The organism is Bradyrhizobium sp. U531 (assembly GCF_051710265.1).
Lineage (GTDB): Bacteria > Pseudomonadota > Alphaproteobacteria > Rhizobiales > Xanthobacteraceae > Bradyrhizobium.
Genome location: NZ_JASVEN010000001.1, coordinates 556,564 through 612,206 on the forward strand (window position 1 = coordinate 556,564; position 55,643 = coordinate 612,206).

The following is a 55,643-nucleotide window of genomic DNA, read 5'->3' on the forward strand; positions in this document are numbered from 1 at the left end:
ATTGTCAGCGCCCCGAAGGCGATTGCGATGACCACAAGCGGGGTCAGGACGTGGACATGAATGGACAATCTTATCAGGCTGGGGATTTTCAACGTTGCGTCGAGAAATCGAACCGTGGCGAGGTACGCGATGAGGATGAACGGTGCTGCTGCGTTGAGCGGCGGCCATGATCTCGATCGGCAAGAACGATCGGGAAACAATTTCGAGTCTACGAAAGCGATAGCGCACGATGTCATGGCGAGAAGAGCGGCGCTTCGAATGATCGCCTTGATCTGCCTCATCGCGACCAACAGTCCTCCGTCGATGGAAAAGTCATCCACGCCGATCGATTGAGACAGCACGAAATAATCAAGGATATCGAGGCTGCCGAACCGCGAGAAATGCTCCGTTGACGCGATGTGCCGGAAGATCGAATAGGGGTTGGTCGCAGGAATTCCCAGGTAGAGATAGTTCACTCCGAAAGCGAGTATGCATCCTCCGAGCGCGCCCGACCCAAGCGCCATACTCTTGGCTAATCCTTGCGAGTCTCGTTGAATCGCCTTGGTGAACATTCCCACGGCCGAAGTTAGAAAGGCAAAGGCCGCGTACAAGGGATAGGAAGCGGCGAGAGCGAAGCCGCTGAGGCCGGCGGAGAGCTTGTCCTGGCCTTTCGAAGGTCGAGCGATGATCAGGAGAAAGTAAAGAAGGAGCGCTGCGGTTTGGAGGTGGTACTTTCCGAATTCCATGATCTGGGGACCGGGGTCCGACGCCAGAGCGAGGATCGCAAGACCGAGCGCAATTGAAGGCGCAGTGTATTCCCACCGGCGGCCAAGTGTTTGCAAGGGTACCAGCGTACGCGCGAGTTCGAAAATGACCGCGCCGATCCCGACGAAGTAGAGAAACGAAACGATCTGGGCGACATGGGGCGGCAGGAACGTCGCCAGCAACAGATGCAGCCCGTTGCCGTGACCGATTTCGAAGTCGGAAAAGATGGGATTGTCAGCCGCAAGCCAGATGCTGCGATTTCTCGCAACTTCTGCAAGATACGGGGCGTAGAGCTGTTGGACGTCGGTCGAAACGACGTCGGGGATGACGGCGTGATCGAGGAACACGATTGCCAGAAAGCCAATTCCCAGCAGCGACATTGCAATCAAAGGGAAAGTCACCGCGAACGTTCGCGGCTTGAAGCTCCTGGTATCCCATACAAGAGCTGCGACCGCGAGCCCGAGCACGATTTGCGGATACAGCATGGATAGAGCGCCGAGACCAAGTCCCACCAATAAGAGTGTGGCCGCTCCGACGAAGAATTCGTCCACTCGTTGGGCGTCTTCGTTCCTGATCAGAGAGAACGTCAGGCGCCCGGTCGCCATGATGAACCAGCCGAGATACGGCGTCAGGACGATCCAGGCGAGGACGTAGAATCGCGTTGTCCAGCCACCATCAAAGAGCAGTGCTCGGTACGTGCCGTCACGGTTCAGGCACCAAATGGAAAGAGCGGCTGGCGCAAGCACGAGCACGCGCCACGACCATGTCGCGGCGAGGCTGCGTAAGCCCACCGCGGCAGCCGTCACCGTCTGATCTTGTCCAGTGTTAGCCATGTCAAACCGGCGCGGCGTCCGCTCGCTCGGCCGTGGCCCGCGCCTCGTCCGGGCTGAAGCTGGCGCGCTCGGGCGCGATCAGCCATACCAACCCTCCAAACAGTCCGACGATCACGCCGCCAAGGCCGAGCAAAACTGATATGGCAAGCGCCTTGTCGGATGCGATCCCGGCGAGGCCAAGCGCGGCGACCATTGCGCCTTCTCGCACACCCCATCCTCCGATCGAGATGGGAACCGCGGACGACAGAATGACGAGTGGAACAAGAACGAAGGCATCACGCGCGGCGAGAGGTGCATCGAGCCCGATCGCAATGAAATAACAGGCCGCGACCGTGATCAGATGGATCATAATGGCGGCGGTCATTAGTGTTCCGCGCCCTTTGGCCGCCAACGGGGCCCTGACCAGCATCGCGAATTGCACGATGCGAGCCGGCAGAGCGGCGATGATGCGAGCGGGCCAGCGATCCAGCATGAGTAGGGCGATCAGGCCGAAACTCGCAATGACGAGAACGACGACGATCGCGTACAGGAGTGATTTGTCGCTGATCCTTTGCAGCAGGAACGGCATTCCAGCCAATATGACCGCACCGAGCGCGAGCAGCGCAAGAAAGCGATCGGCCACGATGCTGCTGATGGTTGGGGACCATTGCACGCCGTGCCGTCGCAGCATCCAAATCCGGACTGCGTCGCCGCCTGCGGGCAGCACCTGGTTGAAAAAGGTGCTGACCATGAGAATACGCCAGCCGTGCAGCCAATCCAGGGGTACATTCATGGCGCGGAGGATCAAAATCCAGCGGTGGCAAAGCACGAAGGTCTGGACAAACAGCAGCAGCACCGCGAGTGCCAGCAGGTGCAGTTTGACTGCAAGCAGATCGGCTTGCAGGGACGACAAATCTTGTGTCCGAAACAACAATACGAGGATGCCGATCGAGACGGCGAACTTGGCCAGAGTAACCAGGGCTTTTGCAGGCTGCTTCATCGGCTGGTGTCGTCCTCGATCATTCGCGGCGGGATCCTTAGGCACCGATAGGGGAGGAGTCTATTTTCGCGCCAGACTCTCCGCGGCGAGCGCGCCGGTCCTCGTGACGTAGTCCTCGACCTCGGCGGCATCGTTGCCATCGGGGGCCCAGTCCGGAAAAGCCGTGCGCGAGGGATCGAACGGCCCGGCGGTGGTTTCGTGGAACACCAGCCACTCCGAGGTGATCAGGATCGAGTGGAAGACCTTCTCCGGCATGCGGTAGTAGCAGCGCTTGCCCTGGCCGTAGGGCGCCATCTCGAGCACCTCGCGAATGCGGCCGTCGTCCTCGAAGATGATGACCTGCGCGGTGCCCTCGATCACGTGAAACGATTCAGGCTTGCCGAGATGCTTGTGGGGCCGGACATAGGCCTCGCGGTGATGCACGATCAGCATCTCGTGCAGGCCGGATGCGGGATCGGGGTGCGTGCACAGCCGGCTACGCAGGCGCGGATTGCCGGCGGCGATGTGCTTCAGCTCCGCGATCGTGGCGTCATCGGCGGTGACGATGGCGTCGTCGGAATAATAGACCTCGGGATTCTGCGCGCGCAGCGAGGTCGGCCGGTGCAGGCCCGTTGCCTCATTCGAAGAAGATGAACCCATGATCGCCCCGATAGCCGCATTGGTCGTAGATCCACGCCCAGGTTTCCGGGCCGTGGAAGCTCAGGCAGGTCAGCTGCCAATAGAGGAGGTTCGCCTTCTCGCGCTCGTTGCGGAACGATTCCACCATCAGATATTTCGAGGTGCCGCGTCCGACGCGTTCGATCTCACGCACCGCGCGGAAGACGTCTTCGAGCGGCAGATTGTGCAGCACGCCGAGCGACACCACGAGGTCGAAGCTGTGGTCGGGGTAGGGCAGCGCGACGGCGCTGCCGACCTTTAGCTGCGGCCGCACCTCCTCCTTGGCGTTGGCGATGCCGTAGTCGGAGATGTCGATGCCGGCGATCGTCAGGTCAGGGACGAGCTGGCTGAATTCGTAGAGCAGATAGCCCTTGCCGCAGCCGACGTCGAGCACGCTCATGCCCGGCTTGATGCCGTAGCGATCGATCAGGGTCTGTGCGAGGGGGCGCCAGCGTCCGTCATAGCGATAGCCGCCATAGCCGTAGCGCCGGTCGCCGTCCCAATAGTCGCGTCCCCATTGCCGCGCGACGGTCGCCGATTCCGCCTTGTCGTGCTCGACCACGCGCTGAACGTAGTTGCGCCTGGTCGAGGCGTGCATCGGTTGGAGCAGGTTGATCTCGCTCATGGGGCCCAACCGGTCCGCGACGTCGTCACAGGATGGTGGCGTATTGATTGACCAGCAGGATGTCCTCGACGGCCTGGATGTCCTTCTGCGAGGACAGCGTGATGTCCTCGACGGCCGCGTGCATGTCGCAGCCCTCGCGCAGGACGCGGTCGTAGATCTCCCGTCGCCGTGCCTCGTCGGGCGGCAGCATGAAGATGCTGTAGAGGATCAGGCCATTCAGGCGCGGCAGCTCGTCCATGATGTCCTCGAGCACCATGTAGCTGCCGGGCATGATGTGCTCGACGGCGCTGAGCAGGAATTGCAGGTTCTTGCGCCGTGCGTAGTCGCGGATCACGATGTTCTGGACGTGCTGCGGGGTGCGGCTGCCGTTCAGGGGGCGGGCGCCGATATAGCCGCGATGGCCGGCTCGCTCAGCCATGGAAGCCTCCCGGCAGCTTGTATTGCATGCCGACGCGCGTTGCCGGGCGCAGCAGGATCGGCTCGAAGAACTCGCCGAAGCGCTTGTCCGCGTAGGGTGACATGATGCTCTTGAACCGGCAGTTCATGCTCCAGCGCGTGCCGGGCTCCTCGTTGACGCGATTGCCGTGCATCAAGGTCTGGTTGAACAGCATCACGTGACCGTAGGGGATCTCGATGAAGGTCGCGTGCGGCTTGATGGTCTTGTACAGCTCCTCGGCGCTGCGCAAGTCGGCCATCTTGTCCTGCATGTCGCCGTTCAGCGACGGCGGCAGCAGATACATCGCCTTGGTGTGATGGACATCCACCAGCGGCACCCACACCACGACCTCGAACGGCGAGTCGCCCGACCAGACGTCGGAATGGGTGGCGAGCAGCGAGGAATCGTCGCCGGGCATCTGGATGCTGAGATTGACGCGGCGCTGCATGCAAAGCTCGTTGCCGACGATGATCTCGATCGTCGAGCGCGCCAGGCGGAAATAGGTTGGCCGGAACCAGGGCTCGGCGTTGAGGCCGTTGAAGACGTGCAGACGAAGACCGTTGAGATCGTCCACGCTCACCCGCGTATGGATGCTGTCGAGCATCGCATAGGGATCGTTGCTGTGCGGAAGCTTCAGATAGTCCGCCGCAAGCTCGGCGGCGCGCCGCTGGATGCGGTCGAGGCCCGCGCGGTCGTCGGCCGGCGTGGTGACGAAGCCGTTGTCGATGAAGCGCTGCGCCAGCGCCTGCTCATCGGCCTGAAGGAAGTCGGTATCCGTCATGCAAAATACTCCCGGGCGGTCGCGCAGATATAGCTGATATCGGCGGCCGACAGGAACTGGTTGATGGGGAGCGTGAGGATCTGGTCCGCTTGCCGTTCCGTCACCGGGAACGCGCCGCGGCCCTGTCCGAGATGCGCCGCCGCCGGCTGCAGGTGGATCGGCACCGGATAGTGGATGGCGGTCTCGATGCCCTTGTCGGCCAGATATTTCTGGAAGTCGTTGCGGCGGTCAGTCTGCACCACGAAGGTGTGGAAGGTGTTGAACTCGATGTTGCGGCAGGGCGGAATGAACAGCGGCAGCCCTTCGAGCTCGGCGCGGTATTGCGCGGCGTTGCGGCGCCGGCGCTCGATCACCGAGGGCAGGTGGCGCAGGCGAATGCGAAGCACCTCGGCCTGCAGCGTGTCGAGCCGCGACACGATGCCCCATTCCTGGACGTCGCTGCGATTGATCAGGCCGTGATTACGCAGCCGGCGAATGCGCGCGGCCATCCCGGCGTCGCCGGTGACGAGGAAGCCGGCATCGCCGGCGGCATTGAGATTCTTCAAGGGGTGGGCGGAGAAGCAGCCGAACGTGCCGATGGTGCCGCTCATGCGGCCGTCATAGGTCGAGCCGATGGCCTGAGCGCTGTCCTCGATCACCGCGAGCGCGTGCTTTTCGGCGATCGCCATCAGCGGGCCCATGTCGGCCATGCGGCCAGTCAGGTGCACCGGCATGATCGCCTTGGTGCGCGGCGTGACCGCGGCTTCGACCGCGGCGGGATCGATGTTCTGGTCCGGCAGCACGTCGGCAAAGACCGGCGTGGCGCCAACCGCGACGACCGCGGCGGTGGATGCCACGAACGAGTTCGGCGGGGTGATGACCTCGTCGCCGGGACCGATGTCGAGCGCCCGCAGGGCGAGGATCAGCGCGTCGGTGCCGGAATTCAGCGTCACCACATGGGGTGAGCCGAGATAGGCGGACAGCTCTTCCTCGAGCTTTCCGACCGCCGCGCCGCCGATGAAGTCGGCGCGCTGGAACACGCCCTCGACCGCCTGCATGATCTCGGCGCGCTCTTCCTCGAACTGCGCGGGAAGATTGACGTAACCGATGCGCCGGCGGCCGGTGTCAGCGTCCATGGCAGAACTTCCCGACGGTCTCGATGACGCGATCCTGCTGCGCGCGCGTCAGATGCTGGTCGACGGGGAAGCTGATGACTTCCTTGGCGTGGCGATCGGTGACCGGGAAGGTGCCGGGCGCGTAGCCGAGATGCCTGAGGCCTTCCTGCTGATACAGCGGGATCGGATAGTGGATCTTGGCCTCGATGCCGTTGTCCAGGCAGTACTGGTAGAGCTCGTCGCGGCGCTCGGCGAACACCATGTAGAGATGGTAGACGTGCTTCACGTTGGGACGGCGCGTCGGAACGCGCAGGCCGGGCAGGCCGGCCAGGCCCTTGTCGTAATAGGCCGCGTTCTCGATCCGGCGACGCGTGATCTCGCCGGTCTGGCCGATCAGCCAATTGCCGACGACGGCCTGCAAGGAATCGAGTCGCGAATTGCAGCCGAGGATCGAGATCTCGTCGCGGTTCTTCATGCCGTGATTGCGGATGAGGCGAAGCTTCTCGTTCATGCCGTCGTCGTTGGTGACAACGACGCCGGCATCGCCCCAGACGTTGAGGTTCTTGAGCGGATGCAGCGAGAAGCCGGCGGCGATGCCGTGGGTGCCGGAGCGCTTGCCGGCAAACTCCGACAGGATGCCCTGGCAGGAATCCTCGACGACGGGCAAATTGTGGCGCTTTGCGATCGGCATCAGCTTGCCCATGTCGGTGACCTCGCCGGTCAACTGGACCGGCATGATGGCCTTGGTCTTTTTCGTGATCGCGGCCTCGACCTGGTCGACGTTCATGCAGAAGGAATCGTCGCAGTCGACCAGCACGGGCGTTGCGCCGGTCTCGGCGATCGCGCCGACGGTGGCGATGAAGGTGTTGGCGGCGGTGATGACCTCGTCGCCATGGCCGATGCCGAGCGCCTTGAGCGGCAGCTTGAGCGCATCGGTGCCTGATCCGACGCCGATGGCGTGACGCACGCCGATCAGTTCGGCGAAGCGCTTCTCGAATTCGGCGACGGGCTTGCCAAGGGTGAAGTCACCGGTCGCAACCAGCCGGCCGATCTCGGCCAGGATCGGCGCGGGGTCGGAGAATTGCTCGAGCAGGTAGGAATATCGAACGTCGTACATGTGAACCGTCAGGTGGAATGGAGTTGAGGAGCGGATGAGCGCGACGCCGCGAGCGCATGCTCGATCGAGGTCGCAATGGCGTTGGCGGAGAGACCGTGCTTCTTCAGCAGCGAGTCCTGCGAGCCGTAATTGTGCATGAAGCGGTCGGGCAGCGACAGCCGCAGCATCGCGGGCAGGCCGGAGCCGAGCTTGTCGATCAGCGTCTCGGCGACGGCGCTGCCGAGGCCGCCGGAGGGCACGTGCTCCTCCAGCGTCGCCAGCAGCTTGACGCCGCGGATCGCCTGCAGCAGCGCCGCGGTGTCGAGCGGCTTCACCGTGTGCATGTGCAGGATGCCGGCGCGAACGCCTTGGGCGGCGAGCAGGTCGGCCGCGGCCAGCGCGCGCTGGAGCATGATGCCGGTGGTGACCATGAGGACGTCGCCCGGCGGGCGCATCAGGATGGCCTTGCCGATCTCGAAGCCGTGCTCGGCCTTGGAGACGATCGCATCGCCGCCCTTGCCGAGCCGGATGTAGATCGGGCCCTTCCAGTCCAGCGTGTGCTCCATCATGCGCGCCGCTTCGTCGGCGTCGCACGGGCAGATCACCGTCATGTTCGGCAGCGCCCGCATGATGGCGATGTCCTCGATCGCCTGGTGGGTGGGACCGAGCGGGGCGTAGACGAGCCCGCCGCCATTGGCGATCAGCCGCACCGGCAGATTGTGCAGGCAGAGATCGACGGCGACCTGCTCGTAGCAACGGCGGGTGAGGAAGGTCGCGATGGTGTTCACGTAGGGGACGAAGCCCTCCATCGCGAGGCCGGCCGACATGCCGATGATGTGCGCTTCCGAAATGCCCTCGATCAGATGGCGCTTGGGAAACTCCTTGCTCATCGCACGCAGGGTGCCGGCGCCGGGATCGGAGCCGATGTAAAGCACACGCTCGTCGCGCGCGGCGAGCTTGTGGACCATGTTCATCGCTGTGTTGCGCATGGGATGCCGATCAAAAATCGCCGACGGCGACGCGAATGGCGTCGAGCTCGCTGTCGGTCAGCTTGTTCTTGTGATGCCAATCCGCGTTGGATTCCGCGGCCGGCAGACCCTTGCCCTTGACGGTATGGCAGATCACCGCTGTGGGCTTGCCCGAGACGGCCGGAATCTGCTTCAGGACGGTGCGCAGCGCGCCGACGTCGTGGCCGTTGACCTCCTGCACGGCGAAACCGAAGCTGCGCCACTTGTCCGCGAGCGGCTCCAGCGGCAGCACGTAGTCGGTGGGGCCGTAGCTCTGCAGCTTGTTGTAGTCGATCATCGCGACGAGGTTGTCGAGCCCGTGCTTGGCCGCGCCCATCGCGGCTTCCCACACCGATCCCTCGTTGATCTCGCCGTCGCCGAGCAGCACGAAGGTCCGGTAGCTGCGCTCGCGCATGCGGGCGGCGAGCGCAAGGCCGACGCCGATCGACAGGCCGTGTCCGAGCGCGCCGGTCGAGGCCTCGACACCCGGCACCATGCCGTATTCGGGATGTCCGCCCAGGATGCTGTCGGGGCCGCAGAAGCCGTCGAGCTCCGACAGCGGGAAGAAGCCGCGATCGGCGAGCAGCGCGTACAGCGCAAGACAACCGTGTCCCTTGCTGAGGATGGCGCGGTCGCGCTCGGGATCGAGCGGGTTCTTCGGGTCGATCCGCAGTACGTCGTCGTAGAGAACGCGGACCATCTCGATCAGCGACAGGGCAGGACCGACATGGCCGCGTCCGGCCGAACGGACAGAACCGAGGACCAGGCGGCGCAAATAGAGACTGCGCTCGTCCAGCGTGCAGGTGAGGGCGGCTTCAGCGTGGGGTGAGATCTGGATCACGTTGGCAAATCGTTTGATGAAGCCGGCGGGCTTTGTCGAGCTGGCCGGCAAGGCGAACCGTCAGATCGCCACCTTGCGCAACCAAGGCGCGCCGGGAGCGGCTTTCGGGCAAATAAGCATTCAGGACAATCAGGCACCAGATCGCCCCGAACACAGGATACAGTACGTCACGGCGGATCGCAAACGCGTCATCCCCAGCCTCGAACGCGCGCGAGAGCCGTTCGATCAAGCGATTCGCGCTGGTTTCGGGCAGATCGCTGCCGGGGTGAATCGCGGTGTCCGACACGAGCTTGACCGGATCGTCCCAGCCGAAATATTCGAAGTCGATGAAGCGCAGCCGGCCGTCGTCGGCGCGCAGCGCGTTGTGCAGTCCGAAATCCGACGGGCTCAGTGCACGGTGCGCGGGCAACAGGTCCGCCGCGGGATCCCGCCCCAGTTCCGCATAGCGCTGGCGGAGCCGCCGGATGGCGATGGCCGTGCTGGGAACCAGGCTACCGTCGATGAACGCGCACAGCTCGGGGTGATCCTGCTGCTCGCGCCTCAAGCCCTCCAGGCGCTGCTCGTATTGGGCGATGGCCTCCTCGGGCGAAAAGATGGCGGCCGATGCGTTCCGCAACGTCTGCGCACCCTCGGCGTTGCGCAGCTTCTGCAGCGCGATCAGGAAATCGGCCAGTTGATCGGCATCGTCCGCGTGGGGATGCAGGACCGCCGCGTCGCCGTCGAACCATTGATAGACCGCGCAGAACGCCCCGGTGTCCCTGGCGATCGGCCTCGGCGTCGACGTGATGCCGTGGCGCGACAGAAATGCGAGCGCGTCGTATTCTTGTCCCAGGCGATCGCGCCCGTCGGACGGATAATGCTTGAGGGCGAGGGCGGGGCCTTCCGCCATCTCCAGCCGAAACACCCTGTTGTTGCCGCCGGACCGCGCCGGATGCGCGGCCGTGACCGGTGCGCCAGCGAGGCGGCTGCCGATCGCGATCGCGTCCTGCGCGCTGAGGTCCGGCTCGCTCATTGCGCGAACACTCCGCGGCTGATCTCCGCCCAGGTCGCAAGCGGCTCGCAATGACCGGGGTGAGGGGGGCGCGCCTGCGTGAACAGGATCGATCGCGTCGTCTTCGGAAAGTGCGGCTGCTCGAACACGTCGACGAGATCGTCGATGAAGATATCGAGCTTCAGGCTCGCGAGCCGCTCGACCTTGGCCGGCAGTGTATCCTCGAAATAGATGTTGCCCGCCGCCAGCGCCGCATCCTCCGTGCCGACCAGGCCGGCGCCCTTCAACCAGCCGCGCGCCGCCTCGCGCAGATCGACGCGATCGGGGTCCTGATGGCCAAACTGGGTCTTGTGGCTGACGACGTAGACGCTCGCGCCGGCCTTGCGGCAGCTTGCGAGAAATTCGCGGACGCCGGGATAGATCTCGGCGCCGCCGATGCCCTTGCCGTAGACGTAGCCCTGCAGCCCTTGCCAGGCCAGCTCGCCGCCGGCGCGGGATCGCAGGAAATCCCGCAACTCGGTCTTCAGCCCCGCCCAGCCCTCGGGCACCAGCCCACGCTGGTGCGCGACGGCGGGAAAGACCTTGTCGTAGCAGATGATCGTGTTGTCGAAATCGATGCCGATCCGCACGCCGCTCACTTCAGGCTGATGTTCTGCATCATCTTGATGTTGAAGTACCGGGGATCGTTCAGCGAGTTCGGCAGGCGGCCGCCCTTGAAGGCGTCCACCAGACCGGACACGGCCTGCTCGATCGTGTGCGTCGGCGCAAATCCAAGCTCGCGGCGGATCTTGTCCGAGGAGACGTGGTAGGAGCGCAGATCGTCGGTCGGCTCGACGGCCACCTCGACCTTGTCGCCGACCACCGACTTGACGATGTCGGCGATCTTCATCAGCGAGTGGTTCTCGTAGCCGATGTTGTAGGTCTTGCCGTCGATCTTCGCATCGTCCTGCTGCAGCAGGAACAGATAGGCCGCCGACATGTCCTGGATGTGCAAATTGGGGCGCTTCTGCGTACCGCCGAACACGCGGATGCGGCCGGTGTTGACCGCGAGGTTGGTCAGGATGTTGACGACGACGTCGAGCCGCTGCCGCGGAGCGTAGCCGCAGACCGTGGCGGGACGAACCGTGCAGGTGACGAAGCCGGGCGCTGCCTCCTCGGCGAGATCGGTCTCGCACATCGCCTTGAACTTGGAGTAGTCCGTCAGCGGCTCGCAGGACAGCTCCTCGGTCACCTCGGCCTCGTCCTTGATGCCGTAGACGCTCGAGGAGGAGGCGTAGATGAAGCGCTTGACGCCGGCCTTCTTGGCGGCGCGCACCATCGGACGGAAGCAGTCGTAGTTGATGGACTTGCCGAGCCCCGGGTCCAGCTCGAACGAGGGGTCGTTGGAGATGCAGGCGAGGTGGATCACGGCGTTGTTGCCGCGCATGGCCTCGTTGATCGCGGCCTCGTCGCGGATGTCGCCCTTGATCAGGCGAAGGTTGGGATTGTCACGGGCGGCGCCGAAGACGTCGTCGCCGTACATGAAGAGGTCGAGCACGGTGACCTTGTGGCCGGCCGCCAGCAACTGGGGAACCAGCACGCTGCCGACATAGCCGGCGCCACCGGTGACCATCACGTTCCATTTCTGATCAATCACTGTCGTTCTCCAGATTTTTTTGATCGCGTTACTTCAACAACGCGGTGACGAACTTGACCAGCGGCGCCTTCTCGACCGAGCTGCGGTGGCCGACGATGCCGACCTTGATCGCGCCCGCCGCGTTGCCGATGAAGGCGACGTCCTCGATGTTGCCGCCGGCCGCCACCAGCGGTGCCGTAATCGTCAGGAAGGCGTCGCCGGCGCCGACCGTGTCGACGACGGTCTTGGTGAAAGCGGGCACGCGCGCGACGCCGGTCTTCGACGAGAAGGGGTAGCAGCCGAACGAGCCGTGCGTGATGATCATGTTGTCGCAATCGATCTTGCGATGCAGGCCGTCCTCGATCACCGATGCGATGTCGTTGAACTTGTCGGTGGCGGCGAGGCGCGCCTCCGGCGCGTCGATGCAGACGTAGTCGGCCTTCGGATACTTCGTGATCAGGTTGTAGCCGTGGTTCCCGCTGTTGCTCTGGGCGTTGACCGCCAGGAATTTGGAGTTCGCGATCAACGTGTCGATCGTGCTGGATGCGATCATGCCATGGCCGAAATCGGTGACGATGACGACGTCCGCGCCGCGCACGCGCTCGGCGGTGACCTTGTCGATCTCCTTGCGCGCCGCTTCGTCGAGCGGCGTGTCGTCCATGGTGTAGACTTCGAACAGCTTGTGCAGGTAGCCCATCTCGACGTAGCGCAATTTGCGCGTCGTCGGCCGGCCCTGGATGCGGATCGGCGTGAGCGTGACGTTCGGGCGGACATGCGCGCGAATGAACTCTTCTGGGTAGTCGTTGCCGCCGAGCGTGGTGACGATCTCGACCGACTTGCAGAAGCTCGCGACGTGGTTGGCGGCGGCGATGACGCCGCCGGCAAATTGCTCGCCGTTCTTGAGCAGCGTCGCGACGATGTTCTCTTTCGAGGCTTTTCCGAGCGCCGTGACGTACTGGTATTCGTCGATGATGGTGTCGCCGACCAGCACGACGTGCATGTCCTGGATCTTGTCGATCAGCTTCAGCAGCCGGTCGGCGCCGCCGCCTTCGCGCACCTTCTGGAGGTAGTCGCGCAGCGGGGGGTCGTAGATGTCGAAATAGCGGTTCAGCAAGGTCGATGAGCTGAACGTCACGTCGCGCGTGAACACGATGCGGCCGCCATGGCGCTCGACGGCCTCGCGCTCGGTCGCGATCTTGCCGGTGACGTCGTCCTCGGGATTCTCGTAGTCCGAGCCCTTCACATAGATGTCGGGGCGCACGGTATCGAGCACCGGCTCGGCGCTCGATGTCTGGTTGATCCCGACCCAGTCGACGGTCCCGAGCGCCGCCAGCATCTCGGCGCGCATGGTCTCCGGGAAGATCGGCCGTCCCGGGCCCTTGTTGACGAAACGGTCGGCGGTGATGGTCACGATGACCACGTCGGCCTCGTTGCGCGCCGCAAGGATGTGACGGACGTGGCCGAGATGGACCAGATCGAACACGCCATGACAGAGCGCGACGGTCAGGCCCTTTGCCTGGGCGGCGCGCGCCACCTCGCCGAGCTCTTCGACCGTCTTGATCTTGTCGTGCGGTGCCGGGTGCACGGCTGGTTTGTCGTTCGTATTACCCATGTGAATTATCCAAAGCGCCGGTAGGTCTCAGATGGCCGCCCGGAAATGATCGACTCGCAGCAACGATACCCGGCGAACCTGTTCAAGAGCTTGCCCCTGTTCAAGAGCTTGCTTTGGGCGAGCCGTTGTCCTCACCGAGATATTTGAACCAGTCCTTGGTGGCGTCGGCGATCTTGTCGACGGTCCACAAGGGCGCGTCCTTGTACTGATCCATCGATTTCAGCATCGTCGCGACGCCGTCCTCGAACTTGACCTTCGGCGCCCAGTTCAGAACGCGCTTGATCTTGTTGATGTCGGCGTAGGTGCAATCGGGCTCGCCGGGCCGTTTGGGAATGTGGACCTTCTCGCCGCCGAGAAGCTCGACGAGCCGGTTGACGCTGTAGGTGTTGTCCGAGCCGACGTTGAGTATTTCCTGCGAGACGTCGGAGCCCGCGGCGGTCACGAAGGCGTCGGCGACGTCGCTCACAAAGGTGAAGTCGCGCGTCTGCTCGCCGTCGCCGACCACCGTGAACGGCTTGCCGGCGAGCTTCTGCGCCATGAAGACGCCGAACACGGCACCGTAGGTGCCGGTGGTGCGATGGCGCGGCCCATACACGTTGAACAGGCGCAGCGCGACCGCGGGCAGCTTGTAGACCTGGCACCAGTGCATGACGCACTGCTCGCCGAGATTTTTGGTAAGCGCGTAAGGGTACATCGGCCGGATCTCGGCGGTCTCCGGCGTCGGATAGACGTCGGGGATGCCGTAGCAGGACGACGAGGCGGCGTAGACGAAGCGCTTGGCGCCGGCGTGCCGCGCTGCCTCGAGCACGTTGACCGTGCCGTCGACATTGGCGCGATGATACGGGATCGGGGACTCGATCGAGGGAACGATGTCGGCGAGTGCGGCGAGGTGGAAAACCCAGTCGATCCCGTGGAAATACGGCTTGATCGATTCGAGGTCGGTGACGTCGGCTCGCACGACCTTGAGCTGGCTCGAATTGGCGCGCGAGGCCAGATTCTCGGGGCGGCCGATCACGAAATTATCGAGCGCGATGACTTCGTGGCCATCGTCGAGGAGGCGATCGACGAGGTGGCTTCCGATGAATCCTGCGCCACCAGTAACAATGCATTTCATGGGGAACATCCGTGACGCGAATGCCCAGCGAAACAGGCCCGCCAATGTTAAGTGAAACCCGAAAGCCGACTATCAGCCGCTCGCCGACTTTGCAAGCATTATACCTTTGCAATCCCTAGTAATAGCCGGTATCAGGGCGTCATGTTGCAGCCGAGCCGCCAGCCCATGCCAGTTGAGTCCGTCGACCCCGATCACAAGGCTTTCCTCGACGATTATGTGGGGCGCCTCCATCGCGCGACGGCGGTCGACGATCGCGTTTTCGCAGCCATCTCCGCCACGCGCGCGATCTGGCTGCGCGCGCGCGAGCAGGGCGGCCGCGTCATCTTCATTGGCAACGGCGGTTCGGCCGGCATCGCCTCGCATCTGGCGATCGATCTTTCCAAGAACGGCTCCGTGCCTGCGCTCTGCTTCAGCGACGCGAGCATGATGTCGTGCCTGGCCAACGACTACGGGTTCGAGGATTGGATCGCGCACGCCGTGCGGCTGAACGCGCGCGCCGGCGACTGCCTCGTCGCGATCAGCTCGTCGGGGCGCTCGAAGAACATTCTCAATGCGGTTGCGCAGGCGCGCGCGATGAAGCTCGACGTGATCACGCTGTCGGGCATGAATGCGGACAACCCCTTGCGCAATCTCGGCGACGTCAATTTCTTCGCCGACAGCCACAGCTACAACATTGTCGAGACCACGCACCAGTTCTGGATGATGGCCGCGATCGACCTCGTCATCGGTCGTGCGGAATATCCGGCGTCCTGAGGCGAGGCATCCGATGCAGTCGCGGTTCAAGCAGGCGGCCCTGTTTTCGGTAAAGCTGCTGCTGTCGATCGCGGTGCTGGTCTACATCGCGCGCGGTCTCGACCTGCAGCGGCTCCGCAGCCATCTCGTCTCGGTCGATCCCTTGCTGTTCGTCCTCGCGCTGGCGTTGATCTTCTTCCAGACCTTCGTGCTCAACGGCCGCTGGGAGCTGATCATGCGCGCGCTCGGCGTGTCGCTGGACTGGCTCGCGGGCTGGCGCATCCTGATGATCAGCCTCTGGTTCAACCAGGTGTTGCCGTCCTCGGTCGGCGGCGACGCGGTGCGGATGTGGCTGCTGCGCCAGCGCGGCGTGCAATGGCCTGAGGCGGTCAAGGGCGTTGCGGCCGACCGCTTCACGGCGTTGATCGGGCTGATCGCGCTGATGGTGGCCGGGTTGCCGTTCCTGCTGTCGCGCGTGTCCGATCAGGCCGCGATCCTGGCCATCGGCGGGCTGACGCTGGCCGGCGTCGCCGGCACCGTGGTCCTGTTGACGCTCGACCGTCTGCCCAAGCGTCTGATCGCCCATCCGGCGATCGCGAGCTTCGTCCGGTTCGGTGCGCTGGTCCGGTTTCTTCTCCTGCAGTCCGAGCGCCGCGCCTTGCTGTTCGGGTCGGCGCTGCTCATCCATCTTGTGACCGCGACGGCCTGCTTCGCCCTGGCGCGCGGTGTCGGGGCACAGCTCTCGGTTGTAGATGCCGGCATCCTGATTCCGCCCGTGGTGCTGTTGACGGCCGTCCCGATCTCGATCAGCGGCTGGGGCGTTCGCGAGGGGGCGATGGTCGCCTGCCTCGGCCTGGCGGGCGTGCCGTCCGAGCAAGCGCTGTCGGTTTCGCTGCTGCTCGGCGCCATCAGCGTGATCATCGGGCTCGTCGGCGGCGCGATCTGGCTGGCAAGTCCGGAGCGCGGATCGTATTCAGCGGACAAGGCCGCGAAAGCGGCGGAGAACGCTCCCAGCTATGACGGGCTGGGCAAGGAAGTCTCGAGCCACCCATGACCCGCTTGAGCCCGCTGCAGCCGGTCTGGTCTTCACGGGGTGGGATTGCCTCACCCGATCGCGCATCTCATTTTTCGGTTCAACGATGAAAAACCTGTTCTACGTCCGCCACACCTGCCGTCTCTGTCTTTCGGACAAGCAAGAGCTGGTCGTTCCGATGGCCGGCATGCCGATCGGCACGCCGAACTTCCAGGTCCCGGACGCGAGCGTCGACGATCCCGTGTTCCGCGCCGCGGTGCCGATGGCGCTGCATCTGTGCAGGGATTGCGGCCACCTCCAGATTCTCCATGTCGGCAATCCCGAGATCCAGTACCGCAATTACGTCTACACCACCTCGCTCTCGCTCGGCCTGCGCGAGCACTTCGCCGGCTATGCCAACGACGTCGTCAGCCGCTTCGGCATCGCGCCGGGCTCGCTGGTCGTCGAGCTCGGCAGCAACGACGGATCGCTGCTCGGCTTCTTCAAGGAGCGCGGCATGCGGGTGCTCGGTGTCGATCCCGCCGTCGATATCGCCAAGCGCGCGACCGAGGCGGGGATCGAGACCATCGGCGATTTCTTCACCGATGCGATCGGTCACCGCATCCTGAAGAGCCACGGTGCGGCCAGCGTCGTGATCGCCAACAACATGATCGCCAATGTCGACAATCTCGATCCGCTCGTGATCGGGGTTCGCGACGTGCTCGCGCCGGACGGCCTGTTCGTGTTCGAGACGCAATACGGCCTCGACGTCACCGAGAAGAACCTGCTCGACACCGTCTATCACGAGCATCTCTCCTATTTTAACATCAAGCCGCTGATCCGTTTCTTCGCACGGCTCGGCATGGAGCTGATCGACGTCCAGCACATCGAGACCAAGGGCGGCTCGATCCGCGTGACCGTGCAGCGCGCCGGCGGCGCCAAGAAGCCGTCGGCCGAGGTGGCGCGCTTCGTGGCCGAGGAAGACCGGCTCGGGGTCGACCAGCCGGCCTATTACGCGCCCTATGTGAAGCGGATCGCCGCCATCCGCGACGAGCTGGTCGCGATGGCGGATGCCGCCCATGCGCGCGGTCAGTCGGTGGCCGGCTACGGCGTCTCCGTGGGCACCACGACGCTGCTGCCGCAGTTCGGCCTCGAGAACAAGATCGACTTCCTGGTCGACGACGACCCCAAGAAGGGCAACGTGATGGCCGGTCCGGGCTACGACATCCCGATCCTGCCGCCGGCAGCCCTGTACGAGCGCAAGCCGGCCTTCGTCGTCGTCTTCGCATGGCGCTATGTCGACCCGATCAGGGCCAAGCACGCCCGCTATTTCGCCGAAGGCGGCAAGTTCGTGGTGCCGCTGCCGGGCATCGCCATGGTCGACCGGGCCGACTGACGGGGCGTCCGCGGCCGCCGTCGGTACGGGGAGGGCGGCCCGGCCGCCTCAAGCCCCGAGCTTGGGCAGGCGGCCCGTTAAGTCGTTGATTCGGATGGGCTCTGGCGGAGCCCTCCGTGGGGGACGGACGGTTTGGCCGGCGCGCCGCTACCTTGACGTTTGGTCTCATCCGCAGTAGATACCCCGCACTCGCTGCCGGCCCGTTAGACGCGGATCTCCGGCGCGGCTTTGAAATCCCCGAACAATCGAGCCCGGATTCCGGCTCATCCTTCGAGACAGAGGGTTGGGCCAACGGCGGCTGTTCGGATCCCTGAAAATCATGCGCGTCTGGCGACGGACGTTGGACATTCAAACGATGGCAGTCAGCCCGTTCAAGTTCTTGCAGGAAGTGCGTTCGGAGACCGCCAAGGTCACCTGGCCGACCCGCCGCGAAACCACGATCACCACCATCATGGTGTTCGTCATGGTCGCCGTATCCTCGATCTTCTTCTTCGCCGCCGACCAGATCATCCGCGTCCTCATCACCTTCCTTCTGGGCATTCACTGATGGCAACAGCAACCGCTCAACTGTCCGACAAGCGCTGGTACATCGTCCACGCCTATTCGAACTTCGAGAAGAAGGTCGCCGAATCCATTCGCGAGCAGGCCAAGCAGCGCGGGCTCGAGGAGCTGTTCGAGCTGGTGCTGGTGCCGACCGAGAAGGTCACGGAAGTGCGCCGCGGCCGCAAGATCGACGCCGAGCGCAAGTTCTTCCCCGGCTACGTGCTGGTGAAGATGAAGCTGACCGACGAGGCGTTTCATCTGATCAAGAACACGCCGAAGGTCACGGGTTTCCTCGGCGCTGAAAACAAGCCGATGCCGATCTCGGAAGCCGAAGCCATGCGGATCCTGCACCAGGTGCAGGAGGGCGTGGAACGGCCGAAGGCGTCGGTGTCGTTCGAGATCGGCGAGAACGTGCGCGTGGCCGATGGCCCGTTCGCCTCGTTCTCTGGCGTTGTCGAGGAAATCGACGAGGCGCGCTCGCGCGTGAAGGTCGCGGTGTCGATCTTCGGCCGCGCCACGCCGGTCGAACTGGAATTCGGTCAGGTCGAGAAGGTCTGATCGGGTAATGCGGAAAGCCGAGAGGCTTTTCGCAAAGAGAGGCCGTGGGAGGACGAGGGCGGTTGCCAGCCGCTTGAGGTCCCCACCACGAACCTGAAACCGCCGGCGGTCGCCGGCACAACAGGAGTGATACATGGCAAAGAAAGTGACCGGATACCTGAAGCTTCAGGTCCCGGCCGGTGCGGCGAATCCTTCGCCCCCGATCGGTCCCGCGCTCGGTCAGCGCGGTCTCAACATCATGGAGTTCTGCAAGGCGTTCAACGCCCAGACCCAGAAGGAAGAGAAGAACACCCCGATTCCCGTCGTGATCACGATCTACGCCGATCGTTCGTTCACGTTCGAGATGAAGACCCCCCCGATGTCCTTCTTCCTCAAGCAGGCTGCCAAGATCCAGTCCGGCTCGAAGGCGCCGGGCCGTGACAAGGCCGGCAAGGTGACCAAGGCGCAGGTGCGCGAGATCGCCGAGAAGAAGATGAAAGATCTCAATTGCGACTCGATCGAGTCGGCCATGAAGATGGTCGAGGGCTCTGCCCGCTCGATGGGTCTGGAAGTGGCGGGGTAAGCGGTCATGGCAATCGGAAAGCGTTTGAACAAAGCCCGCGAAGGTGTTGACCGCGAAAAGCTTTACCCGCTCGCGGACGCCATCAAGATGGTCAAGGAACGCGCCAAGGCGAAGTTCGACGAGACCATCGAGGTCGCGATCAATCTCGGCGTCGATCCGCGTCACGCCGACCAGATGGTCCGCGGCGTCGTGACCCTGCCGAACGGCACCGGCCGTACGCTCCGCGTCGGCGTGTTCGCCCGCGGCGCCAAGGCCGATGAAGCCAAGGCCGCCGGTGCCGACGTCGTCGGCGCCGAAGACCTGGTCGAGAAGGTGCAGAACGGTTCGATCGATTTCGACCGTTGTATCGCCACTCCCGACATGATGCCGCTGGTCGGCCGTCTCGGTAAGGTGCTCGGCCCGCGCGGCCTGATGCCGAACCCGAAGATCGGCACCGTGACCATGGACGTCACCGGTGCGGTGAAGGGTGCCAAGGGCGGCTCGGTCGAGTTCCGTGTCGAGAAGGCCGGCATTCTGCAGGCCGGCGTCGGCAAGGCCTCGTTCTCCGAGGAGAAGCTGGTCGAGAACATCAAGGCTCTCGCCGATGCTGTCTCGAAGGCGAAGCCGGCTGGCTCCAAGGGCACCTACATCCAGCGCGTTGCGGTGTCCTCGACGATGGGCCCGGGCGTGAAGGTCGAGCCGGGCACCATCCTCGGCTAAGGTCTGCCTCGGCCAGAGGTTTGAAAATTGCATGAGGCGAGGGGCGGAATTGGGCAACCGATTCCGCCCCTCGTCGTTTGTGGTGGCGCTCATCGGAAACAAGAACCGGGAAACAAGAAGAAATGGCTGACAAGGTCCTGATCTATTCGCGCTTTCCCAAGACGATGATGGCGCGCTTCGCCGAGCGCTTCGAGCTGCTCGACACCAGCGGCAAGCCCGCGCGCGAGGTGCTTTCGGCAGACGAACTCGGCGGCATCCGCGCGCTGCTCACCGCCGGCGGCTCGCCGCTCGGTGCGGAGGCGATGGACCTGTTTCCGAAGCTCGGCGCCATCGTCTGCTACGGCACGGGCTATGACGGCGTCGACCTCGAGGCTGCCGCCGCGCGCAACATCGCGGTCGGCCACAGCCCGGGCGCCAATGCGGCTTCCGTCGCTGACATCGCGATGACCCTGATGCTGGCGACGACCCGGCGGATCCTGGTGGCCGACCAATATGTCCGCAGCGGCGACTGGGCGGCCTCGAAGCCGTCGCCGATGATGCGGCCGCAGGCCGGCATGCCCGGCCGCCGCATCGGCGTCTACGGCATGGGCGAGATCGGCCGCAAGATCGCCGCGCGCTGCGCCGCCTTCGAGAGCGAGGTCGGCTATTTCAGCCGGACCAAATACGATCTGCCGTATCAATATTTCCCGACGCTCGAGGCGCTGGCCGACTGGTGCAGCGTCCTGATGATCGCGGTGCGGGCAGGGGCCGACACCCAGCACGTCGTCAATGCCGACATCCTGAGGCGCCTCGGGGCGGACGGCTATGTCGTCAACATCTCCCGCGGCTCCGTCATCGACCAGACGGCCTTGGTCGCGGCGCTGACCGACAAGACCATCGCGGGGGCCGGCCTCGACGTGTTCGAGAAGGAACCGCACGCCCCCGACGCCCTGACCGCGCTCCCCAACGTGGTGTTCGCCCCCCATATCGGCGGCCACACCCTAGAATCGCACGTCGCCATGCAGGGCTGCGTGCTGGCGAACCTGACCGCCTTCTTCGAGGGCAAGCCGCTGCCTTATGGGGTCAAATCCTAACCGGCGCGATTGAAGCGGAATTTGTCCTGGAGTTCGCGTCGGAGCTTGTCGTCTTTGACATCGGCAATGCGCGTCGCCGCTCGTTCGCGCAGCACTCGGGTCATTGGCGTCAGAGCGGGATGGGGACTGCTCCAGCCAGCAGCATGCAGGAATTGCTCAAGCCGCGCGTCGGGGACGCGATCGAGCTGCTGCGCAAGAAATTCACGCTCCTCGTCATTGCGATTGAGATAGACCCGCTTGAATGCCAGCACGCGGCTGACGAAGGCCTCGCTGGAGTCGTCGCGTATCACGCGGAAGCGTTTCCGCTGTTCGTCCACATATTGATCCGATTGATATGCGGTCTCGTTGGCCAGCCGCAGTGCCAGCTCGTATTCCCAGGTCTTGAGGCCGCCTCGTTCTTCGAAGACGCGTAGCGCCTGATCCGCTATTCCGGGAAATTTCTCGGCATCCCAGTGAAAAGGCAGCATGGTGCTGTTGTAGTCGAAGCCGGCGGCGGGATCCTGCATGCGCGCCACGATCAGGTCGAGGAACTTGCGCTGCTGGCCTGGATCGAGCTTGAACCAGAATTTCTGGATCGATTGGTAGGCGCTGCTGGAGCTGCTCGACAGTTCGATGAAGGACGCCATCACAGCGAGCAGATCGTCGCTGACGCCGCCCTTGGCCTGGATCAGCAGGGCGACGTCGAGCGCGGCGGTGCGGGTCGGGCCTTTGGAGATTTCGATTGCGCGGCGGGTCAACTCGGCAATGCCGACATCGGGCACCTTTGGCGGTGCGGCCCAATCGATGCCGTAGGCGGCGGCCGCAAGGTCTTCACCGGTAAAGGTGGGGCCGCCGATCCAGACCATTTGCGATGGACCGCCGGAGGATCCCTCCCATACCGATCCCGTGCGGTCTGGTGTGTCGGGCATTCCAAAGAGCGGGGCGTAGCTGAGGACGATCCGCCGGCCGGAGTGCCAGGTCACCGCAATGCGCTCTTCGCCGTTCTGCCGGACATTGAGCGTGCCGACGGTGCAGCAGTCGACCATCGGGTAATAGGGCCTGGGCTTCATACGAACCACGAGGCCGTCAGGGATGGCGTCGATCGTCGCTGTCTTCAGGCATTCGCCGATGCGCCCTGCGCGTTGCAGGAGTTCCGAGTTGCGCAGCTCGTCGCCGGTGCAATCCTTGGCTGCGGCAAGCTCGGTCATCCGGATGGGGCCGATATGGCCTTTCTCGTCGTCAGTGGCGTGGACGTAGCGATCGACCAAGCCGTCGGCGAGCAGCGTGATCTGACCGCAGCAACCCCGGACCCCGTGGGTCACCAAGGTGACGGTACGAATGGACATTAATTCGGCCGGGATCGTGCGGACGGCGAGGGCGGGGTCGGTGGTCGCTTCGACGTGATAGCGGCTCCAGACTGATGCGCCGAACCAGATTGCGAAGAACACCGGGGGTGCGGCGATCAGGCCGGGATGTTTCCGGAGCGCGCCATACATCATCATGCCCAGGACCACGATCATCCAGACAACGTTGAGGCCGCCCACGATGATGTGCATGAGAAAGGCGAGGGCCATCACCGGAAACGAACTGGTTCCCAACGCCCCGAAGACGGCAGCCAGGATCACCAGACCGATGATTAGGGTGACGATGTGCCGGGACATGCTCAATTCGAATCTGGTCCCTGGACGGGAAGGGGCTCAACCTGTAGCTGAGAGACCTTGCCTGATCCGTAAGGCGTGTATTCCGATGAGGCCTTGTGCGAAAAGGATTTGCTAACCTTCTGCCGGATCGTATCTTTTGCGCCCGCCTCAAGCCCCGCCGGCAACGGATTGGAACTGGTGTGAATTTTGCTCTTGGCAAGCAGGGCCCGAGCGGTTAAAGAACCGCTTCCGGACGTACCGGCCTCGGCTGGCGCGTTCGTGCACGCATTCCGAAAACCCGACAGACAGGAGATCATTCCTTTTCAGGACGTCCGCAAGGATTTGCCCGAAAAGGAAGGGAAATTCGTCGGTTGGTGGGATGCGGGCAAGGGTCGGGCGGTTCGCCGACTGACCTTGTCCTGTCCAAGACTGCAGGCGCCCGCGGGAAGTTTCGATTTCTCAACGGCTTAATCGCATGGCCTGCATAGACGGGTGAAGACTGGATTTCACTTCGCATTCCACCTTAACGGTGGTCGCGGAAAGAAGTTTGGTTCGGACCTCGACACGCCGTGGGCTCCCCAAGGGGCTCCCGGAGGGCAGGCTTTGAATTGTCGTCTCGCCCGGCGCGTGTCCGATGGGGTTTGACCCTGAGGTTCAGGTTTTGGGTGGGACGATGGGTGCAACCCGGCGGTCCCGCTTTTGCGATGACCGCCAACCGGAAAGAGCTTGCTGTGGAACGAGCGGCAAAAAAGGACGCGGTCGAACAGCTCAATGGGGTCTTCAAGACCACGAGCGTCGCGATCGTTGCCCAATATTCCGGCCTGACCGTTGCCCAGATGCAGAAGCTGCGCATGCAGATGAAGCAGGCTGGCGCCTCGGTGAAGGTCTCGAAGAACCGTCTCGCCAAAATTGCTCTTGAAGGCACTGACGTCGTTGCCATCGGCCCCATGCTGAAGGGACCGACCGTGATCGCCACTTCGAACGATCCGGTAGCGGCGCCAAAGGTCGCCGTCGAATTCGCCAAGGCGAACGAAAAGTTCGTCATCATTGGCGGCTCGATGGGAAAGACCGTCCTGAGTGTCGACAGCGTGAAGGCGCTTGCCTCACTGCCGTCGCTTGATGAACTGCGCGCAAAGATCGTCGGCCTGCTTGTGGCTCCGGCGACCAAGATCGCTCAGCTCGCCAATGCGCCCGCGGGCAAGCTCGCGCGCGTCATCCAGGCTCATGCCTCAAAGGGCGAAGCGGCCTGACGCCCTTCGCAATACTCAAACCCGAACCAGACTTACACCTAAGGAAACTGAACAATGGCTGACTTGCAGAAGATCGTTGACGACCTCTCGAGCCTCACCGTGCTCGAAGCTGCCGAACTCGCGAAGCTCCTCGAAGAGAAGTGGGGCGTTTCGGCTGCCGCGGCCGTCGCCGTGGCCGGCCCGGCTGGTGGTGGCGCTGCCGCCGCTCCGGCTGAAGAGAAGACCGAGTTCACGGTTGTCCTGGCCTCGGCCGGCGACAAGAAGATCGAGGTCATCAAGGAAGTCCGCGCCATCACCGGCCTGGGCCTGAAGGAAGCAAAGGACCTCGTCGAGGGCGCGCCGAAGCCTGTCAAGGAAGGCGTGAACAAGGACGAAGCCGAGAAGATCAAGGTCCAGCTCGAGAAGGCTGGCGCCAAGGTCGAGCTCAAGTAAGCACCGCTTACTAACGAGATCCCGGGCGCGCATCGCGCGAAGCCCGGGATCTTGGTCCATCCCTCCAAGGGTGGGCCGGATGCAAAAGGCGTGCGACGGAACGTCCCGACGCAGGTCGAACACGAAAAAGTGTGGGGATTGGAGGGTTTAACCCTCGAATCTGCACTATTGTCGCCCCATATCGGTTCGGCAGCACGAAAGCGCGGTGGGCAGGGATGCCGGATTTCCCTGTAAGCCGTTGGGAGAGCAAGCTATTTCGGGCTTTTGCAGTCCGTGAAAACGATCGTTGTGACGGGCGGGCGTGCCTATGCGCCCCGCGCGTCGTTTTGCGTTTTGAAGGTCTGAAGAACAGATTCAGGACATTCCCACCTGAAACTGAGTCTCCGGCCCCCAAAGCGGGTTCGAAAAATTCAACCCGGGGAGCGGCGGCAGCTGCGTTCCGGACGGTTCGCCCAGAGCGGGCGACGAAAATGAGAGGCCACGATGGCGCAGCAGACATTCACCGGTCGCAAACGCGTTCGCAAGTTCTTCGGACACATCAAGGAAGTCGCCGAGATGCCGAACCTCATCGAGGTTCAGAAGGCGTCTTACGACCAGTTCCTGATGGTCGATGAACCCACGGGTGGTCGCCTCGACGAGGGCCTGCAGGCGGTGTTCCGCTCGGTGTTCCCGATCTCCGACTTCTCGGGCACCTCGATGCTGGAATTCGTTCGCTACGAGTTCGAGCAGCCGAAATACGACGTCGACGAGTGCCGCCAGCGCGGCATGACCTTTGCTGCGCCGCTGAAGGTGACGCTCCGCCTCATCGTGTTCGATATCGACGAGGAAACCGGCGCGAAGTCGGTCAAGGACATCAAGGAGCAGGACGTCTACATGGGCGACATCCCGCTCATGACGATGAACGGCACCTTCATCGTCAACGGCACCGAGCGCGTCATCGTCTCGCAGATGCACCGTTCGCCGGGCGTGTTCTTCGACCACGACAAGGGCAAGACCCACTCGTCGGGCAAGCTGCTGTTCGCCGCCCGCGTGATCCCGTATCGCGGCTCCTGGCTCGACATCGAGTTCGACGCCAAGGACATCGTCTATGCGCGTATCGACCGTCGCCGCAAGATTCCGGTGACGTCGCTGATGTTCGCCCTCGGTCTCGACGGCGAGGCGATCCTGTCCACGTTCTACAAGAAGATCCTCTACAAGCGGACCAAGGAAGGCTGGCGCGTTCCGTTCGACGCCAACCGTTTCCGCGGCTACTCGACCGTCAACGACCTGATCGACGCCGACACCGGCAAGGTCGTGCTCGAGGCCGGCAAGAAGCTCACCGTTCGTGCCGCCCGCCAGCTCCAGGAAAAGGGGCTGAAGGCGCTGCGCCTGGCCGACGAGGAACTGGTCGGCAACTACATCGCCGAGGACCTCGTCAACCCGAAGACGGGCGAGATCCACGCCGAAGCCGGTGAGGAAATCACCGACAAGTCGATGAAGGTGCTCAACGAGCACGGCTACAAGGAACTGCCGCTGCTCGACATCGACCACGTCAATGTCGGTCCCTACATCCGCAACACGCTCTCGGCCGACAAGAACATGACGCGTGAAGACGCGCTGTTCGACATCTACCGCGTGATGCGTCCGGGCGAGCCGCCGACGCTGGATTCGGCGCAGGCGATGTTCCAGTCGCTGTTCTTCGACGCGGAGCGTTACGACCTCTCCGCGGTCGGCCGCGTCAAGATGAACATGCGTCTCGACCTCGATGCGCCCGACACCCAGCGTACGCTGCGCAAGGAAGACATCCTCTCCGTCATCAAGACGCTGGTGGATTTGCGCGACGGCAAGGGCGAGATCGACGACATCGACCATCTCGGCAACCGCCGCGTGCGTTCGGTCGGCGAGCTCATGGAGAACCAGTACCGCATCGGCCTGCTCCGCATGGAGCGCGCGATCAAGGAGCGCATGTCCTCGGTCGACATCGACACGGTCATGCCGCAGGACCTGATCAACGCCAAGCCGGCGGCTGCCGCCGTGCGCGAGTTCTTCGGCTCCTCGCAGCTCTCGCAGTTCATGGACCAGACCAACCCGCTCTCGGAGATCACCCACAAGCGCCGTCTCTCGGCGCTTGGACCGGGCGGTCTGACCCGCGAGCGCGCCGGCTTCGAAGTCCGCGACGTGCATCCGACCCATTACGGCCGTATCTGCCCGATCGAGACGCCGGAAGGCCCGAACATCGGTCTGATCAACTCGCTCGCGACGTTCGCGCGCGTGAACAAGTACGGCTTCGTCGAGACGCCGTACCGCAAGGTCAAGGACGGCCGCGTCACCGACGAGGTCGTGTACCTCTCGGCGATGGAAGAGGGCCGTTACACGGTCGCGCAGGCCAACGTGCCGCTCGACCCGAAGGGCCGCTTCACCGAAGACCTCGTGGTCTGCCGTCACGCCGGCGAAGTCTTGCCGGTGACGCCGGACAAGGTCGACTACATGGACGTGTCGCCGAAGCAGCTCGTTTCGGTCGCCGCGGCGCTGATCCCGTTCCTCGAGAACGACGACGCCAACCGCGCGCTGATGGGCTCGAACATGCAGCGCCAGGCGGTGCCGCTGGTTCGCGCCGAGGCGCCGTTCGTCGGCACCGGCATGGAAGGCGTGGTTGCGCGTGACTCGGGTGCTGCGATCGCGGCGCGCCGTTCGGGCGTGATCGACCAGATCGACGCGACCCGCGTCGTCATCCGCGCTACGGAAGATCTCGATCCGACCAAGTCGGGCGTCGATATCTACCGTCTGATGAAGTACCAGCGCTCCAACCAGTCGACCTGCATCAACCAGCGTCCGCTGGTGAAGGTCGGCGACATCGTCAAGAAGGGCGACATCATCGCCGACGGTCCGTCGACCGATCTCGGCGAGCTCGCGCTCGGCCGCAACGTGCTCGTCGCGTTCATGCCGTGGAACGGCTACAACTTCGAAGACTCGATCCTGCTCTCCGAGCGGATCGTGAAGGAAGACGTCTTCACCTCGATCCACATCGAGGAGTTCGAGGTGATGGCCCGCGACACCAAGCTCGGGCCTGAGGAAATCACCCGCGACATTCCGAACGTCTCGGAAGAAGCGCTGAAGAACCTCGACGAAGCCGGTATCGTCTACATCGGCGCGGAAGTGCGCGCCGGCGACATCCTGGTCGGCAAGATCACGCCGAAGGGCGAGAGCCCGATGACGCCGGAAGAAAAGCTCCTGCGCGCCATCTTCGGCGAAAAGGCATCGGACGTTCGCGACACCTCGCTGCGCGTTCCCCCGGGCGTGCAGGGCACGATCGTGGAAGTCCGCGTGTTCAACCGTCACGGCGTCGACAAGGACGAGCGTGCGCTGGCGATCGAGCGGGAAGAGATCGAGCGTCTGGCCAAGGACCGCGACGACGAGCAGGCGATCCTGGACCGCAACGTCTACAACCGTCTTGCCGAGCTGCTCGAAGGGCGGCAGGGCATTGCCGGTCCCAAGGGCTTCAAGAAGGACACCAAGATCACCCGTGCGGTGCTCGAGGAGTACCCGAAGTCGCAGTGGTGGCTGTTCGCCTCGCCGAACGACAAGCTGATGGCCGAGATCGAGGCCATGCGGAAGCAGTACGACGAGTCGAAGAAGGGCCTCGAGCAGCGCTTCCTCGACAAGGTCGAGAAGCTTCAGCGCGGTGACGAATTGCCGCCCGGCGTGATGAAGATGGTCAAGGTCTTCGTCGCGGTGAAGCGCAAGATCCAGCCCGGCGACAAGATGGCCGGCCGCCACGGCAACAAGGGCGTGGTGTCGAAGATCGTGCCGATCGAGGACATGCCGTTCCTCGAAGACGGTACGCACGCCGACATCGTGCTCAATCCGCTGGGCGTGCCCTCCCGCATGAACGTCGGACAGATCCTCGAGACCCATCTCGGCTGGGCCTGCGCCGGCCTCGGCAAGCGTATCGGCCAGACGGTCGATGCCTATCTGTCGAAGCAGGACATCAAGCCGCTGAAGGAAACCTTGAAGAAGGTCTACGGCGAGGACGAGACGATCAAGTCGCTCAACGACAACGAACTGATCGAGCTCGGCCATAACCTCAGCCGCGGCGTGCCGATCGCAACGCCCGTGTTCGACGGCGCCAAGGAAGCCGACATCGAGGAGATGCTGAAGCTTGCGGGTCTCGACGCTTCGGGCCAGTCGACCGTCTATGACGGCCGTACCGGCGACGCGTTCGACCGCAAGGTGACGGTGGGCTACATCTACATGCTCAAGCTGCACCATCTCGTCGACGACAAGATCCATGCGCGTTCGATCGGTCCGTACTCGCTCGTGACCCAGCAGCCGCTGGGTGGCAAGGCGCAGTTCGGCGGCCAGCGCTTCGGCGAAATGGAAGTGTGGGCGCTCGAAGCTTACGGTGCGGCGTACACGCTCCAGGAAATGCTGACGGTGAAGTCGGACGACGTCGCCGGCCGCACCAAGGTGTACGAGGCGATCGTGCGCGGCGACGACACGTTCGAGGCCGGTATTCCGGAATCGTTCAACGTGCTGGTCAAGGAAATGCGCTCGCTCGGCCTCAACGTCGACCTGCACAACTCCAAGGTGGGACCGGCGCCGACGTCGGAAGCGGCCGAGTAACTCGACCTTTCATGCCCGGCCTTCGCGGCCGGGCACCGGCGCCCCGTCCGAGGCCTTGAGGGCAGGGCGCCCTGCTTGAGTGATTTTCGAATTTGCGGCCGGAGGCGACCGGCACGCGAGGAGAAGACGATGAACCAAGAAATTATGAATCTCTTCAACCCGACGACGCCGGCTCAGGTCTTCGACCAGATCCGGATCTCGATCGCGTCTCCAGAGAAGATTCTGTCCTGGTCCTACGGCGAGATCAAGAAGCCGGAGACCATCAACTACCGTACCTTCAAGCCCGAGCGCGACGGCCTGTTCTGCGCCCGCATCTTCGGGCCGATCAAGGATTACGAGTGCCTGTGCGGCAAGTACAAGCGCATGAAGTACAAGGGCATCATCTGCGAGAAGTGCTCGGTCGAGGTCACGCTGTCGCGCGTCCGGCGCGAGCGCATGGGCCATATCGAGCTCGCAGCCCCCGTCGCCCACATCTGGTTCCTGAAGTCGCTGCCCTCGCGCATCGGCCTTCTGCTGGACATGACGCTGAAGGATCTCGAGCGGATCCTCTATTTCGAATACTACGTCGTTCTCGAGCCGGGTCTCACCGCGCTCAAGGACCGTCAGCTCCTGTCTGAAGACGAGTATCTGAAGGCGCAGGACGAGTACGGCCAGGACAGCTTCACCGCCATGATCGGCGCCGAGGCGATCCGCGAGCTGCTCAAGGGCATGGACCTCGAGAAGCTCGAGCTGTCCCTGCGCGCCGAGATGCAGGAGACCGACTCCGACATCAAGCACAAGAAGCTCGCCAAGCGCCTGAAGATCGTGGAAGCGTTCCGCCACTCCGGCAACAAGCCGGAATGGATGATCATGACCGTGGTCCCGGTGATCCCGCCGGACCTGCGTCCGCTGGTGCCGCTCGACGGCGGCCGCTTCGCGACCTCGGACCTGAACGACCTCTACCGCCGCGTCATCAACCGCAACAACCGCTTGAAGCGGCTGATGGAGCTGCGCGCACCGGACATCATCATCCGCAACGAGAAGCGCATGCTTCAGGAAGCGGTCGATGCGCTGTTCGACAACGGCCGCCGCGGCCGCGTCATCACCGGCGCCAACAAGCGCCCGCTGAAGTCGCTCGCCGACATGCTCAAGGGCAAGCAGGGCCGCTTCCGTCAGAACCTGCTCGGCAAGCGCGTCGACTATTCGGGCCGTTCGGTGATCGTGGTCGGTCCCGAGCTGCGCCTGCATCAGTGCGGCTTGCCGAAGAAGATGGCGCTCGAGCTGTTCAAGCCGTTCATCTACTCGCGGCTCGACGCCAAGGGCCTGTCCACCACGGTGAAGCAGGCCAAGAAGCTGGTCGAGAAGGAGCGGCCCGAGGTCTGGGACATCCTGGACGAGGTCATCCGCGAGCATCCGGTGCTGCTCAACCGCGCGCCGACGCTGCATCGCCTCGGCATTCAGGCGTTCGAGCCCGTGCTGATCGAAGGCAAGGCGATCCAGCTGCATCCGCTGGTCTGCTCGGCGTTCAACGCCGACTTCGACGGTGACCAGATGGCCGTGCACGTCCCGCTGTCGCTCGAAGCGCAGCTGGAAGCGCGCGTCCTGATGATGTCGACCAACAACATCCTGCACCCGGCGAACGGCCAGCCGATCATCGTGCCGTCGCAGGACATCGTGCTCGGTCTCTACTACGTCTCGATCATGCGCGAAGGTCTGCCCGGCGAGGGCAAGATCTTCGGCGACATGGCCGAACTCGAGCACGCGCTGCATGCGAAGGTCATCCACCTCCACACCAAGATCAAGTACCGGTGGCAGGGTATGGACGAGACCGGCAAGGTCTCGACGCGCTGGATCGAGACCACTGCGGGCCGCGTCATGCTCGGCCATCTGCTGCCGAAGAACCCGCGGATTTCGTACGAGATCATCAACAAGCTGATGACCAAGCGCGAGATCTCCGGCGTGATCGACCAGGTCTACCGTCACTGCGGTCAGAAGGAGACGGTGATCTTCTGCGACCGCATCATGGCGCTGGGCTTCTACAACGCGTTCAAGGCCGGCATCTCGTTCGGCAAGGACGACATGGTCGTGCCGCACGGCAAGTGGAAGATCGTCGACACCACCCGTACTCTGGCGAAGGATTTCGAGCAGCAGTACAACGACGGTCTGATCACCCATGGCGAGAAGTACAACAAGGTCGTCGACGCCTGGTCGAAGGCCACGGAAGAAATCGCCAAGGCGATGATGAAGGAGATCTCCTCGACCAAGAAGACGGCGAGCGGGGCCGATGCCGACATCAACTCGATCTGGATGATGGCTCACTCCGGTGCCCGTGGTTCGCCGGCCCAGATGCGCCAGCTCGCGGGCATGCGCGGCCTGATGGCCAAGCCGTCCGGCGAGATCATCGAGACGCCGATCATCTCGAACTTCAAGGAAGGCCTCTCGGTGCTCGAGTACTTCAACTCGACCCACGGCGCCCGTAAGGGCCTCGCGGACACCGCGTTGAAGACGGCCAACTCCGGCTACCTGACCCGTCGTCTGGTCGACGTCGCGCAGGACTGCATCATCACGCAGAGTGACTGCGGCACCAAGCTCGGCATCAAGATGCGCGCCATCGTCGATGCCGGCACCGTGGTTGCTTCGCTCGGCTCGCGCATCCTCGGACGCACGGCCTGCGAAGACATCCGTGACAGCTCCGGCAAGGTGATCATCAAGCGCGACACGCTGATGGAAGAGAGCCATCTGGACGCCATCCAGCAGGGTGGCGTCCAGGAGGTGAAGATCCGCTCGGCGCTGACTTGCGAACTCGTCAACGGGATCTGCGGCATGTGCTATGGCCGTGACCTCGCCCGCGGCACGCCGGTCAACCACGGTGAAGCCGTCGGCGTCATCGCGGCGCAGTCGATCGGCGAGCCGGGCACCCAGCTCACCATGCGCACGTTCCACATCGGCGGTGCGGCGCAGCTCAACGAGCAGTCTTTCGTCGAAGCCAATTTCGACGGCAAGATCGTGATCCGGAACAAGGCCATCGCCCGCAACAGCGAAGGTCACCTGGTCGCGATGGTGCGCAACATGGTGGTGGCGATCGTCGATGCCGACGGCACCGAGCGTGCGACGCACCGCGTCCAGTACGGCTCGCGTCTGCACATCGACGAAGGCGACATGGTCAAGCGCGGCCAGCGTATCGTCGAGTGGGATCCCTACACCCGTCCGCTGCTTACCGAAGTGGAAGGCACGATCGGCTTCGAGGATCTGATCGAAGGTCTGTCGATCTCGGAAACGCTGGACGAAGCCACCGGCATCGCCAAGCGCGTGGTCATCGACTGGCGCTCGACGCGCGGCGGCGGGGACTTGCGTCCCGCCATCGTGGTCAAGGGCAAGGACGGCAAGGTGCTCAAGCTCGCCCGCGGCGGCGATGCCCGCTACATGCTGTCGGTCGACGGCATTCTATCGGTCGACATCGGAGCCAAGGTTCAGGCGGGCGACATCCTCGCCCGTGTCTCGACCGAAAGCGCCAAGACGCGTGACATCACCGGCGGTCTGCCGCGGGTGGCGGAACTGTTCGAGGCCCGGCGTCCGAAGGATGCGGCGATCATCGCCGAAATCTCGGGCACCATCCGGTTCGGGCGCGACTACAAGAACAAGCGTCGCATCTCGATCGAGCCGATGGACAAGACCGACGAGCCGCGCGAGTACCTGATCCCGAAGGGCAAGCACATCCACCTTCAGGACGGCGACGTCGTCGAAAAGGGCGACTTCATCGTCGAAGGCAACCCGGCGCCGCACGATATTCTCGCGGTCAAGGGCATCGAGGAGCTTGCGGCCTACCTGGTCAACGAGATCCAGGAGGTCTACCGGCTCCAGGGCGTGCTCATCAACGACAAGCACATCGAGGTGATTGTCCGTCAGATGCTCCAGAAGGTGGAAGTCACCGACCAGGGCGACACGGACATGATCTCCGGCGAGCAGGTCGACAAGATCGAGTTCGACGTGCTGAACGAGAAGGCCAAGGAAGAGGGCAAGAAGATCGCCACGGGTACGCCGGTTCTGCTCGGCATCACCAAGGCGAGCCTCCAGACCCGTTCGTTCTTCTCGGCGGCCTCGTTCCAGGAGACCACCCGCGTCCTCACGGAAGCGGCGGTCAACGGCAAGGTCGATCCGCTCGAAGGCCTCAAGGAGAACGTCATCGTCGGCCGGCTGATCCCGGCAGGCACCGGCGCCTCCATGGCCAAGATCCGCGAAGTCGCAATGAAGCGCGACAAGCTGATCCTGGACGAGCGCGAGAAGCAGGCGGCCGTCGTGTCGCCCGCGCCGGAAGCGGAGCTTCCTGCGCTGCCGCCCGCGGAATGATCGTTCATCCGTAGGAATACCGAGGACAATGAAAAGGCCGGCGCAAGCCGGCCTTTTTGCTGCTTTGTTTGCCTGTTGCGATGCGGGATCAACCTTTGTTCATCTTTCCTTCAGGCGCGAAAGCGCTTCTGCTAGGGGAGTTTAGACCGGTGGATCCCGTGACGGGGGCAGGGCCGGAGACCACGGAACTCATATGCTTGATCTGGCAATCGTAGGCGGCGGCCCGGGTGGGCTGATGAGCGCCTGGTATCTGAAGCGCAAGCTGGGCGATCTCTGCCGCGTCACCATTTACGAAGCCTCAGACCGGCTCGGCGGCAAGATCGTCACGCGCAAGTTCGATTCCGCGCCCGCGATGTACGAGGCCGGCGTTGCCGAGATCTACGACTACTCGATGACCGGCCCCGATCCGCTGCGCGAGCTGATTCAGCATTTCGGCCTTCAGACCATTCCGATGGATGCCGAGCAGGTGCAGTTCGGCGGCGAGCTCTTGAACGACGTGCCCGGTATGCGCCGCAGATACGGCGCCAAGACCGCCGCGGCGATCGAGGCCTTCCGCAAGCGTTGCACCGAGATGATGTCGCCGATCGAATATTACGAAGGCGTCGGCGCGCACGACAACGAGAATCCCTGGGCCTACAAGACCGCCGAGCAGGTGCTCGACGAGGAGGTCGAGGACGAGACCGCCAAGCGCTTCTTCAAGGTGATGGCGCGCTCCGACATCGCGACCGAGAGCCACAACACCAACGGCCTCAACTCGCTCAAGAACTATCTGATGGATGTCGACGGCTATATCGGCCTCTATTCCATCCAGAACGGCAATGAGCAGCTGATCGAGTGCCTGCAGTCGGAGGTCAACGCCGACATCCAGCTCAATCACCGCGTTCTTGCCGTCGGCAAGGCACCGACCGGCCGCTACCAGCTCAAGATGATGAACGGCAAGGGGCCGGAGACCCGCGACTTCGATCTCGTGCTGGTCTGCCTGCCGCATTCCTGGCTCTCGACCGTCGGCTGGGAAGGCGAGCAGCTGCGCAAGTCGATGGTCAAGCACGTCGCCTATTTCGACCGTCCCGCGCATTACCTGCGCGTCTCGATCCTGTTCGACACGCCGTTCTGGGGCGAGAAGATTCCCGGCGCCTGGTTCATGTCGGAGGCCTTCGGCGGCTGCTGCGTCTACAACGAGGGCGCGCGCCACGACGTCGGCAAGCACGGCGTGCTGAACTGGCTGATCCCCGGCTCCGATGCGCTGGCCTTCGCCAATTTGTCGGATCAGGAGTTGATCGACGCCGCGCTGAAATCGCTGCCGGCTTCGCTCGGCGATGCGCGCGCGCATTTCATGGAAGGCAAGATCCATCGCTGGTTGTCGTCGGTGAACGCCATTCCCGGCGGTCTGCCGGTGCGCGACGTCATGACCAACCACCGCCCCGAGCCGAAGGAGCATCCCGGCATCGTGGTGGTCGGCGACTATCTGTTCGACTCGACCCTGAACGGCCTGCTCGATTCCTCGGACGCCGCCACCGACATCATCCTGACCGAGATGATGCGCTTGCGCCGCGAACGCGCGCAGCAGGAGCAGGACAAGCCGCTCTCCGACAAGATCGATCGCGACTATTTCGAGAACTATCGCGGCCTCGGTCCCTATCACGAGGCGTGGCGCAATTTCAGCGATCCCGATTATCTCGCCAGGCTGCTCGGCATCGTCTGGGGCAAGACCAAGGGCGCCAAGCTGCTCGTCGCGGGTTCGGCCAGCGGTGAGCTGGTGGGCGCGCTGCGCGACCGCGGCATCGACGCCTATGGCATCGAGAACAACCGCGCCATCCATGCCAGGACGCCGAAGGCGCTGAAGAAGTACAACAAGCTCGGCTCGATCACCGACATGCCGTTCAAGGACGGCAGCTTCGACTTCGTGTTCGAGACCAGCCTTTGCCACGTTTCCCCCAAGCAGGTGGTCCGTGCGATCCGCGAGCTCAACCGCGTGGTCAAGACCGGCCTCGTGTTCGGCTCGGTCACCTCGGACATGGCGTCGGCGATCATCGACCGCTATGACCTGCTGCGCGGCGTCAAGAAGCTCGGCACCTGGTGGGAATGGTCCGAGCTGTTCTTCGGCAACGGTTTCGACCTGTCGATGCACCGCAAGGACTGCACCGATGCGCTCTGGGAGGCGACGCTCGCCGCCAACAAGGGCCCCGGGCAATGGTACGCCGACGCGGACTCCTTGCGCTATTCCTTCTTCGACAAGGTCGAGGAGGAGGACGAGGACTAGCCGCGGAATGCCCGCCGAATTCGCCAATTGTTTTGCCGAATTCATCCTGATCGCATAGAATCAGCGCCATAGCGGTAGCCGCTATATCCTGCTTTCTCTGCGGTCATGCCGGCCGTCAGCATCGGTTGGTTTCATGGCATCCAAGCCTCTCTCGCCCGACGACAAGTCTCTCTCTCCAGACAAGCAGAAGCTCGCCGAGTCCAAGGCGGCCGAGTCCAAGGCGGCCGAGCTCGACGACAAGCTCGCCGCGGCCGCCAAGCCGGACCTCGAGGACGACGAGGACGACGAAGACGAGGCGGATGACGAGCTGGAGCTCGACGACGACGACGAGGACGAGGATCTCGTCGTCTTTACCGCCCGCGAAGCCGCCGGCGCGCTCGCGACCATCGTCGGCTTCGTCAAACCCTTTCTGTCGAACTACAAGCGGATGCTGTCGTTCGTGGCGTTCGGCGTCTTCGTCGAGACGCTGTTCAACGTCATCATGCCGCTCAGCCTCAAGTTCCTGATCGACGACGCGCTCGGCGAGGAGGATTTCCAGGCGCTCTACAAGATCCTCGGCGTGCTCGCCGTCGCCGGCATCTTCACCTCGATCGTCGCGGTCTGGTACGAGCGCTGGGATGCGCGGCTGGCCGCCTGCATCATCGCCGACGTCCGCAAGCGCCTGTTCGAGCATGTCCAGGACCTGCCTGCGGCCTATTTCGGCCGCACCAGGCGCGGCGAGATCCTGTCGCGCTTCTCGGTCGATCTCTCTGCCTTCGAAGGCTCGGTCAAGACCTTCGCCAACAGCGCCGCGCTGCCGTTCCTCGAGTTGATCGCCGGCATCATCCTGATGGTGTTCCTGAACTGGCAGCTCGCGGTGGTCGCGCTGCTGGTGTTCCCGATCACGCTGATCGGCCCGCGGATCCTGACGCCCAAGGCGGTGCAGGCCAATTACGAGCAGAAGCTCAACGAGAGCGCACTGCTCGGCATGGTGCAGGAGAACGTGGCGGCGCAGGCGGTGATCAAGGCGTTCAGCCTGCAGCGCAGGATGTTCGGCTTCTTCAGCTTCCGCAACGACGCGACGCGCGACAAGATCGCCTCGGCCGCGTTCCTGTCGACCATGGTGGAGCGGACGGTCACCATCTCGGTGCTGATGCTGCACCTCGTGGTGCTCGCGATCGGCGCTTACCTGGCGACCAAGGGCCAGATCACCATCGGCACCTTCGTCACCTTCGAGAGCGCGTTCTGGGAGGTTTCCTACAACATCGCCCATGTGATGCACTTCATCCCGGTGTCGATCTCCTCGGCTGCCGCGATCCGGCACATGCAGGAGCTGCTGGACGAGCCGACCCGCGCCGCCGATCGCCCCGGCGCTCCCGATCTGCCGCGCATCACCAACGACATCACCTTCGATCACGTCACATTCCAGTACGAGGGTAGCCAGACGCGGGTGCTGGACAATCTCAGCCTCAAGCTCAACGCGGGCAAGCGCATCGCAATCGTCGGCCCGAGCGGCTCCGGCAAGAGCACGTTGCTCAACCTGATCCTGCGGCTCTACGTGCCCGACGAGGGGCGCGTCACCATCGACGGCGTCGACGTCCGCAAGGTGACGCTGGATTCGCTGCGCCGGAGCATGGCCGTGGTGTTCCAGGAGAACATGCTGTTCAACATGTCGATCCGCGAGAACATCCGGCTCGGCAAGGAGGGCGCGACCGACGCGGAGGTGGAGGAGGCGGCCAAGAAGGCCGAGATCCACCGCTACATCATGAGCCTGCCGCAACGCTACGACACGCCGGTCGGCGAGCGTGGCGACACCCTGTCGGGCGGCCAGCGCCAGCGCATCGCAATCGCGCGTGCGGTCATCCGCAATCCTTCCGTGCTGCTGCTGGACGAGGCCACCTCGGCGCTGGACCAGACCACGGAAGCGGCGATCAACCGCACCTTGCTCAAGGTCGCCAAGGGTCGCACCATGATCTGGTCCACCCACCGCCTGACATCGGTGGTGGAGATGGACGAGATCATCGTGATTTCCGGGGGCAGGGCGATCGAACGCGGCTCGCATGCGCAGCTGCTCGCCAAGAACGGAACCTATCGCAAGCTCTGGAACGACCAGATCCACCAGCCGCATGGCGCGGCCGCTGTTGCCGATGACGACATGGACGAGGACGACGAGGACGAAGACGACCTCGAGGATGACGAGGACGACGACGAGGAGTGAGGCGCGCACTGATTCTGCGAATCTCCATCGGCGTCTCGCTCGGCACGTCCCGTGATTCTTCGATTCGAGGCCCCAGGCGGGATGGCTCTCATGCGGATTGAGCCGGGCCGAGCAAAGATGGGCGTCGGTCGAGCAGGGACGTGTTCCGTCGGTCGTGGTGAAGTTCTCGTCGCTGATCCCAGTCGAAGTGAAGAGATTAACGCGCTTTAACGCATTGTGAGCGCAAAACAGACCTACTAAGCGTCATAAAATTGCTTTATGTCCGGGTATAAATTGCTTGGGGGCTGGCGAAATGTGAGCCGCACGCCCATATCAAGAAGAGGCGGTGAGGGGCGCAAACGGCTGTTTTGACAGGCTCCTGAAGCGCTTCGTGACTGTCGTTTCGCCTTGACTTGAGCGACTCCCACTTATAGAAAGCGCCTCACTTAACGACAGGCGGTGAGCATCGCCAGCGTCGGAACGGGCCACCCGTCAGACCTCCAAAGACTAGAGCCGCAAGGACTAGATCCAAGAGGGTCGCTCAAGACGGGCACCAACCTCGACGAATGCCGCTCAAACGCTGTCGATCATAGCTAGGCAATGCCAGTGCGATTCTAGTTCTCTTGAGCCCGTTCTCTTGAGATCGAATTCGGATGCATGACCTCAGTGCGCGGGCCGCGGCTTTACGCTGAACGGCCTTGATACTGCGGTCCTCTGTGGCGTCGAAGCGCTTTCCGCCCGTTGATGGGGCGGTTGGCGCGATTTCGCTTTGTGCGGATTGTTCCGCGCCGGGCGGCCTCGTCGGGCAGGTGGCTCGAAAGAATTTGCAGTCCCGGCAACGGGCTGCGGCAAGACAGCGGATCTCAAAAGGGTTCGCGACACAACAAAGGGTAAGGCCAGGATGCCGACGATCAACCAGCTGATCGCTCAACCGCGTGAAGTGCAGAAGTCGCGCAAGAAGGTGCCTGCGCTGCAGCAGTCGCCGCAGAAGCGTGGTGTTTGCACCCGCGTCTACACCACGACCCCGAAGAAGCCGAACTCGGCGCTTCGTAAGGTCGCCAAGGTGCGCCTGACCAACGGCTTCGAGGTGATCGGCTACATCCCCGGTGAGGGCCATAACCTCCAGGAGCACTCGGTGGTCATGATCCGCGGCGGTCGCGTCAAGGACTTGCCCGGCGTGCGCTACCACATCCTCCGCGGCGTTCTGGATACCCAGGGCGTCAAGAACCGTAAGCAGCGTCGTTCGAAGTACGGCGCGAAGCGTCCGAAGTAAGCGGGAACCAGCTCCATGTCTCGTCGCCACTCAGCGGAAAAGCGCGAAGTTCTTCCCGATCCGAAGTTCGGGAACATCATCGTCACGAAGTTCATGAACTCGGTGATGTACGCCGGCAAGAAGTCGGTCGCGGAAGGCATCGTCTACGGTGCGTTCGGCATCATCGAATCCAAGACCAAGCAGAACCCGCTCGGCGTGTTCGAGCAGGCACTCGAGAACGTCATGCCGACGATCGAAGTGCGCTCCCGCCGCGTCGGCGGCGCCACCTACCAGGTTCCGGTCGAGGTTCGTTCGACCCGCCGGCAGGCGCTGGGCATTCGCTGGCTGATCTCGGCCGCGCGCGATCGCAACGAGAAGACCATGACCGAGCGCCTCTCGGCCGAGCTGCTGGACGCCTCGAATAATCGCGGAAACGCCGTCAAGAAGCGCGAAGACGTGCACCGGATGGCGGAAGCCAACCGCGCCTTCTCGCACTATCGCTGGTAACGGCGAAACACGGAATCTAAGGAACATCCTATGCCCCGCGTTCATGCCATAGAGAATTACCGCAACTTCGGTATCATGGCGCATATCGATGCCGGCAAGACCACGACCACCGAGCGCATCCTCTATTACACCGGCAAGAGCCACAAGATCGGCGAAGTGCACGAAGGTGCCGCGACGATGGACTGGATGGAGCAGGAGCAGGAGCGTGGCATCACGATCACCTCGGCTGCCACCACCGCGTTCTGGGCCGGCAAGCGCCTGAACATCATCGACACTCCCGGCCACGTCGACTTCACCATCGAAGTCGAGCGTTCGCTGCGCGTGCTCGACGGCGCCGTCTGCGTGCTCGACTCGAACCAGGGCGTCGAGCCCCAGACCGAGACCGTCTGGCGCCAGGGCGACAAGTACAAGGTTCCGCGCATCGTCTTCGCCAACAAGATGGACAAGACCGGCGCTGACTTCTTCAAGTGCCTGGCCGACATCGTCGACCGCCTGGGCGCGAAGCCGATCGCGATCCAGCTTCCGATCGGTGCCGAGAACAACTTCAAGGGTCTCGTCGACCTCGTGAAGATGCAGGGCATCATCTGGAACGATGAATCGCTCGGCGCGAAGTTCGACTATGTCGATATCCCGGAAGATCTGGTCGAGCAGGCCAAGGAATACCGCGAGAAGATGGTGGAAGCCGCCGTCGAGCTCGACGACGACGCCATGGCCGCCTATCTCGACGGCAAGGAGCCGGACGAAGAGACGCTGAAGCGCCTGATCCGCAAGGCGGTTCTGACCGGCGCGTTCTATCCCGTGCTGTGCGGCTCGGCCTTCAAGAACAAGGGCGTGCAGCCGCTGCTCGACGCCGTCGTCGACTATCTGCCGTCGCCGATCGACGTGCCCGCGATCAAGGGCACCGACGACCGCGGCAACGAGGTCGTGCGCAAGGCGGACGACAAGGAGCCGCTGGCTCTGCTCGCGTTCAAGATCATGGACGACCCGTTCGTCGGCACCATCACCTTCTGCCGCATCTACTCCGGCGTTCTGCAGAGCGGCACCGGCGTCGTGAACTCGACCCGCGAGAAGAAGGAGCGCATCGGGCGCATGCTCTTGATGCATGCGAACAACCGCGAAGACATCAAGGAAGCCTATGCCGGCGACATCGTCGCGCTGGCCGGCCTGAAGGAAGCGCGCACCGGTGACACGCTGTGCGATCCCGACAAGCAGGTGATCCTGGAGAAGATGGAATTCCCCGAGCCGGTCATCGAGATCGCGATCGAGCCGAAGTCCAAGGCCGACCAGGAAAAGCTGGGCGTGGCGCTGGCGAAGCTGGCCGCGGAGGATCCGTCCTTCCGCGTGTCGACCGACCAGGAGTCCGGCCAGACCATCCTCAAGGGCATGGGCGAACTCCATCTCGACATCAAGGTCGACATTCTCCGCCGCACCTACAAGGTCGACGCCAACATCGGCGCGCCGCAGGTTGCGTTCCGTGAGCGCGTCACCAAGAAGGCCGAGGTCAAGTACACCCACAAGAAGCAGACCGGCGGTACCGGTCAGTTCGCGGAAGTGTCGATCGTGGTCGAGCCGAACGAGCCCGGCAAGGGTTACGAGTTCGAGTCCAAGATCGTCGGCGGTGCTGTTCCGAAGGAATACATCCCCGGCGTCGAAAAGGGCCTCAACAGCGTGATGAGCTCTGGCGTGGTCGCGGGCTTCCCCGTGGTCGACGTCAAGGTTCAACTCGTCGACGGCAAGTATCACGACGTCGACTCGTCGGCGCTCGCCTTCGAAATCGCATCGCGCGCGGCATTCCGCGAAGCGCTGCAGAAGGGCAAGTCCGTCCTGCTCGAGCCGATCATGAAGGTCGAAGTGGTGACCCCGGAAGACTACACCGGCTCGGTCATCGGCGACCTGAATTCCCGGCGCGGTCAGATCCAGGGTCAAGACATGCGCGGCAACGCTAACGTCATCAACGCGATGGTGCCGCTCATGAACATGTTCGGTTACGTGAATAACCTGCGCTCGATGAGCCAGGGTCGCGCAACCTTCACCATGCAGTTCGACCACTACGCAGAAGCGCCGGCCAACGTGTCGGCAGAAGTCCAGAAGAAGTTTGCCTGATTGTCGTCGGTCACGAACTGACGATTGAACGGAGAGTCAAATGGCCAAAGCAAAGTTTGAACGTAACAAGCCGCACTGCAACATCGGCACCATCGGTCACGTCGACCATGGCAAGACGTCGCTGACCGCGGCGATCACCAAGGTTCTCGCCGAAGCCGGCGGTGCGACGTTCACCGCGTACGATCAGATCGACAAGGCGCCGGAAGAGAAGGCGCGCGGCATCACCATCTCGACCGCGCACGTCGAGTACGAGACGCCGAACCGCCACTACGCCCACGTCGACTGCCCCGGCCACGCCGACTACGTGAAGAACATGATCACCGGCGCCGCCCAGATGGACGGTGCGATCCTGGTCGTGTCGGCCGCTGACGGCCCGATGCCGCAGACCCGCGAGCACATCCTGCTCGCCCGCCAGGTCGGCGTGCCCGCGCTGGTCGTGTTCCTGAACAAGTGCGACATGGTCGACGATCCGGAACTGCTCGAGCTCGTCGAGCTCGAAGTTCGCGAGCTGCTCTCGAAGTACGACTTCCCGGGCGACAAGATCCCGATCATCAAGGGTTCGGCGCTCGCCGCTCTCGAAGATTCGGACAAGAAGCTCGGCCACGACGCCATCCTCGAGCTGATGAAGAACGTCGACGAGTACATCCCGCAGCCGGAGCGTCCGATCGACCAGCCGTTCCTGATGCCGGTTGAAGACGTGTTCTCGATCTCGGGCCGCGGCACCGTCGTGACCGGCCGTGTCGAGCGCGGCATCGTCAAGGTCGGCGAGGAAATCGAGATCGTCGGTCTGCGCGCCACCCAGAAGACGACCGTCACCGGCGTCGAAATGTTCCGCAAGCTACTCGATCAGGGCCAGGCCGGCGACAACATCGGTGCGCTGCTCCGCGGCACCAAGCGTGAAGACGTCGAGCGCGGCCAGGTGCTGTGCAAGCCGGGTTCGGTCAAGCCGCACACCAAGTTCAAGGCTGAGGCTTACATCCTCACCAAGGAAGAGGGCGGTCGCCACACCCCGTTCTTCACCAACTACCGTCCGCAGTTCTACTTCCGCACCACCGACGTGACCGGTGTCGTGCATCTGCCGGAAGGTACCGAGATGGTGATGCCGGGCGACAACATCGCGATGGAAGTGCACCTGATCGTGCCGATCGCGATGGAAGAGAAGCTCCGCTTCGCGATCCGCGAAGGTGGCCGCACCGTCGGCGCCGGCGTCGTCGCCTCGATCATCGAGTAACAAGCGAATAGGGAATGGTGAGTGGCGAATAGGGAATTCTATTCGCTACTCGCTACTCGCCACTCACTAGAGAAAGCACGGCAATGAACGGCCAAAATATTCGTATCCGTCTCAAGGCGTTCGACCATCGTATCCTCGATACGTCGACCCGCGAGATCGTGAACACGGCGAAGCGCACCGGCGCGCAGGTCCGCGGACCCATTCCGCTGCCCACCCGCATCGAGAAGTTCACCGTCAACCGTTCGCCCCACGTCGACAAGAAGAGCCGCGAGCAGTTCGAGATGCGCACTCACAAGCGCCTGCTCGACATCGTCGATCCGACCCCGCAGACCGTCGATGCTTTGATGAAGCTCGACCTGGCCGCCGGTGTCGACGTCGAGATCAAGCTCTAAGATTTTTGGATCACGTTCGCCACTAGCGGACAGAAAGAACAGGAAGCACGCCGATGCGCTCCGGAGTGATCGCACAAAAGGTCGGGATGACGCGGGTCTTTACGGAGGCCGGCGAACATATCCCCGTGACCGTGCTGAAGCTCGGCAATTGCCAGGTCGTAGGCCACCGCACTGAAGAGAAGAACGGTTACGTCGCGCTCCAGCTTGGTTCTGGCGCCCGCAAAACCGTGTACATGCCCAAGGCTGAACGCGGCCAGTTCGCGGTCGCCAAGGTCGAGCCGAAGCGGCAGGTCGAGGAATTTCGCGTTTCCGCGGATCAGATGATCCCCGTCGGCGCCGAGATCCTCGCGGACCACTTCGTCGTCGGCCAGTTCGTCGATGTCACCGGCACCTCGGTCGGTAAGGGCTTCGCCGGCGGCATGAAGCGCTGGAACTTCGGCGGTCTGCGCGCCACTCACGGCGTGTCGGTCTCGCACCGTTCGATCGGTTCGACCGGTGGCCGTCAGGACCCCGGCAAGACCTGGAAGAACAAGAAGATGCCCGGCCACATGGGTGTCGACCGCATCACCACGCTCAACCTCCGCGTCGTTCAGCTCGATGTCGAGCGCGGCCTGATCCTCGTCGAAGGTGCCGTTCCCGGCTCCAAGGGCGGCTGGATCCGCGTGCGCGACGCCGTCAAGAAGCCGCTGCCGAAGGAAGCTCCGAAGCCCGGCAAGTTCAAGGTTGCTGGCGAAGCGGACGCTGCTCCGGCTGCGCAGGAGGCGTGAGATGGAATTGAAGGTCACCACCCTCGAAGGTAAGGAAGCCGGCTCCGTCCAGCTGTCCGACGCCATTTTCGGTCTCGAGCCGCGCCAGGACATCATTGCACGCTGCGTGCAGTGGCAGCTCAACAAGCGTCAGGCCGGCACCCACAAAGCCAAGGGCCGCGCCGAGATCTGGCGTACCGGCAAGAAGATGTACAAGCAGAAGGGCACCGGCGGTGCTCGTCACGGCTCGGCCCGCGTGCCGCAGTTCCGTGGCGGTGGCCGCGCCTTCGGTCCGGTGGTGCGTTCGCACGCCACCGATCTTCCGAAGAAGGTTCGTGCTCTCGCTCTCAAGCACGCTCTCTCGGCCAAGGCCAAGGACGGCGATCTGCTCGTGATCGACAAGGCCGCGCTGGAAGCCGCGAAGACCAAGGCGCTGCTCGGTCATTTCTCGGGCCTGGGCCTCACCAACGCGCTGATCATCGACGGCGCCGAGGTGAACAACGGCTTTGCCGCTGCTGCCCGCAACATCCCGAACATGGATGTGCTGCCGATCCAGGGCATCAACGTCTATGACATCCTGCGCCGCCAGAAGCTCGTTCTGACCAAGGCCGCCATCGATGCGCTGGAGGCGCGCTTCAAATGAGCAAGAACATCGAGCCTCGCCACTACGACGTGATCCTGTCGCCGGTCGTGACCGAAAAGGCGACGATCGCTTCGGAGCACAACAAGGTGCTGTTCAAGGTTGCCGCCAAGGCGACCAAGCCGCAGATCAAGGAAGCGATCGAGAAGCTCTTCGACGTCAAGGTCAAGAGCGTCAACACGCTGGTCCGCAAGGGCAAGACCAAGGTCTTCCGCGGCAATCTCGGCTCTCAGTCGAACAGCAAGCGCGCGATCGTGACCCTCGAAGAGGGTCACCGGATCGACGTCACCACCGGTCTGTAAGGTCGCACGACGATGGCACTGAAGACATTCAATCCCACGACGCCGGGCCAGCGCCAGCTGGTCATGGTCGATCGTTCGGCCCTGTACAAGGGCAAGCCGGTCAAGGCGCTCACCGAGGGCAAGCATTCCTCGGGCGGCCGCAACAACACTGGTCGCATCACCGTGCGTTTCCGCGGCGGCGGTCACAAGCAGACGCTGCGCATCGTCGACTTCAAGCGCGACAGGGTCGACGCGCCCGCGACGGTCGAGCGCCTCGAATACGATCCGAACCGCACCGCGTTCATCGCGCTGATCAAGTACCAGGACGGTGAGCAGGCCTACATCCTGGCACCGCAGCGCCTGGCCGTGGGTGACACCATCGTCGCCGGCAACTACGTCGACGTGAAGCCGGGCAACGTCATGCCGCTCGGCAACATGCCGGTCGGAACGATCATCCACAACATCGAGGTCAAGATCGGGAAGGGCGGCCAGCTCGCTCGTTCCGCGGGCACCTACGCCCAGCTCGTCGGCCGCGACCAGGATTACGTCATCGTCCGCCTGAACTCGGGTGAGCAGCGTCTCGTGCACGGCCGTTGCCGCGGCACGATCGGCGCGGTGTCGAACCCCGATCACATGAACACCTCGATCGGCAAGGCCGGCCGTAACCGTTGGCTGGGCCGCAAGCCGCACAACCGCGGTGTTTCGATGAACCCGATCGACCATCCGCACGGCGGTGGTGAAGGTCGTACCTCGGGCGGTCGCCACCCGGTCACCCCGTGGGGCAAGCCGACCAAGGGCAAGAAGACCCGCACCAACAAGTCGACCAACAAATTCATTCTCCTAAGCCGCCACAAGCGGAAGAAGTAAGGAACGCCGGACATGGTTCGTTCAGTCTGGAAAGGCCCGTTCGTCGAGGGTTCTCTGCTCAAGAAGGCAGATGCCGCCCGTTCGTCCGGCCGTCACGATGTCATCAAGATCTGGAGCCGTCGCTCGACGATCCTGCCGCAGTTCGTCGGCCTGACCTTCGGCGTCTACAACGGTCAGAAGCACGTACCGGTCGCCGTCAACGAGGAAATGGTGGGTCACAAGTTCGGCGAGTTCTCGCCGACCCGGACCTTCCATGGCCACTCGGGCGACAAGAAAGCCAAGAAGGCTTGAGGATTAAACGATGAGCAAACCCAAGCGCGAACGGAGCCTCGCCGAGAACGAGGCCAAGGCGGTCGCCCGCATGCTGCGGGTGAGCCCGCAGAAGCTCAACCTGGTCGCCCAGCTCATTCGCGGCCGGAAGGCGGCTGCTGCGCTCGCCGACCTGCAGTTTTCGCGCAAGCGGATCGCGGTCGACGTGAAGAAGTGCCTGGAATCGGCTATCGCAAACGCCGAGAACAACCACGACCTGGACGTCGACGATCTCGTCGTGGCGCAGGCCTTCGTCGGCAACGGCCTCGTGATGAAGCGCTTTGCCGCCCGTGGCCGTGGCCGCTCGGGCCGTGTCTACAAACCATTTTCGCAGCTGACGATCATCGTTCGTCAGGTCGAAGCCGAAGCAGCGGCCTAAGGGACGCAGGAGCACACGATGGGTCAAAAGATCAATCCGATCGGTCTGCGTCTCGGCATCAACCGGACCTGGGATTCCCGCTGGTTCGCCGGCAAGCAGGAATACGGCAAGCTGCTGCATGAGGACGTCAAGATCCGTGAGATCCTGCACAAGGAGCTCAAGCAGGCGGCCGTCGCCCGCATCGTGATCGAGCGTCCGCACAAGAAGTGCCGCGTCACCATCCACTCGGCTCGTCCGGGCGTGGTGATCGGCAAGAAGGGCGCCGACATCGACAAGCTGCGCAAGAAGGTCGCGGACATCACCTCGTCCGACGTCGTCATCAACATCGTCGAGATCCGCAAGCCGGAGCTCGATGCGACGCTGGTGGCCGAGTCGATCGCGCAGCAGCTCGAGCGCCGCGTGGCGTTCCGCCGCGCCATGAAGCGCGCCGTTCAGTCGGCGATGCGTCTCGGCGCGGAAGGCATCCGCATCAACTGCTCGGGTCGTCTGGGCGGTGCGGAAATCGCGCGCATGGAGTGGTATCGCGAAGGTCGCGTGCCGCTGCACACGCTGCGCGCCGACATCGACTACGGCGTTGCGACCGCGTTCACGACCTTCGGCACCTGCGGCGTCAAGGTCTGGATCTTCAAGGGCGAGATCCTCGAGCACGATCCGATGGCCCAGGACAAGAGAATGGCCGAAGGCGAGAGCAGCGGCGGTGGTGATCGTGGTGGCCGTGGGCGCCGCGACAACGCTGCGGCCTGATCGACCTGAGAATTTGAGGGCTTAAAGCCATGATGCAACCTAAGAAAACGAAGTTCCGGAAGGCGCATAAGGGCCGTATCCACGGCGTTGCGTCATCGGGCGCGACGTTGGCGTTCGGCCAGTTCGGCCTGAAGGCGACCGAGCCTGAGCGCATCACCGCGCGCCAGATCGAAGCCGCTCGCCGCGCGCTGACCCGCCACATGAAGCGCGCCGGCCGCGTCTGGATCCGCGTGTTCCCCGACCTTCCGGTGTCGAAGAAGCCGGCCGAAGTCCGCATGGGCTCCGGCAAGGGTTCGCCGGAATTGTGGGTGGCTCGCGTCAAGCCGGGCCGGGTGCTGTTCGAGATCGACGGCGTCAACACCCAGACGGCGCGTGAGGCGCTGACCCTGGCGGCCGCCAAGCTGCCGATCAAGACGCGCTTCGTCGAGCGCATTGCGGAGTAATGGCCATGGCACAGATGAAGATCGAAGACATCCGCGCGATGAGCCCCGACCAGCAGGATGACGCCATCCTGAACCTGAAGAAGGAGCGCTTCAACCTGCGCTTCCAGCGCGCCACCGGGCAGCTCGAGAACACCTCGCGCCTGCGCGAGGCTCGCCGTGACATCGCCCGGATCAAGACCGTCGCCGCGCAGTCGCGCGCGAAGAAGAAGTAAGAGGCTTACGAAGATGCCGAAACGTACTTTGCAGGGCGTGGTCGTCAGCGACAAGCAAGCCAAGACCATCGTGGTGCGCGTCGATCGCCGCTTCACGCACCCGATCTACAAGAAGACGATCCGCCGTTCGAAGAACTACCACGCGCACGACGAGAGCAGCCAGTTCAAGCCGGGCGACATGGTGTGGATCGAGGAAACGAAGCCGATCTCGAAGTTGAAGCGCTGGGTCGTGATCCGGGGCGAACACAAGAAAAGCGCCTGATCTGTTGGCTTTAGCCGACTGACTTCAGGGAAATGTTGAGCGCCGGCTGGGCTGGCGCAAAGAGAAGAGGACGAGGTGCATCAATGATTCAGATGCAGACCAACCTCGACGTGGCCGATAATTCTGGCGCACGCCGTGTCATGTGTATCAAGGTGCTCGGGGGCTCCAAGCGCCGCTACGCCACGATCGGCGACATCATCGTCGTCTCGATCAAGGAAGCAATTCCGCGTGGCAAGGTGAAGAAGGGCGACGTGATGAAGGCCGTCGTGGTGCGCGTCCGCAAGGACATCCGCCGCGCCGACGGTTCTGTCATCCGCTTCGACCGCAACGCCGCCGTGCTGATCAACAATCAGTCCGAGCCGGTCGGCACCCGTATCTTCGGGCCCGTGCCGCGCGAGCTGCGCGCCAAGAACCACATGAAGATCATCTCGCTCGCGCCGGAGGTGCTGTGATGGCTGCGAAGATCCGCAAGGGCGACAAGGTCGTCGTGCTGACCGGTCGCGACAAGGGCCGTACCGGCGAAGTGTTCGAGGTTCGCCCCGACGCCGGCACCGCGCTGGTGCGCGGCATCAACATGGTCAAGCGTCACCAGAAGCAGACGCAGGCCCAGGAGGGCGGCATCATCTCGAAGGAGTCGCCGATCCAACTGTCCAACATCGCGTATGTCGGCAAGGACGGAAAGCCGACCCGCGTCGGATTCAAGATTCTGGCGGACGGCAAGAAGGTCCGCATCGCCAAGAGCTCGGGAGCTGAGATCGATGGCTGAGGCCGCTTACACCCCGCGCCTGCGCGCGGAATACGATGCGAAGATCCGCACGGCCATGACCGAGAAGTTCGGTTATGAGAACGTGATGCAGGTTCCGCGCCTGGACAAGATCGTGCTGAACATGGGCGTTGGCGACAGCGTCAACGACCGCAAGAAGGCCGAGAACGCCGCTGCCGAGCTGACCCAGATCGCCGGCCAGAAGGCGATCGTGACCTACTCGCGTATCGCGATCGCGACCTTCAAGCTGCGTGAGAACCAGCCGATCGGCTGCAAGGTCACGCTGCGCAAGGCCCGCATGTACGAGTTCATCGATCGCCTGGTGACGGTCGCGCTGCCGCGCGTCCGCGACTTCCGCGGCCTGAACCCGAAGAGCTTCGACGGCCGCGGCAACTACTCGCTCGGCATCAAGGAGCACATCATTTTCCCCGAGATCGACTTCGACAAGGTCACGGAAGCCCGCGGTATGGACATCACCGTCTGCACCACGGCCAAGACCGACGAAGAGGCGAGGGCCTTGTTGACCGCTTTCAATTTCCCGTTCCGGCAGTGAGACGCTGACTTAAAGCCTCTCAAACGCGGATACCCAGGAGCCAAGCATGGCAAAGAAGAGTTCAGTCGAGAAGAACAACCGGCGCAAGCGGATGGTGAAGAACGCCGCCGCCAAGCGCGAGCGGTTGAAGGCGATCATCGCCGACAAGAAGCTGCCGATGGAAGAGCGTTTCGCTGCGACGTTGAAGCTGGCCGAAATGCCGCGCAACTCGTCGGCCACCCGCATCCGCCTGCGTTGCGAGCTGTCGGGCCGCCCGCGCTCGAACTATCGCAAGAACAAGCTGTCCCGTATCGCGCTGCGCGAACTTGGCTCCAAGGGCATGGTCCCGGGCCTCGTGAAGTCCAGCTGGTAAGGAGGGTCGTTTAGATGTCTACGCACGATCCAATCAGCGATCTGATCACCCGTATCCGCAACGCGCAGATGCGCTCCAAGAGCAAGGTCTCCACGCCTGGCTCGAAGATGCGCGAGAACGTGCTCGAGGTCCTCAAGACCGAGGGTTACATCCGCGGCTACGCCACGCTCGAGCATTCCTCGGGTCGCAGCGAGATCGAGATCGAGCTGAAGTATTTCGACGGCGAGCCCGTCATCCGCGAGATCGAACGTGTTTCCAAGCCCGGGCGTCGTGTCTACGCCTCGGTGAAGAACCTGCCGCGGGTCAACAACGGGCTCGGCATTTCGGTGTTGTCGACGCCGAAGGGGATCATGGCCGACCACAGCGCGCGCGACGCGAATGTGGGCGGTGAAGTCCTCTTCACGGTGTTCTGAGAAGGATTTTTGATCCATGTCACGTGTTGGCAAAAGGCCTGTGGCGGTTCCGTCGGGTGTGACCGCGACCGTCGATGGGCAAACCGTCAAGATGAAGGGCCCGAAGGGCCAGCTTCAGTTCGTCGTTCATGACGACGTCGAAGTGAAGCTCGAGAGCGGCCAGATCAAGGTCAAGCCGCGCGCCGAGACCAACCGCGCCCGCGCGCTGTATGGTACCGCTCGCGCTCAGGTCGCGAATCTGGTCGAAGGCGTCACCAAGGGTTTCGAGAAGAAGCTCGAGATCACCGGCGTCGGTTATCGCGCCGCGATGCAGGGCAAGAACCTGCAGCTCGCGCTCGGCTACAGCCACGATGTGGTCTACGCGATCCCGGAAGGGATCACGATCACCGTGCCGAAGCCGACCGAGATCACGGTGACTGGCAGCGACATCCAGCGTGTCGGCCAGGTCGCCGCCGAGATTCGCTCCTATCGTCCGCCGGAGCCCTACAAGGGCAAGGGCGTGAAGTATGTTGGCGAATTCATCTTCCGCAAGGAAGGCAAGAAGAAGTAACGGAGCCGGTCATGTCCAAAGCCAAGGTTACGAATGCCCGGCGCAAGCGGAGTGTGCGGCTGAAGCTGCGCCGCTCCGGTGGTGGCCGTCCCCGTCTGTCGGTGTTCCGCTCGTCCAAGCACATCTACGCCCAGGTCATCGACGACCTGAAGGGCGAGACGCTGGCCTCCGCCTCGTCGCTCGAGAAGTCGATGCGCGACGGCGGCAAGACCGGCGCCGACATCGATGCGGCGAAGGCGGTCGGCAAGTTGCTGGCCGAGCGCGCCGCCGAGAAGGGTGTCAAGGAAGTCGTGTTCGATCGCGGCAGCTATCTCTATCACGGGCGCGTCAAGGCTCTCGCCGACGCAGCGCGTGAGAGTGGGCTGAGCTTCTAACGGAATTTGAGGATTGAGGCGTAAGCCTCTGAAGGATTGGAAAAACCATGGCAGAACGCGAACAGCGTGGTGGACGCGATCAACGCGGTGGCGGACGTGAACGCAGGGAGCGCGAGGAGCGCGACAGCGAGTTCGTCGACAAGCTCGTCCACATCAACCGCGTGGCCAAGGTGGTCAAGGGCGGCAAACGCTTCGGTTTCGCAGCGCTGGTCGTGATCGGCGACCAGAAGGGCCGCGCCGGCTTCGGTCACGGCAAGGCTCGCGAAGTGCCCGAGGCGATCCGCAAGGCCACCGAGTCCGCCAAGCGCAACCTGACCCGCGTCTCGCTGCGCGAGGGCCGCACGCTCCATCACGACATCGCCGGCCGTCATGGCGCGGGCCGTGTCTACCTGCGTGCAGCTCCCGCCGGTACCGGCATCATCGCCGGCGGCCCGATGCGCGCCGTGTTCGAGACGCTCGGCGTCCAGGACGTGGTCGCCAAGTCGATCGGCTCGTCGAACCCCTACAACATGGTTCGCGCAACTTTCGACGCGCTGAAGCATCAGGATTCGCCGCGTTCGGTCGCAGCCCGCCGCAACATCAAGGTGTCCACTCTGCAGTCGCGCCGTATCGGTGGCGATGCCGAGGCGGCTGCCGACTAACGGAAGCTTGGAGTAGACTCCCATGGCCAAGGCCAGCAAGACGATCAAGCTCGAGCAGATCGGCAGCGCGATCCGCCGCCATCACTCGCAGCGCTCGACGCTGATCGGGCTCAAGCTCAACAAGATCGGTCGCACCAGCGAGCTGCAGGATACCCCTGCGGTCCGCGGCATGATCCTGAAGGTTCACCATCTCGTCCGCATCGTCGACGAGAAGTAAGAAGCGGCGTGCGATCCCGAACGCGGGCTACCCGTTTTCGGTGAAGATCGTGCGCAAGACACAAGGAGAAGGGCGATGAAGCTCAGCGATATCGCCGACAACGCCGGCTCGCGCAAAAAGCGTATGCGCGTCGGCCGCGGCATCGGTTCGGGCAAGGGCAAGCAGTCCGGCCGCGGCGGCAAGGGCCAGACCGCGCGTTCGGGCGTGCGCATCAAGGGCTTCGAAGGCGGTCAGATGCCCTTGCATCGCCGTCTGCCCAAGCGTGGCTTCAACAACATCTTCCGCATCGAGTTCGCCGAGATCAATCTCGACCGGCTCCAGGAAGCGGTCGATGCCAAGAAGATCGACGCCGGCAGCGTCGTGAACGTCGAGGCCCTGGTGAAGGGCGGCGTGCTGCGCCGCGCCAAGGGCGGCGTCCGGCTGCTCGGCCGCGGCGAGCTCAAGTCGAAGCTCAACATCGAAGTGCACGGCGCCACCAAGACCGCGATCGCCGCGGTCGAGAAGGCCGGCGGTTCGGTGAAGATCCTCGCCCCGGCCAAGGAAGAAGGCGAGGCGGCGTAACAACTGCGTCATTGGCCCGCAGCTCGCGGGCCTTTACGTATGCGGGACGATGGACTTATCGAAGCCGAGCCCCAGATAATGTCCGGCGTCCGGCACGGCATGATCCCAAAAGATCATGCTGAAGCGGTAGCCCAAAGCGCGATATGATCGCGGTTTGGTGTAGCCCGGCCGCGGGCATGACGGCGCAATAGGCGGCGGGAGAAAGTCCAAGATGGCCTCTGCAGCGGAACAACTGGCAGCCAATCTCAATTTCGGTGCGTTTGCCAAGGCTGACGAACTGAAGAAGCGCATCTGGTTCACCCTGGGTGCGCTGCTCGTTTATCGGCTCGGGACCTACATCCCGCTGCCCGGCATCGACCCCAATATCTGGGAGCAGGTGTTCCGCTCCCAGGCGGGCGGCATCCTCGGCATGTTCAACATGTTCGCCGGCGGCGGTATCCACCGCATGGCAATCTTCGCGCTGAACATCATGCCGTACATCTCGGCCTCGATCATCATCCAGCTCCTCACCACCGTCTCGCCGCAACTCGAGGCGCTGAAGAAGGAAGGCGAGTCTGGCCGCAAGCTGCTGAACCAGTACACCCGCTATCTCACCGTGATCCTGGCCGCGTTCCAGTCTTACGGCATCGCGGTCGGCCTCGAGGGCGCCGGCAACGTCGTCAGCGATCCCGGCATGTTCTTCCGCCTGTCCACCGCGATCACGCTGACCGGCGGCACCATGTTCCTGATGTGGCTGGGCGAGCAGATCACCTCGCGCGGCATCGGCAACGGCATCTCGCTGATCATTCTCGCTGGCATCGTCGCCGAGCTGCCTTCCGCGCTCGCCAACATGCTCGAGCTCGGCCGTCAGGGCGCGATGTCGACCGGCTTGATCCTGGTCGTGATCGTCATGGCGGTCGCCGTGATCGCCTTCATCGTGTTCATGGAGCGCGCCCAGCGCCGCCTCCTGATCCAGTATCCGAAGCGCCAGGTCGGCAACAAGATGTTCGAGGGCCAGTCCTCGCATCTGCCGCTCAAGCTCAACACCTCCGGCGTGATCCCGCCGATCTTCGCGTCCTCGCTGCTGCTGCTGCCGACCACGGTTGCGAACTTCAACGCGGGCAGTGGGCCGGAGTGGTTCCAGTGGATCACCACGCAGCTCGGCCATGGCCGTCCGCTGTTCCTGATCATGTATCTGGCGCTGATCGTGTTCTTCGCCTTCTTCTACACCGCGATCGTCTTCAACCCGACCGAGACCGCCGACAATCTGAAGAAGCACGGTGGCTTCATTCCGGGCATCCGTCCCGGCGAGCGCACCGCGGAATACATCGACTACGTGCTGTCGCGCATCACGGTGCTGGGTGCGATCTATCTGGCGATCGTCTGCTTGATCCCGGAGATCCTGATCTCTTACGCCTCGGTGCCGTTCTACTTCGGCGGCACGTCGCTGCTGATCGTCGTCAGCGTCACCATGGACACGGTGGCGCAGGTGCAGGGCTATCTGCTGGCCCATCAGTACGAAGGCCTGATCCGCAAGTCGAAGCTGCGCGGCCGCCGCAGGTAGCCAACTGCAACATGACGACCGAGCTAGCGCGCCGCATCGCTTTCACGATCGGCGCGCTTTTTCTTTTCAGGCTCGGTACGCAGATCCCGGTCCCGGGAGTGGCGGTGCATGGCGGGTTCGCGGCGGACAGGATTGCCCCGCTGTCGATCTTCTCGCTGTCTCTGTTTCCCTATCTGACGGCCGCAATCCTCGTTCAACTCGTCGCCGTGGTGTGGCGCAGGCTGAGAGCGCTCGACCGGTCGGGCGAGGCCGGTCGGCGCAAGCTCGCGCGTTTCACGCTAATCCTGGCGCTGCTCCTAGCTGCGTTTCAAGCCTTCGGCATCGCCTCCGTCATGCGGCAAATGCCAGGACTGGTCGTCGATCCCGGTGACTGGTTCGTCCTGAGTGCTACCGCCTCGTTGGTCGGCGGGGTGCTCGTCATGATCTGGCTCAGTGAACAAATCACGCGCCGCGGGATCGGCAACGGTCTTGCGCTCATGCTGAGCGTCAGCATCGTGGCTTCACTGCCGTCGGAGGTCGCGAGCTTCTTTACTCAGCTGCGGCGAGGAGCGATCTCCGGCAACGCTCTGGTGGGCAACGCGAGCTTGCTGATCGTGGTGGTCGCGCTGATCGTCTTCGTCGAGAGCGCGCGGCGAAACGTTCCGGTGCAGTTTGCCGCGCGCCGGGTCGGGGAGCATTTGCTGCCCTCGTGTTCGACGGTACTGCCGATCAAAATCAACAGCGCCGGCTACCTGCTGCCTGCGACCGTAGCGCCGTGGGCGATCTCGATCCCGGTTGTTATTGCTGGCGTCATCTTCGGATCCGATGATGGATCCTGGGTCGAAGCCATCACCGCGAATTTGGAATTCGGCGAGAAGGCTCACATCATTCTCGGATCGATCACGATCTTCACGCTGGCCTTCGTCTACACGGCCTTCGTCGTCGATCCCGATCATGCTGCCGAATCGCTTGCCCGGCAGGGCGGCGTGATTCCCGGCGTCACGCCGGGCGAGGCCACGGCCACCTATCTCGATCGCGTGGTGTCGTTGACCACCGCTATCGGTGCCACCTATCTGGCGGCGATATCGTTGATTCCCGAGGTGTTCTTGGCCTACGGAAATGCGCTAGTTTATAAAATGGGTGGTGGTGCAGCGCTGATTGTGGTTTGCACTATTCTCGATCTTCAAACACAGGTGCGCGAAATATCGCTCACCAATCGGGGGGGCGTACGCCGATGAGAATTATACTTCTGGGACCGCCGGGATCGGGCAAGGGGACGCAGGCGCAGCTCCTGGTGCAGCGCCACGGCATCGTCCAGCTCTCGACCGGCGAGATGCTGCGTGCGGCCGTTGCGGCGGGAACGCCGGTCGGACTCAAGGCCAAGGAGATCATGGCCAGCGGCGCCCTGGTGCCAGACGAGGTGGTGGTCGGAATCATCTCCGACCGCATCGACCAGCCCGACGCCCAGAACGGCTTCATCCTCGACGGCTTCCCGCGCACCGTGCCGCAGGCCGAGGCGCTGGACGAGCTGCTGAAGGACAAGCGCCTCAAGCTCGACGCCGTGATCGAGCTCCGCGTCAACGAGAGCGCGCTTCTGAGCCGTGTCGAGACCCGCGTCGCCCAGATGCGGGAGCGCGGGGAGGAGGTCCGGCTCGACGACACCC

General features: G+C 63.5%; 58 protein-coding genes (2 of these 58 only partly in view). 42 read left to right on the forward strand and 16 right to left on the reverse strand.

Annotation, left to right across the window (positions count from 1 at the left end):
- From QRQ56_RS02765 to QRQ56_RS02835, 15 genes are all read right to left on the reverse strand, one after another.
- Window positions 1–1,550, reverse strand: partial view of a hypothetical protein gene (locus QRQ56_RS02765; protein ID WP_438737506.1) — the 5' portion only. Its footprint begins 715 nt before the window's first position; 1,550 of the gene's 2,265 nt are visible here — the first part of the coding sequence; its start codon is at window positions 1,548–1,550; its stop codon lies beyond the left edge, outside the window.
- Between the two features lie 28 nt (window positions 1,551–1,578).
- Window positions 1,579–2,556 carry a lysylphosphatidylglycerol synthase transmembrane domain-containing protein gene (locus QRQ56_RS02770; RefSeq protein WP_438737508.1) on the reverse strand — a complete coding sequence of 326 codons (978 nt, stop codon included), beginning with the start codon at window positions 2,554–2,556 and terminating at the stop codon, window positions 1,579–1,581.
- A gap of 60 nt (window positions 2,557–2,616) precedes the next feature.
- Window positions 2,617–3,195, reverse strand: coding sequence for a WbuC family cupin fold metalloprotein (locus QRQ56_RS02775; RefSeq protein ID WP_438737510.1), 579 nt, complete (start codon window positions 3,193–3,195; stop codon window positions 2,617–2,619).
- Complete coding sequence (locus tag QRQ56_RS02780; protein WP_438737511.1) at window positions 3,173–3,838, reverse strand: class I SAM-dependent methyltransferase; 666 nt, start codon at window positions 3,836–3,838, stop codon at window positions 3,173–3,175. The genes QRQ56_RS02775 and QRQ56_RS02780 overlap by 23 nt, the downstream gene beginning before the upstream one ends.
- Before the next feature lie 25 nt (window positions 3,839–3,863).
- Window positions 3,864–4,256 (reverse strand): LIC12192 family sporadic carbohydrate cluster protein, encoded by a 393-nt coding sequence (locus QRQ56_RS02785; RefSeq protein WP_438737512.1) that lies wholly within the window; start codon window positions 4,254–4,256, stop codon window positions 3,864–3,866.
- Window positions 4,249–5,055 carry a sporadic carbohydrate cluster 2OG-Fe(II) oxygenase gene (locus tag QRQ56_RS02790; protein ID WP_438737514.1) on the reverse strand — a complete coding sequence of 269 codons (807 nt, stop codon included), beginning with the start codon at window positions 5,053–5,055 and terminating at the stop codon, window positions 4,249–4,251. The genes QRQ56_RS02785 and QRQ56_RS02790 overlap by 8 nt, the downstream gene beginning before the upstream one ends.
- Window positions 5,052–6,170 (reverse strand): DegT/DnrJ/EryC1/StrS family aminotransferase, encoded by a 1,119-nt coding sequence (locus QRQ56_RS02795; RefSeq protein WP_438737516.1) that lies wholly within the window; start codon window positions 6,168–6,170, stop codon window positions 5,052–5,054. The genes QRQ56_RS02790 and QRQ56_RS02795 overlap by 4 nt, the downstream gene beginning before the upstream one ends.
- Window positions 6,160–7,266 carry a DegT/DnrJ/EryC1/StrS family aminotransferase gene (locus QRQ56_RS02800; protein WP_438737517.1) on the reverse strand — a complete coding sequence of 369 codons (1,107 nt, stop codon included), beginning with the start codon at window positions 7,264–7,266 and terminating at the stop codon, window positions 6,160–6,162. Before QRQ56_RS02800 ends, QRQ56_RS02795 begins: the two co-directional genes overlap by 11 nt.
- Window positions 7,267–7,274: 8 nt before the next feature.
- On the reverse strand, window positions 7,275–8,234 hold the full coding sequence (locus tag QRQ56_RS02805) for a transketolase family protein (RefSeq protein ID WP_438737519.1): 960 nt from the start codon (window positions 8,232–8,234) through the stop codon (window positions 7,275–7,277).
- 10 nt (window positions 8,235–8,244) lie between these two features.
- The gene (locus tag QRQ56_RS02810) at window positions 8,245–9,093 is read right to left on the reverse strand and encodes a transketolase (RefSeq protein WP_438737520.1); all 849 of its coding nucleotides are present in this window, start codon (window positions 9,091–9,093) and stop codon (window positions 8,245–8,247) included.
- On the reverse strand, window positions 9,068–10,105 hold the full coding sequence (locus tag QRQ56_RS02815; RefSeq protein ID WP_438737521.1) for an aminoglycoside phosphotransferase family protein: 1,038 nt from the start codon (window positions 10,103–10,105) through the stop codon (window positions 9,068–9,070). The genes QRQ56_RS02810 and QRQ56_RS02815 overlap by 26 nt, the downstream gene beginning before the upstream one ends.
- Window positions 10,102–10,713 carry a hypothetical protein gene (locus QRQ56_RS02820; RefSeq protein WP_438737522.1) on the reverse strand — a complete coding sequence of 204 codons (612 nt, stop codon included), beginning with the start codon at window positions 10,711–10,713 and terminating at the stop codon, window positions 10,102–10,104. The genes QRQ56_RS02815 and QRQ56_RS02820 overlap by 4 nt, the downstream gene beginning before the upstream one ends.
- Window positions 10,714–10,718: 5 nt before the next feature.
- A complete protein-coding gene (locus tag QRQ56_RS02825) occupies window positions 10,719–11,720 on the reverse strand; it encodes an NAD-dependent epimerase/dehydratase family protein (protein WP_438737524.1) in 1,002 nt (333 codons plus the stop codon).
- A 28-nt stretch (window positions 11,721–11,748) separates the two neighbouring features.
- Entirely contained in the window at window positions 11,749–13,311 is a 1,563-nt protein-coding gene (locus QRQ56_RS02830) for a PfkB family carbohydrate kinase (RefSeq protein WP_438737525.1), read from the reverse strand.
- A gap of 100 nt (window positions 13,312–13,411) precedes the next feature.
- Complete coding sequence (locus QRQ56_RS02835; RefSeq protein WP_438737526.1) at window positions 13,412–14,425, reverse strand: SDR family oxidoreductase; 1,014 nt, start codon at window positions 14,423–14,425, stop codon at window positions 13,412–13,414.
- Window positions 14,426–14,590: 165 nt separating this feature from the next.
- Between QRQ56_RS02835 and QRQ56_RS02840 the strand changes: the two genes are divergently transcribed.
- From QRQ56_RS02840 to QRQ56_RS02875, 8 genes are all read left to right on the forward strand, one after another.
- Window positions 14,591–15,178 (forward strand): SIS domain-containing protein, encoded by a 588-nt coding sequence (locus QRQ56_RS02840; protein WP_438737527.1) that lies wholly within the window; start codon window positions 14,591–14,593, stop codon window positions 15,176–15,178.
- A gap of 13 nt (window positions 15,179–15,191) precedes the next feature.
- Window positions 15,192–16,211, forward strand: coding sequence for a lysylphosphatidylglycerol synthase transmembrane domain-containing protein (locus tag QRQ56_RS02845; protein ID WP_438737528.1), 1,020 nt, complete (start codon window positions 15,192–15,194; stop codon window positions 16,209–16,211).
- A gap of 85 nt (window positions 16,212–16,296) precedes the next feature.
- Entirely contained in the window at window positions 16,297–17,565 is a 1,269-nt protein-coding gene (locus QRQ56_RS02850) for a methyltransferase domain-containing protein (protein WP_438737529.1), read from the forward strand.
- Window positions 17,566–17,920: 355 nt separating this feature from the next.
- Entirely contained in the window at window positions 17,921–18,112 is a 192-nt protein-coding gene (gene secE / locus QRQ56_RS02855) for a preprotein translocase subunit SecE (RefSeq protein WP_438737530.1), read from the forward strand.
- Complete coding sequence (nusG, locus tag QRQ56_RS02860) at window positions 18,112–18,666, forward strand: transcription termination/antitermination protein NusG (RefSeq protein ID WP_007602985.1); 555 nt, start codon at window positions 18,112–18,114, stop codon at window positions 18,664–18,666. Before secE ends, nusG begins: the two co-directional genes overlap by 1 nt.
- 133 nt (window positions 18,667–18,799) lie before the next feature.
- Window positions 18,800–19,228 carry a 50S ribosomal protein L11 gene (gene rplK / locus QRQ56_RS02865; protein WP_006611824.1) on the forward strand — a complete coding sequence of 143 codons (429 nt, stop codon included), beginning with the start codon at window positions 18,800–18,802 and terminating at the stop codon, window positions 19,226–19,228.
- Window positions 19,229–19,234: 6 nt separating this feature from the next.
- Window positions 19,235–19,927, forward strand: coding sequence for a 50S ribosomal protein L1 (gene rplA, locus QRQ56_RS02870; protein WP_014494487.1), 693 nt, complete (start codon window positions 19,235–19,237; stop codon window positions 19,925–19,927).
- Window positions 19,928–20,049: 122 nt separating this feature from the next.
- Window positions 20,050–21,000, forward strand: a complete 951-nt coding sequence (locus QRQ56_RS02875) for a 2-hydroxyacid dehydrogenase (protein WP_438737531.1) — start codon at window positions 20,050–20,052, stop codon at window positions 20,998–21,000.
- On the opposite strand, the gene QRQ56_RS02880 is transcribed toward QRQ56_RS02875, so the two are convergent.
- A complete protein-coding gene (locus tag QRQ56_RS02880) occupies window positions 20,997–22,640 on the reverse strand; it encodes a hypothetical protein (protein WP_438737533.1) in 1,644 nt (547 codons plus the stop codon). The genes QRQ56_RS02875 and QRQ56_RS02880 overlap by 4 nt on opposite strands.
- Before the next feature lie 710 nt (window positions 22,641–23,350).
- Between QRQ56_RS02880 and rplJ the strand changes: the two genes are divergently transcribed.
- The 34 genes from rplJ to QRQ56_RS03050 all read left to right on the forward strand — a co-directional run.
- Window positions 23,351–23,869 carry a 50S ribosomal protein L10 gene (rplJ, locus tag QRQ56_RS02885; protein ID WP_438737534.1) on the forward strand — a complete coding sequence of 173 codons (519 nt, stop codon included), beginning with the start codon at window positions 23,351–23,353 and terminating at the stop codon, window positions 23,867–23,869.
- Between the two features lie 54 nt (window positions 23,870–23,923).
- Window positions 23,924–24,301 carry a 50S ribosomal protein L7/L12 gene (gene rplL, locus QRQ56_RS02890; RefSeq protein WP_008136432.1) on the forward strand — a complete coding sequence of 126 codons (378 nt, stop codon included), beginning with the start codon at window positions 23,924–23,926 and terminating at the stop codon, window positions 24,299–24,301.
- A gap of 483 nt (window positions 24,302–24,784) precedes the next feature.
- Window positions 24,785–28,903, forward strand: coding sequence for a DNA-directed RNA polymerase subunit beta (gene rpoB, locus QRQ56_RS02895; RefSeq protein ID WP_097658734.1), 4,119 nt, complete (start codon window positions 24,785–24,787; stop codon window positions 28,901–28,903).
- Window positions 28,904–29,032: 129 nt separating this feature from the next.
- Window positions 29,033–33,229 carry a DNA-directed RNA polymerase subunit beta' gene (gene rpoC, locus QRQ56_RS02900; RefSeq protein ID WP_438737535.1) on the forward strand — a complete coding sequence of 1,399 codons (4,197 nt, stop codon included), beginning with the start codon at window positions 29,033–29,035 and terminating at the stop codon, window positions 33,227–33,229.
- Window positions 33,230–33,422: 193 nt separating this feature from the next.
- Entirely contained in the window at window positions 33,423–35,489 is a 2,067-nt protein-coding gene (locus tag QRQ56_RS02905) for an FAD-dependent oxidoreductase (protein ID WP_438737536.1), read from the forward strand.
- 133 nt (window positions 35,490–35,622) lie between these two features.
- Window positions 35,623–37,686: an ABC transporter ATP-binding protein gene (locus tag QRQ56_RS02910; protein WP_438737537.1), complete on the forward strand. Its 2,064-nt coding sequence runs from the start codon at window positions 35,623–35,625 to the stop codon at window positions 37,684–37,686.
- 880 nt (window positions 37,687–38,566) lie between these two features.
- Window positions 38,567–38,938, forward strand: a complete 372-nt coding sequence (rpsL, locus tag QRQ56_RS02915; RefSeq protein ID WP_007603006.1) for a 30S ribosomal protein S12 — start codon at window positions 38,567–38,569, stop codon at window positions 38,936–38,938.
- A 15-nt stretch (window positions 38,939–38,953) separates the two neighbouring features.
- On the forward strand, window positions 38,954–39,424 hold the full coding sequence (gene rpsG / locus QRQ56_RS02920; RefSeq protein WP_200455588.1) for a 30S ribosomal protein S7: 471 nt from the start codon (window positions 38,954–38,956) through the stop codon (window positions 39,422–39,424).
- A gap of 30 nt (window positions 39,425–39,454) precedes the next feature.
- Window positions 39,455–41,527 carry an elongation factor G gene (gene fusA / locus QRQ56_RS02925; protein ID WP_038950207.1) on the forward strand — a complete coding sequence of 691 codons (2,073 nt, stop codon included), beginning with the start codon at window positions 39,455–39,457 and terminating at the stop codon, window positions 41,525–41,527.
- A gap of 40 nt (window positions 41,528–41,567) precedes the next feature.
- Complete coding sequence (tuf, locus tag QRQ56_RS02930) at window positions 41,568–42,758, forward strand: elongation factor Tu (protein ID WP_008136415.1); 1,191 nt, start codon at window positions 41,568–41,570, stop codon at window positions 42,756–42,758.
- 83 nt (window positions 42,759–42,841) lie between these two features.
- Window positions 42,842–43,150, forward strand: coding sequence for a 30S ribosomal protein S10 (gene rpsJ / locus QRQ56_RS02935; protein WP_002712302.1), 309 nt, complete (start codon window positions 42,842–42,844; stop codon window positions 43,148–43,150).
- Window positions 43,151–43,203: 53 nt separating this feature from the next.
- Complete coding sequence (gene rplC / locus QRQ56_RS02940) at window positions 43,204–43,917, forward strand: 50S ribosomal protein L3 (protein ID WP_438737539.1); 714 nt, start codon at window positions 43,204–43,206, stop codon at window positions 43,915–43,917.
- A gap of 1 nt (window position 43,918) precedes the next feature.
- Complete coding sequence (rplD, locus tag QRQ56_RS02945) at window positions 43,919–44,539, forward strand: 50S ribosomal protein L4 (protein ID WP_438737540.1); 621 nt, start codon at window positions 43,919–43,921, stop codon at window positions 44,537–44,539.
- Complete coding sequence (locus QRQ56_RS02950; protein WP_027564406.1) at window positions 44,536–44,838, forward strand: 50S ribosomal protein L23; 303 nt, start codon at window positions 44,536–44,538, stop codon at window positions 44,836–44,838. Before rplD ends, QRQ56_RS02950 begins: the two co-directional genes overlap by 4 nt.
- 12 nt (window positions 44,839–44,850) lie before the next feature.
- Window positions 44,851–45,684, forward strand: a complete 834-nt coding sequence (rplB, locus tag QRQ56_RS02955) for a 50S ribosomal protein L2 (protein ID WP_438737541.1) — start codon at window positions 44,851–44,853, stop codon at window positions 45,682–45,684.
- A 12-nt stretch (window positions 45,685–45,696) separates the two neighbouring features.
- The gene (rpsS, locus tag QRQ56_RS02960; RefSeq protein ID WP_007603021.1) at window positions 45,697–45,975 is read left to right on the forward strand and encodes a 30S ribosomal protein S19; all 279 of its coding nucleotides are present in this window, start codon (window positions 45,697–45,699) and stop codon (window positions 45,973–45,975) included.
- Window positions 45,976–45,985: 10 nt separating this feature from the next.
- Window positions 45,986–46,372, forward strand: coding sequence for a 50S ribosomal protein L22 (gene rplV, locus QRQ56_RS02965; RefSeq protein ID WP_008136353.1), 387 nt, complete (start codon window positions 45,986–45,988; stop codon window positions 46,370–46,372).
- A gap of 18 nt (window positions 46,373–46,390) precedes the next feature.
- Entirely contained in the window at window positions 46,391–47,116 is a 726-nt protein-coding gene (gene rpsC / locus QRQ56_RS02970; protein ID WP_151649651.1) for a 30S ribosomal protein S3, read from the forward strand.
- A 29-nt stretch (window positions 47,117–47,145) separates the two neighbouring features.
- Window positions 47,146–47,559, forward strand: coding sequence for a 50S ribosomal protein L16 (gene rplP, locus QRQ56_RS02975; protein WP_438737542.1), 414 nt, complete (start codon window positions 47,146–47,148; stop codon window positions 47,557–47,559).
- Between the two features lie 5 nt (window positions 47,560–47,564).
- A complete protein-coding gene (rpmC, locus tag QRQ56_RS02980) occupies window positions 47,565–47,771 on the forward strand; it encodes a 50S ribosomal protein L29 (RefSeq protein WP_438737543.1) in 207 nt (68 codons plus the stop codon).
- Window positions 47,772–47,784: 13 nt separating this feature from the next.
- Complete coding sequence (gene rpsQ / locus QRQ56_RS02985; RefSeq protein WP_438737544.1) at window positions 47,785–48,033, forward strand: 30S ribosomal protein S17; 249 nt, start codon at window positions 47,785–47,787, stop codon at window positions 48,031–48,033.
- Between the two features lie 83 nt (window positions 48,034–48,116).
- Window positions 48,117–48,485 carry a 50S ribosomal protein L14 gene (rplN, locus tag QRQ56_RS02990; RefSeq protein ID WP_007603030.1) on the forward strand — a complete coding sequence of 123 codons (369 nt, stop codon included), beginning with the start codon at window positions 48,117–48,119 and terminating at the stop codon, window positions 48,483–48,485.
- Complete coding sequence (gene rplX, locus QRQ56_RS02995; protein ID WP_007603031.1) at window positions 48,485–48,799, forward strand: 50S ribosomal protein L24; 315 nt, start codon at window positions 48,485–48,487, stop codon at window positions 48,797–48,799. The genes rplN and rplX overlap by 1 nt, the downstream gene beginning before the upstream one ends.
- Window positions 48,792–49,349, forward strand: a complete 558-nt coding sequence (gene rplE / locus QRQ56_RS03000) for a 50S ribosomal protein L5 (RefSeq protein WP_438737545.1) — start codon at window positions 48,792–48,794, stop codon at window positions 49,347–49,349. Before rplX ends, rplE begins: the two co-directional genes overlap by 8 nt.
- Window positions 49,350–49,395: 46 nt before the next feature.
- Window positions 49,396–49,701 carry a 30S ribosomal protein S14 gene (rpsN, locus tag QRQ56_RS03005; RefSeq protein WP_018322268.1) on the forward strand — a complete coding sequence of 102 codons (306 nt, stop codon included), beginning with the start codon at window positions 49,396–49,398 and terminating at the stop codon, window positions 49,699–49,701.
- Between the two features lie 14 nt (window positions 49,702–49,715).
- Window positions 49,716–50,114 carry a 30S ribosomal protein S8 gene (rpsH, locus tag QRQ56_RS03010; RefSeq protein ID WP_028137017.1) on the forward strand — a complete coding sequence of 133 codons (399 nt, stop codon included), beginning with the start codon at window positions 49,716–49,718 and terminating at the stop codon, window positions 50,112–50,114.
- 16 nt (window positions 50,115–50,130) lie between these two features.
- Window positions 50,131–50,664, forward strand: coding sequence for a 50S ribosomal protein L6 (gene rplF / locus QRQ56_RS03015; protein ID WP_212301599.1), 534 nt, complete (start codon window positions 50,131–50,133; stop codon window positions 50,662–50,664).
- Window positions 50,665–50,675: 11 nt separating this feature from the next.
- Entirely contained in the window at window positions 50,676–51,038 is a 363-nt protein-coding gene (gene rplR, locus QRQ56_RS03020; RefSeq protein WP_007603036.1) for a 50S ribosomal protein L18, read from the forward strand.
- Window positions 51,039–51,085: 47 nt separating this feature from the next.
- A complete protein-coding gene (rpsE, locus tag QRQ56_RS03025) occupies window positions 51,086–51,679 on the forward strand; it encodes a 30S ribosomal protein S5 (protein WP_025036985.1) in 594 nt (197 codons plus the stop codon).
- A 22-nt stretch (window positions 51,680–51,701) separates the two neighbouring features.
- Window positions 51,702–51,896, forward strand: a complete 195-nt coding sequence (gene rpmD / locus QRQ56_RS03030; protein ID WP_438737547.1) for a 50S ribosomal protein L30 — start codon at window positions 51,702–51,704, stop codon at window positions 51,894–51,896.
- Between the two features lie 75 nt (window positions 51,897–51,971).
- A complete protein-coding gene (gene rplO, locus QRQ56_RS03035) occupies window positions 51,972–52,457 on the forward strand; it encodes a 50S ribosomal protein L15 (RefSeq protein WP_438737548.1) in 486 nt (161 codons plus the stop codon).
- 211 nt (window positions 52,458–52,668) lie between these two features.
- Complete coding sequence (secY, locus tag QRQ56_RS03040) at window positions 52,669–54,000, forward strand: preprotein translocase subunit SecY (protein WP_438737549.1); 1,332 nt, start codon at window positions 52,669–52,671, stop codon at window positions 53,998–54,000.
- 11 nt (window positions 54,001–54,011) lie between these two features.
- Window positions 54,012–55,217 (forward strand): preprotein translocase subunit SecY, encoded by a 1,206-nt coding sequence (locus QRQ56_RS03045; RefSeq protein ID WP_438737551.1) that lies wholly within the window; start codon window positions 54,012–54,014, stop codon window positions 55,215–55,217.
- Window positions 55,214–55,643, forward strand: the 5' portion of a protein-coding gene (locus tag QRQ56_RS03050) for an adenylate kinase (protein ID WP_438737552.1). The gene runs 482 nt beyond the window's last position; the window shows 430 of its 912 coding nt (coding positions 1–430); the start codon lies at window positions 55,214–55,216; its stop codon lies beyond the right edge, outside the window. The genes QRQ56_RS03045 and QRQ56_RS03050 overlap by 4 nt, the downstream gene beginning before the upstream one ends.

What these genes read in the sequence shown, in the direction of transcription:
- secY (WP_438737549.1), top strand. Translation starts at nt 52,669, where the DNA reads ATGGCCTCTGCAGCGGAACAACTGGCAGCCAATCTCAATTTCGGTGCG.
- rpsN (WP_018322268.1), top strand. Translation starts at nt 49,396, where the DNA reads ATGGCAAAGAAGAGTTCAGTCGAGAAGAACAACCGGCGCAAGCGGATG.
- QRQ56_RS03045 (WP_438737551.1), top strand. Translation starts at nt 54,012, where the DNA reads ATGACGACCGAGCTAGCGCGCCGCATCGCTTTCACGATCGGCGCGCTT.
- QRQ56_RS02770 (WP_438737508.1), bottom strand. Translation starts at nt 2,556, where the DNA reads ATGAAGCAGCCTGCAAAAGCCCTGGTTACTCTGGCCAAGTTCGCCGTC.
- rpoB (WP_097658734.1), top strand. Translation starts at nt 24,785, where the DNA reads ATGGCGCAGCAGACATTCACCGGTCGCAAACGCGTTCGCAAGTTCTTC.
- QRQ56_RS02780 (WP_438737511.1), bottom strand. Translation starts at nt 3,838, where the DNA reads ATGAGCGAGATCAACCTGCTCCAACCGATGCACGCCTCGACCAGGCGC.
- QRQ56_RS02880 (WP_438737533.1), bottom strand. Translation starts at nt 22,640, where the DNA reads ATGTCCCGGCACATCGTCACCCTAATCATCGGTCTGGTGATCCTGGCT.
- rplC (WP_438737539.1), top strand. Translation starts at nt 43,204, where the DNA reads ATGCGCTCCGGAGTGATCGCACAAAAGGTCGGGATGACGCGGGTCTTT.
- secE (WP_438737530.1), top strand. Translation starts at nt 17,921, where the DNA reads ATGGCAGTCAGCCCGTTCAAGTTCTTGCAGGAAGTGCGTTCGGAGACC.
- rplX (WP_007603031.1), top strand. Translation starts at nt 48,485, where the DNA reads ATGGCTGCGAAGATCCGCAAGGGCGACAAGGTCGTCGTGCTGACCGGT.
- QRQ56_RS02950 (WP_027564406.1), top strand. Translation starts at nt 44,536, where the DNA reads ATGAGCAAGAACATCGAGCCTCGCCACTACGACGTGATCCTGTCGCCG.
- rplK (WP_006611824.1), top strand. Translation starts at nt 18,800, where the DNA reads ATGGCAAAGAAAGTGACCGGATACCTGAAGCTTCAGGTCCCGGCCGGT.
- QRQ56_RS02790 (WP_438737514.1), bottom strand. Translation starts at nt 5,055, where the DNA reads ATGACGGATACCGACTTCCTTCAGGCCGATGAGCAGGCGCTGGCGCAG.
- rpsE (WP_025036985.1), top strand. Translation starts at nt 51,086, where the DNA reads ATGGCAGAACGCGAACAGCGTGGTGGACGCGATCAACGCGGTGGCGGA.
- rplR (WP_007603036.1), top strand. Translation starts at nt 50,676, where the DNA reads ATGTCCAAAGCCAAGGTTACGAATGCCCGGCGCAAGCGGAGTGTGCGG.
- QRQ56_RS02875 (WP_438737531.1), top strand. Translation starts at nt 20,050, where the DNA reads ATGGCTGACAAGGTCCTGATCTATTCGCGCTTTCCCAAGACGATGATG.
- QRQ56_RS02845 (WP_438737528.1), top strand. Translation starts at nt 15,192, where the DNA reads ATGCAGTCGCGGTTCAAGCAGGCGGCCCTGTTTTCGGTAAAGCTGCTG.
- rplP (WP_438737542.1), top strand. Translation starts at nt 47,146, where the DNA reads ATGATGCAACCTAAGAAAACGAAGTTCCGGAAGGCGCATAAGGGCCGT.
- rplB (WP_438737541.1), top strand. Translation starts at nt 44,851, where the DNA reads ATGGCACTGAAGACATTCAATCCCACGACGCCGGGCCAGCGCCAGCTG.
- QRQ56_RS02840 (WP_438737527.1), top strand. Translation starts at nt 14,591, where the DNA reads ATGCCAGTTGAGTCCGTCGACCCCGATCACAAGGCTTTCCTCGACGAT.
- tuf (WP_008136415.1), top strand. Translation starts at nt 41,568, where the DNA reads ATGGCCAAAGCAAAGTTTGAACGTAACAAGCCGCACTGCAACATCGGC.
- rplN (WP_007603030.1), top strand. Translation starts at nt 48,117, where the DNA reads ATGATTCAGATGCAGACCAACCTCGACGTGGCCGATAATTCTGGCGCA.
- QRQ56_RS02910 (WP_438737537.1), top strand. Translation starts at nt 35,623, where the DNA reads ATGGCATCCAAGCCTCTCTCGCCCGACGACAAGTCTCTCTCTCCAGAC.
- QRQ56_RS02850 (WP_438737529.1), top strand. Translation starts at nt 16,297, where the DNA reads ATGAAAAACCTGTTCTACGTCCGCCACACCTGCCGTCTCTGTCTTTCG.
- rplA (WP_014494487.1), top strand. Translation starts at nt 19,235, where the DNA reads ATGGCAATCGGAAAGCGTTTGAACAAAGCCCGCGAAGGTGTTGACCGC.
- fusA (WP_038950207.1), top strand. Translation starts at nt 39,455, where the DNA reads ATGCCCCGCGTTCATGCCATAGAGAATTACCGCAACTTCGGTATCATG.
- QRQ56_RS02785 (WP_438737512.1), bottom strand. Translation starts at nt 4,256, where the DNA reads ATGGCTGAGCGAGCCGGCCATCGCGGCTATATCGGCGCCCGCCCCCTG.
- rpsG (WP_200455588.1), top strand. Translation starts at nt 38,954, where the DNA reads ATGTCTCGTCGCCACTCAGCGGAAAAGCGCGAAGTTCTTCCCGATCCG.
- rplO (WP_438737548.1), top strand. Translation starts at nt 51,972, where the DNA reads ATGAAGCTCAGCGATATCGCCGACAACGCCGGCTCGCGCAAAAAGCGT.
- QRQ56_RS02815 (WP_438737521.1), bottom strand. Translation starts at nt 10,105, where the DNA reads ATGAGCGAGCCGGACCTCAGCGCGCAGGACGCGATCGCGATCGGCAGC.
- QRQ56_RS02905 (WP_438737536.1), top strand. Translation starts at nt 33,423, where the DNA reads ATGCTTGATCTGGCAATCGTAGGCGGCGGCCCGGGTGGGCTGATGAGC.
- rplF (WP_212301599.1), top strand. Translation starts at nt 50,131, where the DNA reads ATGTCACGTGTTGGCAAAAGGCCTGTGGCGGTTCCGTCGGGTGTGACC.
- QRQ56_RS02805 (WP_438737519.1), bottom strand. Translation starts at nt 8,234, where the DNA reads ATGCGCAACACAGCGATGAACATGGTCCACAAGCTCGCCGCGCGCGAC.
- rpsH (WP_028137017.1), top strand. Translation starts at nt 49,716, where the DNA reads ATGTCTACGCACGATCCAATCAGCGATCTGATCACCCGTATCCGCAAC.
- rplV (WP_008136353.1), top strand. Translation starts at nt 45,986, where the DNA reads ATGAGCAAACCCAAGCGCGAACGGAGCCTCGCCGAGAACGAGGCCAAG.
- rpsC (WP_151649651.1), top strand. Translation starts at nt 46,391, where the DNA reads ATGGGTCAAAAGATCAATCCGATCGGTCTGCGTCTCGGCATCAACCGG.
- rpsQ (WP_438737544.1), top strand. Translation starts at nt 47,785, where the DNA reads ATGCCGAAACGTACTTTGCAGGGCGTGGTCGTCAGCGACAAGCAAGCC.
- rpmD (WP_438737547.1), top strand. Translation starts at nt 51,702, where the DNA reads ATGGCCAAGGCCAGCAAGACGATCAAGCTCGAGCAGATCGGCAGCGCG.
- QRQ56_RS02830 (WP_438737525.1), bottom strand. Translation starts at nt 13,311, where the DNA reads ATGGGTAATACGAACGACAAACCAGCCGTGCACCCGGCACCGCACGAC.
- QRQ56_RS02800 (WP_438737517.1), bottom strand. Translation starts at nt 7,266, where the DNA reads ATGTACGACGTTCGATATTCCTACCTGCTCGAGCAATTCTCCGACCCC.
- rplD (WP_438737540.1), top strand. Translation starts at nt 43,919, where the DNA reads ATGGAATTGAAGGTCACCACCCTCGAAGGTAAGGAAGCCGGCTCCGTC.
- QRQ56_RS02775 (WP_438737510.1), bottom strand. Translation starts at nt 3,195, where the DNA reads ATGGGTTCATCTTCTTCGAATGAGGCAACGGGCCTGCACCGGCCGACC.
- QRQ56_RS02835 (WP_438737526.1), bottom strand. Translation starts at nt 14,425, where the DNA reads ATGAAATGCATTGTTACTGGTGGCGCAGGATTCATCGGAAGCCACCTC.
- rplL (WP_008136432.1), top strand. Translation starts at nt 23,924, where the DNA reads ATGGCTGACTTGCAGAAGATCGTTGACGACCTCTCGAGCCTCACCGTG.
- rpsL (WP_007603006.1), top strand. Translation starts at nt 38,567, where the DNA reads ATGCCGACGATCAACCAGCTGATCGCTCAACCGCGTGAAGTGCAGAAG.
- rplE (WP_438737545.1), top strand. Translation starts at nt 48,792, where the DNA reads ATGGCTGAGGCCGCTTACACCCCGCGCCTGCGCGCGGAATACGATGCG.
- rpmC (WP_438737543.1), top strand. Translation starts at nt 47,565, where the DNA reads ATGGCACAGATGAAGATCGAAGACATCCGCGCGATGAGCCCCGACCAG.
- nusG (WP_007602985.1), top strand. Translation starts at nt 18,112, where the DNA reads ATGGCAACAGCAACCGCTCAACTGTCCGACAAGCGCTGGTACATCGTC.
- rpsJ (WP_002712302.1), top strand. Translation starts at nt 42,842, where the DNA reads ATGAACGGCCAAAATATTCGTATCCGTCTCAAGGCGTTCGACCATCGT.
- rpoC (WP_438737535.1), top strand. Translation starts at nt 29,033, where the DNA reads ATGAACCAAGAAATTATGAATCTCTTCAACCCGACGACGCCGGCTCAG.
- rpsS (WP_007603021.1), top strand. Translation starts at nt 45,697, where the DNA reads ATGGTTCGTTCAGTCTGGAAAGGCCCGTTCGTCGAGGGTTCTCTGCTC.
- QRQ56_RS02795 (WP_438737516.1), bottom strand. Translation starts at nt 6,170, where the DNA reads ATGGACGCTGACACCGGCCGCCGGCGCATCGGTTACGTCAATCTTCCC.